Origin of the sequence: Halorubrum sp. FL23, from assembly GCF_052439115.2 — an archaeon.
Taxonomy (GTDB): domain Archaea; phylum Halobacteriota; class Halobacteria; order Halobacteriales; family Haloferacaceae; genus Halorubrum; species Halorubrum persicum.
In genome coordinates, this window is sequence record NZ_JBQVRO020000005.1 from 223,281 (window position 1) to 264,834 (window position 41,554).

Below are 41,554 nucleotides of genomic sequence, written 5' to 3' on the forward strand. Positions count from 1 at the left end.
ACGCGAACACGATGGTCGTTCCCGGCGAGGTCTCCGAGATAACCGTCGAAACCGACGGTCCGGCCGAGTACGGGCTCATCTGTAACGAGTACTGCGGGGCCGGGCACCACGCGATGGAGGGGAAAGTAAACGTCGTCAGTCAGGCGGAGTACGACGAGCGAACCAGCGGGGGTGATGAGGAATGAGCGAAGCTATCGAGGGGGACCGAACGTTCGCCGATAAGTACCCCGAGGAGGCGCGTATCGTTCGCGCCGCGCTGCTCGGATCGTTCCTCGCGCTCACGCTCGGAGCGATATTCGGGATCATCCAGACGCTCCACAGAACCGGCGTCTTCCGAGGGCTCATCGACTCCACCGACTACTACACCTCCCTCACCGCACACGGGGTGTTCCTCGCGCTCAGCTTCACGACGTTCTTCCTCGTCGGACTGTTCACGTGGGCGGTCGTGCGAAGTCTCGACCGACCGCTGATCGACATCAGGATCACGTGGACGTGGTACGGACTCATGGCCGCCGGGATGACGATGACGGGGATTTCGATCCTCGCCGGCTTCACCGACGCGATCGACATGAGCGCAGACGTGCTGTTCACCTTCTACGCGCCGCTGCAGGCGCACCCCATGTTCTACGCGGGGCTCGCCGTGTTCATCGTCGGATCGTGGATCGCCGGCGCCGACTACTTCCGGACGTGGCTCGCGTGGAAGCGCGAGCACCCCGACGAGCGGATCCCGCTCCAGACGTTCATGGTGTTGACGACGATGGCGATGTGGTACATCGCGTCCTCCGCCGTCGCGGCGTCGGTGCTCATCTTCCTGCTCCCGTGGTCGCTCGGGCTGATCGATCAGGTGAACCCGACGCTGACCCGGACCCTCTTCTGGTTCTTCGGCCACCCCGTCGTGTACTTCTGGCTGATGCCGGCGTACCTGCTGTGGTACACCGTCCTCCCGAAGATCGCCGGTGGCCGGCTGTTCAGCGACCCGCTCGCGCGCGTCGTGTTCGTGCTGTTCCTCCTGCTTTCGACCCCGGTGGGGATCCACCACCAGTACCTCGATCCGGGGATCGCGGAAGGATTCAAGTTCATTTCGATGACGAACACGATGTTCCTGCTGTTGCCGAGCCTGCTCACCGCGTTCACCGTGGTCGCGAGCGTCGAGTACGGCGCCCGGCAGCGCGGCGGGAGCGGTCTCCTCGGGTGGCTCACCGACCTCCCGTGGCGAAAGCCCGAGTTCACCGGCATGATGCTCGCAGGGTTGATGTTCGCCGCCGGCGGCTTCTCCGGGATGGTGAACGCCGGGATGAACATCAACTACATGATCCACAACACGATCTGGGTCCCGGGTCACTTCCACCTCACCGTGGGGACCGCGGTGGCGCTCACGTTCATGGCCGCCACCTACTGGCTCTGGCCGCAGATCACTAACAAGCCGATCTACAGCCGGACTATCGGTCTGGTCCAAGTCGTCGTCTGGTTCATCGGGATGGCGCTGATGTCGAACGCGATGCACGCGCAGGGGATCATGGGCGTCCCGCGCCGGACCGCAGAGCCGGAGTACTCCGGCTTCGACTATCCGACGATGTTCGGCGGGTTCGAGGAGCTCAACATCCAGATCGCGATCGGCGGGACGCTGCTGTTCGTCTCGACGGTCCTGTTCATCGGGAACCTCGTGCTGACGATGGGGAACCCGAAGGTCTCCGGACTCGCGGAGGAGCTTCCGCCGGCGCTGTCCGGTCCCGACGACTCGCCGCGCGTGATCGATAACCTTCGCCTGTGGGTGGGCATCGCGCTCACGCTCGTCGTGCTCGCGTACGCGCTCCCGCTGGCGGCGATCATCAACCGCGGGGGGGCACTCGGACCGGGCGTCGGCACGTACCCGGTGTGGCTTCTGCCGCTGCTCGACACGCTCGCGAACAGGGCAGCGATGCTTCTCGGAGCGGTCGGCGATGCAGCGACCTCGCTCGTCGGGGTGGTCAGATGAGCGTCGACGTGACCCGCGGCGGACTCCTCGTGACGCTCGCGATCTTCGGCGTGATCATCTACGAGCTCCGGACGGTGCTCGACTTCATCGGGATCGAGCTCCCGCTGATTCCGTACATGGCCGCCGTCTTCGCCCTCGCCGGCGCCACCGTCTGGTTCATCACGCTGAAAGGCGGATGGCGGACCGAGCCCGACGGAGACGAAGCGGCGTAGCGGCGGCAAAGCGCTTCGACCGAGCGGCCTTCCGTTTCTGCCGAGTCGCCCGCGACCACGGTGGTTATAGCGGCGTGGCACAAGGGACGAGTATGGACGAGACGCGCGTTGCGGTCCGGTGTGATGACTGTCCGTTCGCGGCGACGTACGACCGGCTTCGCGACGCTCGAACCGCCGTAGACGACCACGAGTCGTCGACTGGCCACAGCGTCGACTGGGAGATCGAGTCGCTCGACGCCGGCGTGTCGCGGGCCGGTGCTGACGCCGGCGTCTGCGGCCGCCCCGAGTGCGCGAACGAGGACTCCCCGCTCGTCGATCCGGAGCCGCCGGACCAGGAGTCGTAGTCGGAGGCCGACTCACCGTCGTGTCAGAGCCGATCTCGACCCCGAGTCGTCGGAACGCGAAGCGGAGAGACGCCCGCGACCGAACCACCTGACTTTTTGATCGCCCGATGTGTCGTCGGGAGCATGGCGACAGCTACCGATCGGCTCACCTTCGGCGTGCTGGGAACGGCGGGAATCGCGCGAAAAGCCGTCATCCCGGCGATCGCGGCGAGCGACCATGCGCTCGGCGCGGTCGCGTCCCGGGACGGCGAGCGCGCGAAGCGGTTCGCCGAGGAGCACGCGATCCCGCGGAGCTACGGCGCCTACGAGGCCCTCCTCGAAGATGACGGGATCGACGCGGTGTACATTCCGCTTCCGAACGGACTCCACGCCGAGTGGACGACGCGGGCGGCCGACGCCGGACTCCACGTGCTCTGTGAGAAACCGCTCGCGGAAGACGCGGCGGAGGCGCAGGCGGTGACCGATCGCTGCGAGGATCGGGGCGTCACCCTGATGGAGGGGTTCATGTACCGGTACCACCCGCGCACCGAGCGCGTCCTCGAACTGGTAGCACGGGAGTTATCCGACGTACGCACCGTGACCGCGACGTTCCGCTTCCCGCTGTACGACCGCCCGGACGACGTGCGGTTGGATCCCGACCTCGCCGGCGGGTCGCTGATGGATGTCGGGTGTTACCCCGTTTCGCTCGTCAGGACCGTCCTCGGCGAGCCGGAGCGAGCGTACGCGCACACACACGATACCCGCGACGCCGGTGTCGACACGGAGCTCGCGGGCGTGCTGGAGTACGCGGACGGCCGATCGGCGCGTATCGCCTCCGGATTCGACACGCAGCTGGTCCAGCGCTACCGGATCGACGCGGCCAACGGCTGGATCGCGGTCGAGCGGGCGTTCGACGCGCCCACCGACGAGTCGGTGGATCTGACCTACGAGATCGACGGCCGCCACGGAGTCGAGACGTTCGACCCCGTCGACCAGTACCGGCTGCAGGTCGAGCACTTTGCCGACTGTGTCGCCGACGACGCCCGACCGCTGACCGACGGGGCAGAGGCGATCAGGAACATGCGAGTCATCGACGCGCTGTCCGAGAGCGCGGACGGAACCGGATCGGTGGCGATCGAGTAGCACTGCCAGGCCGGCAGTCAGAACGGCGGAGAGACGGCATCGGCGCCGATCCGTGTCTGGAACGCGAAGGTGCACCGACGCCGGTTTACTGACCGATCGGAGATAAGCAGGAACTCGTCGCTGACGGTGAATTGATAAAAAATATCGCCGAGTCAGTTCGAAACGGAGCAGAGAGCGAACGTCGTCCCTACTCGTTGCCGAACATCTGGCGCACGAGTAGTCGGCTGTGTTTAATTCATGAACACAATACAAAAGAGGCCGCGAAGATCGTACTCGTGAGGTGCTAAATCTTCGCGGAGGGGTCTATTGGCAGTATCGTCCGTCATTAATGTGGAACGCCTCGGTCCGGCAGCGTTCGACACGGTCGTCGAGACCGGTGACCTCCATTCCGGTCGGTCCTTCAGCGCGCCGGTGGCGTCCCAGTTCACTCGTCCCCGTCGAGTAATCGTTGCGGGAGTTCCGCACCGTGCTCGGCCAGTTCGGCGTCGAACGACACGAGGGTCGCGTCGGCAGCGTCGGCCGCCGAGAGGATCATCGCGTCCATCGGGTACAACAGCGTTTCCGATTGGAGGCGGTTCGCTGCCATCATGTCAGAGGCGTCGGGGAACGTCACCGTCATCCGAGAGGTAATTCGAGTCTCGATATCGTCGATTCGGTCCCGTTCGAACCGTTTCTTTTTGCTCAAAACGCTCCGCGGTTCCATGAGGCTGAGAACCGAGACGAGCGGGTCGTCGACCTGATCGAGCAGTTCGATCGCTTCCGCAGACCGATCGGTATCCCGAGTGACTGCTGCGACGAGAACGTTCGTGTCGAGGAGTACCCTCATAACCGTTCGCGGACGTCACGAACGGCCTCCACGGAGTCGACCTCAACGTCGAGTCCCAACTCTGACAGAGCCTGTCCGAGCGGGACCGTCTCGTCATCGTCGGGGTCCGAGGAAACGAACTCCTCGAAGTCGTCAGAAGTGAGGCTCATACCTAACCTTGTCTACCAATTCGCAAAAGGCTACTGGTGGTCCCGGTGTCCGTGACGTGAGTTCGTCCGCTTCTGTTTGCCTGACTGACGACCGGATCGAGTCGGCGCGGTCACCGGTGACTCGCTGACCTCATGGAGTTGCTCGAAGAAGTCGTCCGAGTCGGTCACTGCGACTCCCTCGGATGGGGGACGGTCAAGTACGACGCAGTCGCTCAGGGTCGAAAAATAACGGAAAGAGAGGTAGATGTCCGTTACTCGTTGCCGAACATCTGGCGCATCATCGGGTGCATCTCCATCAGCTGCTCCTCGGCGATCTCCTCGTACAGCTTGTACGTGATGGAGACCGCGAGCAGCAGCCCGGTTCCGGAGACCTGACCGATGGTGCCGAGCAGGTTCGCCATGACGGCGAGCAGCCCGACGAGGGCGCCGCCGATGACGGTCACCTGCGGGATGTACCGTTCCATGACCTTCTCGACGACCTGCGGGTTCCGGCGGAATCCGGGGATCTGCATCCCGGAGTTCTGGATCTGCTTCGCCGTCGCCTCCGGACCCATTCCGGTGGTTTCGACCCAGAAGATGGCGAATATCGCTCCGCCGACGACCATGAAGGTGAGGTCGATGAGCAGTCGAACCGCGATCATCCACGGCTCGACCGACGCCGGAATCTCACCGAGGAACCACATCCAGTCCGTGCGAGCCTGGATCGGGTTCAGGTAGTAGAACAGCCCGGAGATGGGCTGGCCCTGATCGCTGTACACGCCGAGCCACCCCGGCATCCCCGCCCACTGCGAGGAGAGGAGCTGGCCGACGAACTGGATGTTCGCCTGCAGCGCGCGAACGAGGATCATCGGCAGGACGGACGCGTAGATGAGCTTCACCGGGAAGCGTCCGCGAGCGCCCTTCACCCGCGCGTGTGACAGCGGAATCTCGACGCGGACCGACTCCGCGTACACGACGATCCCGAAGATGAACAGCGTGGTGAAAAGCGCCAAGATGTTCCCGGGATCGAACAGCAGGTTCTGGAGCCCCTCCGCCGTGAACGGCGAGAGCGACACCGGCACGTCACCGACGATGATGCCGTACCAGCTCGCGAAGAACCCGGACGCGCCGAGCGCCGAGAAGCTGAAGAACCCGCCGACGATCTGCTGGCTCACGGCCGCGATGATGAACAGCCCGACACCGGAGCCGACGCCCCACTTGCTCACGATCTCGTCCATGAACAGAAGGAGGACGCCGCCGATGAAGATCTGCACGAAGATCAGCGCTTCGACGCCGAACGCCCCGATGCCGAGCGCCTGTGCGACGGCCGGATCCTCGGGGAGGAACTCACCGGTGAACACCATCGGCGCTGCCGTCAGCGCCGTGACGATGACCACCAGCAGCTTCTGGAGGCCCTGGTAGAGGACCTGGTCGCGCGGGTCGTCGGTGTCGAGTCCGAGCAGGTTCGCACCGCCCAACAGTTGGAGGACGATGGACGCCGTGACGATTGGCCCGATACCGACCTGCAACAACGAACCGGACGACCCGGCGAGCACCGATCGGAACTGCCCGAAGAAGTCAGACCCCTGGCCCACTGCCAACCCGTACGGGTTGATGTTGGTCAGGAAGAAGTAGACGACCAGGATGCCGGCCGTCCACATGAGCTTCCGTTTGAACGGAACGTGACCTGTGGGTCGCTCCACGACGGGCATCCGCGTGAGCAGCGGTTCAGCGACCTCCTTCCAACTCATTGGTTACGCCTCGTCGTCCTCGTCGTCGGAAGTGTTTTCCGGTTCGTCAGCGGCCTCCTCTGCGCGCTCGGAGAGCGTCGCCTCGCCGCCGGCCTCCTCGATGAGTTCGACCGCGCCGGCGGTGAACGCATCGGCTGTGACGCGGAGCTCACTCCGAACCTGACCGCCACCGAGCACCTTCACGACGTCTGCCTCGTGACCGTCCTCGACGACGTCGCGCGCGTCGATGACGTACGCGTCGCCGTCTTCCTCGGCGAGGTCGTCCGCGGCGTACAGCGCCGCGTCCTCGTCGAGCTTCTGGACCTTCACTTCGAGGACCTCGGTCTGCGTCCCCTCGGGTCGCTTGAAGCCGTACTTCCCGAGCGGCGGGTAGTTGTGGTACTCGTGTTTCGCGCGGCCGGCCGCACCGCGACCGCCGCGGTGACCGGCGCCGCGCCGGTTCTTGTGCGTTCCGCCGCCGTGCGTTCGGGAGCCGCGCTGTCGACGTTTCTTGCTCGTCATCGCATCGCCTCCAGGAGACCGTCGATCTCCTCAGTGCTGTGTTTCCCGAGTTCGCCGCCCTCGATCACGGGGTGCTTGATTCCCTCGTGACCGCCGCGGGGGGCGTGGAGCCGGAGCGTCGGCGAGAGGCCCTGATCGCGCAGGGTCGTCTCCTCGTCGACGAGCGCCTCGGCCAGCGCCTCGAGATTGGCGTAGTCGGTGTTGTCGTCGATCCACTCGTCGTCGATGTCGGCCGAGCCCTCCAAGGGCTCGCCGCGTCGCGCGATAGTGGACGCGACCGCCTCGGCGCTCGGCTCGCCGAACGCCACGACGTCGTTCACCTTGGTGATCATGCCGCGGTACGACTCCGTCTCGGGGACGAACGTCGCGTGGTTGACGCGCCCGATGTTCAGCATGTCGAGGGTGTCCTCAACGCCGTACTCGAGATTCACGTCGCCGCGGAGCTGCACGATCGCTTGCATCACTCGCTCACCTCGTCGTAGTGGACTTCACGCGCGTGCTGCGGAGTGCGGGACTGCGCCGCGTTCTCCAGCGCGTTGAACGTCGCCTTCGCGAGGTTCACGGTCGTGCGGGTGTTGCCGTCAGAGTTCGTCCAGGCGTCCTCGACGCCGGCGAGCTCCAGGATGTTCCGGACCGTCTCCGCCGCGGCCAGCCCGAGCCCCTGCGGGGCGGGCTGGATCTCGACGGTGACGGAGCCGGCCTTCCCCTCGGCCTTGCGGGTGAGGGAGTTCGTGCCGCCGGGCTGGTCCTCCCAGGACCCGGAGCCACGGTCGACCTTGATGATGTTCAGCTTCGCCACGTCGATCGCCTTCTGGATGGCGCCACCGACCTGGTCGTCCCGGGCCTGCGCGTAGCCGAGGTAGCCGTCGCGGTTGCCCACGGCGACCACGCAGCGGAACTTCACGCGGCGGCCGGAGTCGGTCATGCGCTGGACCATGTTGATGTCCAGCACCTCGTCTTCCAGCCCCGGGAGGAGCTGGTCGACGATCTCGGCCTCCTTCATGGGGAGACCGGAGTCGAGCGCCTGTTCCATCGACGAGATGTCGCCGTCCTGTACCTTGCGGCCGAGTCGCGTCCGCGGTTCCCAGCCGTCGTTGTGTCTACTCATGGTCCTCCTGGATTGTAGCGAGCACGTCGTCGAAGTGCTCGGGTAAGTCGGCGGCGTCGAAATCGCCGCTGTACAGCGGCTCGTCGAGCTGCTCGGCGTACGCGGCGATGTGCTCGCCGCGCGTGCGCGACCAGTCGGCCAGCACGTCGTCGTTGTGCGGGATCTCGAGGCCGGCGTCGATCGCTCCTTCCTGTACTGCGAACGTCTTGTTGCCGGGCGTCGCCGTGTTGAGCCCGATGTCGAGGACGGCCTCGTCGAGGCCGGCGTCGACGGCGCGGGCGCCCGCGAGGTAGCCGGTGAGGTACGCGCTGGGGAGGTTGCCCGTGGGGGCGTCCCAGCCGTACTCGCCGAGCTCCTCGCTGGAGGCGGCCGCGTGGGTCTCATCGCCGTCGGATCCGGGAGTGACCAGCTGCGCCCTGACGTGAGCGTTGCTCACCCGAGCGACCAGGCGAGGCTTGCCCGATTTCAGCAGGCGCAACCTCTGGTGGTAGTCCGTCCGGACCTCGCGGCGGCGCCGCATCGGCACCTTGTATCGTGGTCCTGTCGCCATTAGTCCGTCACCTCGTAACCGTACTGCGTCTGGATGTACGCCTCCAGCCGCGCGACGTCCTCGAAGTCGCCACCGCTCGCCTTGTTGTAGAGCGTGCGGTACTCGCTGGCGTCGAGCACGTCCTCGTCGTCGCGGAGTTCCTTCAGGCGGGCGCGCTGCGCGCGGATCCGGGCCTTCCAGTCGTCCTTCGTGTTCTGTCGTGCGCCGGCCTTCCCCTTCCGGGTACCGGCGCCGGATTTGTGACCGTACGAGCGCTTCTCGGCGCGCTCGCGGGCCTGACCGCGGGAGTTCGTCTTCGCGTCCTTCGCGCGGATGGTGCCCTGGTCGATGAGCTCGCGGACGTCCTCTCGCGTGATGGCGTCCTCGATCTCCTCCTGTGCCTCGGGGTCGAGCCAGACGCGGCCCTTGCCGACGTCGAGCTCGTCCGCTGCGAGCCGTTTCTGCGCCTTCAGATCACTCATCGTTGACCTCCACTTCGACGTAGGTCGGGTTCAGCACGCGGATGCCGCGCTCCTCCGCCTCGTCTTCGATCAGTTCGCGCTTGCGACCGCCGACCTTCGAGGCGATCCGCACCGCCTGCGTGTCGCCGTCGACGCCCTCGAGGTCGTCCGTGTTGTGCACGCGGACTTCCTCGAAGCCGCTCGGGTGCAGGTCGCGCGACGCCTTCGGCGAGCGGAACCCTGCCTCGACGACAGGACCCTTCGCCTTCATGCGGCGACGCTGCTTGGAGAGCCCGCCGCGCGGCTTGCGCCACGACGTCGGGATGCGCTTCTTCTTGTGGTAATCCTGCCGGTTGAACTGCGGTTTCCCCTCGCGGTGCTTCTGTGCGAGCGCGCGAGCGGTCTCGTCGTCCAGTTCCGGCGTCTTGTCGGCGTGACCGCGGGGGCGAAGCTCCGTCTCGACGTCCTCGTCGTCGGCGGCCTCCTCGGCCTCCTCCTCCTCGTCCGTCTCGTCTTCGATCTCCGCGTCCGCCTCCTCGTCGACCTCCAGCCCGCCGACGTCGGCCTTGATACGCGCTGCGAGCGCGTTGCCAACGCCGTCGACCTCGGAGAGCTCCGACTGGGAGGCGGCCTTCACGTCCTCGACCGTCTCGTAGCCGGCCGCGCGAAGGGCGTCCGCCTTCGAGGGACCGACACCGCTGATGTCTTCCAGTTCTTCGGCCATTGGTTAGGCACCTCCGGTGGGTTTCTCGACGATGTACACGCCGTCCTGGAAGACGCGCGTGTCCTTGTCGGTCACCTTCGTCAGCTGTTCGATGTCGGCGGCGGTCTGCCCGACGGCCTCCTTGTCGGAGCCCGAAAGCGTGACCGTCTCGCCGTCGATCTGTACGTCCGTGTCCCCGCGGATCGGGGTGCGTCGCTGTGCTCGCTCGCCGAGGAAGTTCTCGATGACGACCTCGTCACCCTCCACGGTCACCTGCATCGGGAAGTGGGCGTAGTACACTTCCATCGTGTACTCCCAGCCGTCGGTGACGCCGTGGATCATGTTGGCGACGTGGCTCTCGAAGGTGCCAACCGTGGCGTTCGTCTTCGCGTCATCGTTCTCGGAGGCGATCGCGACGACACCGTCTTCGACCGTGACCTCGACGTCGGGGTACCAGAGGCGTCGCGTAACGCTCCCGTTGGGACCCTCGACGGTGAGTTCGAGGTGGTCGGTCTCGGCGGAGACGTCGTCCGGAATGTCAATTTCGACTCTGTTCATTGTTAGTAGACGTATGCGATCACTTGGCCGCCGATACCCGCTTCGCGGGCCTCGTAGTGGCTCATGACGCCGTGGCTCGTCGTGACGATGAGCGTCCCGTAGTCACGGGCGGGGAGGTATCGCTTCTCCCACTTCTCGAACTCGTCGGCACCCGCGGAGTAGCGGGGCTTGACGGCGCCACACTCGTTGATCGCTCCTTTCAGTTCGACCTCGAACTTCCCGGCTTTCCCGTCGTCGACGTACTCGAAGCCGTCGACGTACCCGCGGTCGTAGAGGACCTCGAGGACGGAGCCGATGATGTTGGAGGCGGGCTCAACCGTGTACGACAGGTGGCCAACGCTCTCGGCGTTGTCCATGCCGGCCAGTGCGTTGGTGAATGGATCGTTTCCCGTCATGATCAGCTGTACTTCTCGAATCCCATATCTCGGGCGACCTCGCGGAAACACTGCCGGCAGAGGTTAATGTCGTACTTGCCGACGAGCCCCTGCTCGCGGTCGCACCGCCGGCAGGTGTGCCGGGAGTCGGTGCGTTTCGACGCGTGCTCGCCCGTGTCGTTGTTCGCTTCGCTCATTCCGTTACCTCAACGTCGAAGTTCGTTTCGAGGAACGCGGCCGCGTCCTCGGCGGTCATCCGGTGTTTCGCGGGGATCGACGCCGTCGCCTTGTCCCGCTTCGACACGCGGTAGCCGGGACGGACGATCGTCGTCGTCACGTCGAGGCCGTAGATGCCGATGCTCGGGTCGTACTCCTGACTCGGGAAGTCAGTGTGGTCTTCGACCCCGAAGCTCAGGTTGCCGGTGTCGTCGAACTGTCTCTGCGAGACGTCGACGATGTCGAGTGCGGTCGCGAGGAACTCGTGTGCGTCCTCGTCCCGCAGCGTCACCTTGACGCCGATCGGGTCGCCCTTGCGGATCCCGAACTCGGCGATGGTGCGCTTCGAAGTGGTCCGGACCGACTGCTGGCCCGTGATCGCTTCGATGATCTCCTCGGCGTCCGCGAGCGGCTCACCGCCCTGACCGACGCCCATGTGGACGACGACCTTCTCCAGGTACGGCTCGCGCATCTCGTGGGGGGCGCTCTCGGATTCACTCATCCGAATCACCCGCCTCGTCGGCGTCGTCGCCGGTGAAGTTCTCGTCGATGACGACGAGGTACTCCTCGACCGTCTCGTAGCCGTCCTCGTCGTCGCCGACGAAGACCGTGTTCGAGCCGGAGCCGAGCGTCACGTCGATGTCGGCCACTTCGCCGATACGGCCGGCGTGCTGACCGGCGACGGCGGTGACCAGGGCGCCCTCTTCGTACTCGAAGTGGGCGACGATCTCCTTCGACTCGTTGTCGACGACGATCGAGTCCTTCGTGTCGTACTCGGTGTCGGCGTCCACGAGGACGTTCGTCCCGTCGTGGAGCGTCAGCTGCGCGTCGCCACCGGGGACGACGGACTTGTTCGTGATCTTTCCGAGTCGGCTGCCGGCGGCCTCCTCGTCGACGGGAGTCAGCGCGAGCCGACCGCCCTCGTCGGGGAAGACGCGGAAGAACTCCCCGCGCTCGGGGAACGCCAGGATGTCGAACATCCCGATCGGACGCTGCTCGTCCGAGACGGCGTCCCCGTTGACGAGGACCGAGTCGTTGTTCAGCGCGTAGCGCGCCTCCTTCGTCGAGTCGACGTAGCCGAGCACGTCCCGCAGCAGGACGACGAGCGGAACGCCCGCCTCACCGTGCGGGCCGGCGCCGGCCTTGACGGTGAACGTGTTCGTCTTCCGCTCGACCGGCCAGGAGTTCGGTACTGCCAGTCGCTTCTGATGTCGCGTCATTCGTTATCCTCCTGGAGCCGCGCCTCCCGGCGCTCGTCTTCCAGGTCCAGCTCGGTCACCCGAACGTTGCTCGCCGGGATGGGGCGGGGAGCCTCTTCCCCGTCCGCCTTCGCGACGGTGACGTCCTCGACGGTGATCCGTTCTGCGGACAGGTCGACCGAGATGACCTCGGCCTCCGTGCCGGCCGCGTCGCCGCGAAGCACCTCGACGGTGTCGCCGGCGTTGACGCGGACGTTCCGCTGGCCGTACTCCTCGCGGAGGTCGTCCGTGAGGGTGGCCCGGACCTGGTTCTGCCGCTCGTGGAGCGGCGCGGTCTCCGACCGTTTTCGCTGTTTGCGTGGCTGTTTCGTCATGATTAGACGATCATCGTCGCGGTCGAGGCGATGCTCCCGAAGCGTTCGGCGACCTCGCGGGCGACGGGGCCTTTGATCTCCGTGCCCCGCGGCTCCTCGAGGTCGTCGATGATGACGGCCGCGTTGTCCTCGAACTTCACGCGCGTGCCGTTCGGACGGCGGATCGGCTTGCGCTGGCGGACGACGACCGCCTCCAGCACCTGCCGCCGCATCTCCGGGGTCCCTTTAGTGACCGAGACGGTCACCTTGTCGCCGATACCTGCCTTCGGGTGGCGGTTCTTCGTGCCGGAGTAGCCCGACACGGAGATCACCTTCAGCTCACGGGCGCCGGTGTTGTCGGCGCACGTGATGAGCGAGCCCTTCGAGAGCCCCTGCGTGACGTCGGCCTTGAGCGCCTCCATCACAGATCACCCGACAGGTTCTCGACGACGACGTGGGACTTCGTCTTCGAGAGCGGTCGCGTCTCCGCGATTTTCACTTCGTCACCGACTTCGAGCGAGTCGAGCACGCCCGGCACGTGGGCCGGAATGCGCGACCGACGCTTCATGTACCGATCGTATTTCGGTACGAACACGTCGTACTCTCGCTCGACGATGACGGTCTTTTCCATATCCGTCGACACGACCGTTCCCTCACGGGTCTGGCCGCGGACGGAGAGCTGCCCGTGGAACGGGCACTTCTCGTAGTCGTAATCCTCCGGGTTGTCTGGCTCCGGAGGCGTGGGTACGTCGATTCCTATCGCCATTGTGTGACACCTTGTTCGGTGCGTTCGGCGGGCCGATGCCGTAATCGCTCGCCATCCACCGTCGCGTAGACCGCGTCTTTGCACTCGCCGCGGTGGCTCGCCGGACCCGCGTCGTCACCGGTGACGACGCTTGTGGATCCGGACGGGCCAGACTGACGGGGGCGGACCCCCGTAGTATCCGACCCGAGTTGGGACGCGGACCCCGACGACTGACCGTCGTCGGCGGCTTCATCTGTGCGGGCGGTCGGTCGATCGACGACCGCGAACTCGAACGTCGTGCCCGACTTGGGCACGCGTTTGTCCCCCGACCCCGTTCGCACCACGAGGGTGCCGAACGTCTCGGACAGCACGCGACCGGCGATACCCACGTGGGCGTCGCTGTCGGCGTCGGCCACCCGAACCGGGAGGCCGACGAGTTCGTGCCGTACGAGTGTGTCGGGGGAGATCATCGTTATTCGTCGTCGAAGTCGCCTTCTTCCGCCTGGATCGTCTTGATCCGCGCGATCGTCTTCTTGAGCTCCTTGACGCGGCCCGGACTCTCCGGCATGCCGCCGGCGGCGCGCTGCGCCTTCGAGTTGAGCAGCTCGGTCTCGAGCTCCTCGAGCTCGACCTGACGCTCGGCCGCCGTCATGTCGCGGATCTCGTCGGTGTAGAGGATCGCCATTTATTCGTCCTCCTCGTCTTCGTCCGCGGCTTCCATCTCTGCGACGAGGTCCGCGGCTTCCGCCTCGATCTCCTCGTCGAGCTCCTCGACGTCGTCGGCGTCGACGTTCTCGTCGCCGACCGGCTCCTCGGCGGCGACGTCGGTCGCCTCCGTGGCCGTCTCCTGGGTCTCCTCGACGACCTCCTCGACGACCTCCTCGTCGATGAGATCGCTCGGGTCCTCGTCGGGAACCTCGACGTCGTCGTCGGCGCCCACGTCGGGCACCTCCTCGGGCTCCTCCTCGAGCAGCGACTCGACGCCCTCGTCGGCGTCGACGTCGACCGCCGCCTGTTCGACCTCCGGGACCTCGGCGTCCTCGCGGATGTCGAAGTCGTCCGGGAGCTGCGCGCCCGGCGGGATGATCTTCACGTTGACGCCGATCGTCCCGAGCTTCATCACCGCGACGCCCTGGCCGTGATCGACGACCTCCTCCGCGGGCTCACCGTTGTGCTTGATGTAGCCGCGGTTGAACTTCTCGACGCGCGAACGCGCGCCGGTGACCTTCCCGCTCAGGACGATCTCGGCGCCCAGCGCGCCCGCGTCCATGATCCGGTCGATCGTCGTGTGTCCGGCCTTCCGGAAGTACCAGCCGCGCTCCAGCGCGTTCGCGAGACGGTCCGCGACGATCTGAGCGTTCAGGTCGGGCTCGTCGACCTCCTGAACGTCGATCTGCGGGTCGTCCATGTCGAAGCGGTCCTCGAGCTCGGTGGTGATCTTGCGGATGTTCTTCCCGCCCTTCCCGATCACCATGCCGGGCTTTTCGGCCTTCAGGACGATCTGCGTGCCCATCGGCGTCTGGGCGACGTCCATGCCGCCGTAGCCGGCGCGGCCGAGCTCGTCCGCGAAGAACTCGTTGATCTGTGAACGGCGCAGGCCGTCCTCGATGAATTGGTGTTCGTCAGCCATTATTCGTCAGCCTCCGGCTCCTCGATGATGAGCTCGACGTCGGCGAGGGTGGTGTTCCACCCGGTGGCGCCCGCGGCTCGCGGGTTCCGACCGGGTCGTTCGCCGACCTTGTGGGGAGCGACGTGTTTGATGACCATCCCGTCGCCGTCGAACCCCTGTTCGTCCGCGTTGTGCTTAACGTTCTCCAGGAGCTTCAGGAAGTCCTTGGCGGCCTTCTCGGGGTACCGTCCCGCGTCCCAGCCGTCGATGTCGGAGCGGTGGCCCGCGCCGGCGTTGTGCTGGCGCATCGGCACCGACGTCTCCTCGTCGATGACTTCCTGGAGGAACTCCTCGGCGTCGGCGACCGTCTCGCCTTTGATCTCCCGGGAGATCTCCTTGCTGTCCTTCACGCTGATGGGCCGCTCGCGGAGCATCCCCTTGGCGGTGGTCTCCGGGTCGGCCTCGACGCTGTAGTTGATTCCCATGGGTTACTTGAGGGGCACGAACTTCGAGGACCGGGTCGCGCCGATGCCGGCCTGACCGTGTTCGACGGTGCTTCGAGTCAGGTGGAACTCGCCGAGGTAGTGACCGATCATCTCGGGTTCGACCTGCACGCGCTCGAAGCTGTGTCCGTTGTACACGGAGAAGGTGACGCCGACGAACTCCGGCAGGACCGGCATGTCGCGCAGGTGCGTCCGGATCGGGTTGTCCGCCGTCGTCTCCTTGTCGCGGCTCCGGACCGTCTCCAGCAGCTTCTGCTGTTCGGTGCCGAGTCCGCGAACGATGCTTCGCCGCTGGCGTGCGGGGAGCAGTTCCGCGACATCCTCTACGTCCATCTCCTGCAGCTCGTCGAGCGAGTGACCGCGGTAGGCGAACTCCTTGCCCTCGCGGCCGGTGCGGTAATCTGAACTCATTTGTTGCCACCTCGTCCGGTGCGCTTGGATGCGATGTCACCGACCTTGCGTCCCGGCGGGGCGTCCCGCGAGACGGACTTCGGCTGGCCGGGGTGTTGGCGACCACCGCCACCGAAGGGGTGGTCGACGGCGTTCATCGCGACGCCGCGCACGCGCGGGTATTTGGTCCCGCGCGCTTTCATCTTGTGGTGTTTGTTACCGGCCTTGACGAAGGGTTTCTCCGTCCGACCGCCGCCGGCGACCACGCCGATCGTGGCGCGGCACTGCGGGTCGAGTCGCTTCACTTCGCCGCTGGGGAGCTGGACGACCGCGACGTCGCGGTCGTGGGTGAGAAGCGTCGCCGACACGCCGGAGGCGCGCGCGAACTTCCCGCCGTCCCCGCGGTTGCTCTCGACGTTACACACCGGGACGCCCTCGGGGATCTCCGCCAGCGGGAGCGTGTTCCCGGGCTTGATCTCCGCGCTCACGCCGACCTGGATCGTCTCGCCCACGCGCACGCCTTCCGGCGCGAGCACGAGTCGACGGTCGTCGTCCTCGAACTCGATCTCCGCGAGCGGAGCCGAGCGAGCGGGGTCGTGTTCGATCCCGACGATTTCGCCGGTGATCGTGTCCACGTCTTCGAGCTTCTTGTGCGACAGTTCCGCCTTGTAGCGGTGGGACGGGGCCCGGAACGTCGGGCCGCCGCGTCCACGCCGCTGTCCTTGGATTCGTCGTCCCATCTCAGAACACCCCGATGCGCGATGCGATCTCGGTTGCGTCGTCGTCCTCGGAGAGCGTGACGGTGGCCTTCTTCGCGCCCTGCGGGGTCACCTGCGTGTTCACGTCCGTGACGGAGACGTCGTACCGGTCCTGCACTTCCTCGCGGACCTCGGGCTTGGTCGCGTCGACGTCGACGAGGAACAGCAGCTTGTTCTTGAAGTCCATCTCGTTCATCGCCTGCTCGGTGACGATCGGGTGCTCGATGATGGAGTTCATCGGTCGGCCACCTCCTCGACGGCGCTCTCGGTCCACAGCGTGAGTCGACCCGGGTGCGCGCCCGGCGCGAGGTCTTCCGCGTTGACCTCCTGCGCGGTCGCGACGTCGACGCCCGACAGGTTCCGGGCGGCGCGGGACGGCTCCTCGCTGGTGACGACGAGCACGGACTTCGGTTGGCTGTACTTGCGACCGCGGGTCTTCCCGCGGCCGGCTCGGACGGAGCGACCCTCCTCGGCGCGCTCGATGTCGGCGTCGACGCCGACGGCTTCGAGCACGCCCAGGGCCTCCTGGGTCTTCTGGAGGTCCTCGAACTCGTCGCTCACGACGAGCGGCAGGTCGAGGTCCTCGTCGAACGCGTGACCGCGCTCGGCGACCAGCTCGGCGTCGGCGGTGGCCGCGATGGCCGACCGAATGGCGAACTGTCGCTCCTTGTCGTTCAGGCTCTTCGTCTGGTCCTTCTCGGCCTTCGGCGGGTGCGCGGCGCGGCCCGACACGGCGTTCGGGACGCGTCGAGCGACGTTCTCGGAGCGCGGGATGTGTGCGAGCCCGCGTCCGGAGCCGAACGACTCCGCGGGGGTTCGCAGCCCGGCGAACTCGTCGGCACCGTAGGCCTGTTTCCGGTTAGCCTGTGCGGCGGAGACCGCCCGACCGATGAGGTCCGGTCGGAACGCGGTCTCGAAGATCGCCGGCAGCTCGACGCTGCCCGCGTCCCCGCCGTCCAGGTCGTGTACTGTTGCGTTCATGGATTATCCCTGGTTGGATGCGGTGGATACGTACCGGACCTCGGGATCGAGGCGCGGCTGGTCGTTCGGCCGGATGGCCGGGCGGAACCGAAGCAGGCGCTTGTCCGGACCGGGCAGCGAGCCCTTGATGAGCGCGTAGTCGCCGTCGACCTCGCCGTAGTTGACGAAGCCGCCGTCGACGGAGGCGTCGTCGCCCTCGCCGAAGTCGATGAGGCGCTTGTTGAGCTCGGTGCGCTGGTGGTAGCCGGTCTGCCCCTGCTGGGGGACGGTGGAGCGAACGCGGGAGGGGTTCCACGGACCGAGGTTGCCGATCCGGCGCCGCCATCCCTGGCGGGCGTGCTTACCCTTCCGCTTCTGGACGCCCCAGCGTTTGACGGGACCCTGGGTCCCCTTCCCCTTCGTGATACCCGACACGTCGGTGTACTGACCCGCGCGGAAGACGTCGCCGAACTCGTGGGCGCCGCCCTCCTCGATCAGGTCGAGTCCGAAGTCGACGCGCTCCTCGAGGGAGCCGCCGCCGACTCGGGTCTCCATGATGTCGGGCTTCTTCTTGGGCACGTTCGCGAGCTCCGAGGGGACGGTGTGAGTGATGACGCGGACGTCGTCGACCGCGCCCTCGTCGAGCAGCGCGCGCAGCTCGTCGGCGTCCTCCTCGAAGGTGTCTTCCGCCGGAAGGTCGAGCGCGCGGTCGAGCTCCTCGTGGAACTCGGTCGCCCAGACCTCTTCGACCGGCTTCTTTCCGTACGGCGTCTGTTCGTAGGCGCGCAGGGCCACCGCGTACATCGGCGGCGTCTCGACGACGGTGACGGGAACGGACGTTTCCATCCCCTCACGCGGCGAGTTGGCCTCGTCGTTGACCATAACGACGTGCGTCATACCGGCCTTGTAGCCGGCGAACCCCTGCAGTGCGGGGGCTCCGTCGTCGTCGGGCCACGAGCGAATGCGCGGAACCTCTCGGTCTGCGCGGGTACGCGGGCCGTAGCCCAGCGAGCCTTTTCGTGGTCGGCTTGGTTGTGGCATGTGTTTACTCCGTGAGTGTGAGCGAGCCGAGAGTCACGAACAGAGCCTCCTCCGTCCGGACGACCTCGCTCGCCTGTGCCGGGATCGTGTTCAGCCAGAGGTCGAACCCCGGATCGGGTTCGACCGAGCGGCCGTCGGCGACGGCCGCCCGAATGCCGTCGGGCGAAAGCCCGAGCATCTCCGGAAGCCCTCGCTCGGGCGCGCCGAAGGCGACGGTGTATCCGCCGGCCTCCCGCGCGTCCGAGACGATGGTGCCGAGCCGCGGGACGGAGAGTTCCTCCCCGTGCCGCGACGTCGCGACGGCCAAGCCGTCGCCGGCGAGCGCTTCCGACAGGTCCGCTTCCACGACCTGGAAACCGTCCTCCGGCTTCCCGGTGATGCGGGCGCGGACCGGTTCTCTCGAAGAGACCCTGATGGTGACGCGCTCCCCCTGCTCGACCTCCATTCCGGAGGGCACGAGCAGGGAGATCGGGTGTTCCCGCAGCGGGGAATTGACCCGGACGCGGCCTTCAGGTCCGACCTCGGTCACGAGTCCCTGTGTTTTCGACTCTTCCCCGCTAGGGGTCGAGCCGGTCCGCCACGGCACGCGGAGCGGCGGGAGCACGCCGACGTACCGGAGTTCGTCGCGCTCCCCCCAGAGATCCTTTCGGAGCTCCGGAGGGGTCGCGGCGTACCCCAGCACGGTCCGAACGTACTCGCCGCCCCGTCGCCGCTCGCCTTCCCTGTCGGGGAAGACGACCAGTCGATCCGCCCGGAACACCGCCGCCGCACGGGCGACGTAGCCGAGTTTGCGAGTCGCCTCGCGATCGTCCTCGGCCTCCCGGACGACCGAAGACGGAATGCAGATCGTGGGTCCGTCTTCGGTACGCATCGTGGCGAGACTGTACCCCTCGATTTCGGACGGCAGCCTAAAAGGGTAGCGGTCCCGATTTCGGGCTGTGGCGCGTTCACACGGGGTCTGGCGGGGGTTTTCGTCCGAGGATCGAGGGACGGAGTCACACGGTCGAGCGTGAGGGCCGGCGGATCCGTGCGGTCGTCACAGGCCGACTCACGTCAGAGCTTGGGGCGGATGGCTCACACCGGCGACCGGATCAAGGCGGGACGATCCGCGCGATCGGCGCGTCCCCGTCGTCGACCGCGACGTAGAGGTGTCCCGTGGCGGGCTCGACCGCGATCGCCCGGATCCGCCATCCCTGGTCGTCGAGCAGGGGATCGCGCTCGGTCACCGCGGCGTCGGGGGCGCCCGCGCCGTCGACGGTGAACCGACCGAGGTACTGCCCGGCGAGCGTCCCCGCGAACAGGTCGCCCCGCCACGCGGGGAAGGCGTCGCCGTCGTAGAAGACGGCGCCGCTCGGCGGGAAGCCGCCGGAGCCGCAGGGCCAGTAGTGGACCGGAGCGACGACGTCGCCGCGCTCGCGGTGACTCGGCGCGACCCGTTCGTCCGTTCCGTACCGGCACGCCTCGCTGGCGACCGGCCAGCCGTAGTTGCCGCCCCGCTCGACGACGTTGATCTCGTCGCCGTCCTCCTCGCCGTGCTCGCACTGCCAGATCCCCCCCGTCTCGGGACGCACCGCCATCGCCTGCGGGTTCCGGTGACCGTAGCTGTAGATCGCGTCCGCCGCCGCCGGATCGTCGACGAACGGATTGTCGGGATGAGCGTCGCCGTCGGGCGTCAGCCGGAGGGTCGAGCCGAGCTCGTTCGCCCGGTCCTGCGAGACGTGGTCGGGTCCGAACTCGGTGTCGCGCCGGTCGCCGACCGTGACGAACAGCGCGCCGTCCGAGCCGAACGTCACCCGCGAGCCGAAGTGGAGGTCGGAGTCGACGAACGGCTCCGCGACGTGGACCGCCTCGAACGCGTCGAGTGCGGGCGGCCCGGAGTCCGCGAGGGAGAGTCGCCCGCTCCCGACGTGGGTCGCCGACTCGCCGGCGTCGTTCGTCGCGGCGTACGTGAGATACACGCGCGCGTCGTCCGGGTACGCGGGATGGACCGCGACGTCGAGCAGCCCGCCCTGTCCGGCGACGTGGACCTCGGGGGCTCCCTCGACGGTCGAGCGAGAGCCGCTCTCGGGATCGACGAGCGAGAGCCGCCCGGTGCGTTCCGTGACCAGCAGTCGCCCGTCTTCGGGGAGGAACGCGAGCCCCCACGGGTTCTCGAACCCCTCCGCGACGCGCTCGACGGCGTACTCGACGTCGGCGCCGTCGTCGGGCGCGACGGGCGCGCCGTCGTCGCTGTCACCGCCGTTGCCGTCGCCGTCGGACAGGCCGTCGTCGTCGCCGCCCTCACCGAGACAGCCGGCCAGCGAGATCGCCGTCAGACCGCCGGTCGCTCGGAGCACGGTGCGCCTGTCGGCGACAGTGGGGTGACGCGTCATGGGGATCGTCTCGTGTTCGCCTTGGTCGCGGGACCGATGACGCTTCCGACGGCCGAGGCGGGGGTCGGCTGCGTCGGCGACCGTCGTTCGGAACCCTTATATCTCCGACTCGGGCTATGTGCAGATGCGAAGCACGCACCGGTAGTGTAGTGGTATCACGCAACCTTGCCATGGTTGCAACCCGAGTTCAAATCTCGGCCGGTGCACTCCCTTTGGTCGTGCACCGCCCTGACTCCCCGCTCGCTGCGCTCGCGTGGAGTCTCGGCCGGTGTCTTTCTCGAACGTAGTGAGAGAAATCACCGAGTGATTTGAACGCTATCAGTCGCGCGCAGCGAACGCAGTGAGCGAGCACGTCTGATTCTGAGTCCAAATCTCGGCCGGTGCACTCCCTTTGGTCGTGCGCCGCCCTGACTCCCCGCTCGCTGCGCTCGCGCGGAGTCTCGGCCGGTGCGGTTCCTAACTACGCAAGTCGACTCTGAGAGAGATCCGTGTTAGTCGCGGCCAACGTGTGGACAAATCCGGCCTCACGCGCCCACCGCACGGCACCTCACGCCTCCCCAGCCTCGTCGCGAGCGCGTGTCAGCGCTCGCGACTCCCTCGCACGCGCTGTTCGCGCCCGAGGGGCGCTCACAGGCGCGCGCCACCGCACGCGGTTCCCCGACCGGTAGTTTCAATCGGCGATCCGCCGAACCCGTTCCCCGTGACCGTTCCAACCAAGACGCTCCCGAGCGGCGCCGAGTTGCCGGCGCTCGGACTGGGCACGTACGACCTCGGCGACCAGACGGACGACAGCGTCCGCGCGGCGCTCGACGCCGGCTACGCGCACATCGACACCGCCGAGGGGTACCACAACGAGGCGGCGATCGGCGACGCGCTCGCGGAGTACGACCGCGACGACGTGTTCCTCACCTCGAAGGTGCTCGCGAAGAACCTCAACTACGAGTCGGTGATCGCGTCGTGCGAGGCGTCGCTCGACCGGCTCGGCACCGACTACCTCGACCTGTATCTCATCCACTGGCCCAACCCCGCGATCTCGCTGCGAGAGACGCTCCGGGCGATGGCCGAGCTCCGCGAGCGGGGGCTCGTCCGCGATGTCGGCGTCTCGAACTTCAGCGCGTATCAGCTGAGCTGCGCCCACCACGTCTCGGACGTGCCGATCGCGGTCAACCAGATCGAGTTCCACCCGTGGTTCCAGCGCCCCGACCTCGTCGACTACTGCCGCGAGTCCGACACCGTGATCGAGGCGGCGGCCCCGCTCGCGCGGACGGACGTGTTCGGCGACGAGGTCGTCGCCGAGCTCGCAGAGACGTACGACAAGAGTCCGGCGCAGGTCGTCCTCCGGTGGGCGCTCGACAACGACGTGGTCGCGCTGCCGCGGTCGTCGACCCCGGAGCACGTCCGGGCCAACGCCGACCTCGACTGGGAGCTCGACGAAGCCGACCGCCGGCAGCTCGACGAGCGCGACCGCGACGAGCCGGTGTACGACACCCCGGCCCGCGACTGGACGAGCGACGTGTACGGGATCGAGCAGTAACGGTCCTCGGCGTCAGGCGGCGTCGTCGAGGGTGACCGGGCGGCCGGTCTCGGCCGACTCGTAGATTCCGTCCAGCGCGCGCACGTCCGTGAGGGCGTGCTCGCCGTCCGGGTGGAACGGCTCGTCCGCCAGCAGCTGGTGGCCGAAGTACGCGAACTCCTCTTCGATCTGGTGGACCTGATCGAACTCCACGTCCACGCGGGTGCCCTCGCGGACGACGGCGAAGCCGCGGTCCTCGCGCTCGTAAAACGCCGGATCGAGGATCAGCCTGGCCTCCGTCCCGACGACCTCCAGCCGGCTCGCGTGCTGGGCGTTCTGGCTCACCGAACAGAGCGCGTCGACGCCGTCCGGGAACTCCAGCCGGAAGGTGGCGTGCTCGTCGACGCCGGCGAACGCCTCGTGGCGCGTTTTGGTCCGCCCGGAGACGCGCAGCGGGTCGGCCCCGAGCACGAACCGGGTCGTGTTGAGCGGGTAGACGCCCAGGTCCATGAGCGCGCCGCCGCCGGAGAGCTCCGGATCGAGCCGCCACTGGTCGTGGTCGCCGCCGAGCTCGCCGAGCATCGTCTGCGACATCGTCGCGTGGACGTGGATCACCTCCCCGGCGACGCCCGCGTCGAGGAGCTCTCGGAGCCGCCGGACGGCGGGGTCGGTCTGCATCCGATAGCCGACCATCAGGGGAACGCCGGCGTCCCGACACGCGGCCACGAGCCGGCGGGCGCGCTCCAGCGTCGCCTCCAGCGGCTTCTCACAGAGGACCGCCTTCCCCTGCTCCGCGGCGGCCCGAACGTACTCCAGGTGGGTCGCGTTCGGCGTCGCGACGTACACCGCGTCGTACGCGTCGGCGGCGGCGCCGGACCGAAACTCCTCGGGGGTGACGCCGATCAGGTCGCGCTCGGCGGTGACCGCCTCCACCGCGTCGGCGTCCACGTCGGTGACGACGGTCGCCTCGGTGTACGGCGACCGGGCGATCCCCGGCAGCGCCCAGTCGCGGGCGAACCAGCCGAGGCCGACGACCGCGATCCGGACGGGATCGGTGACGGCGTCCGGATCGAGGGTCTCCCAGTCTCGGCGCGTGAACTCGTCGAGGTAGTCCGCGAAGTCGGCTTCCATGTCGGAACGTCGACGCGGGGAGGTGAAATAACCCCCGCGGCGCGGGGGGTGACAACCACCGCGCCCGGGTCACCACGGCCCGTCGTAGTTCACCCGCGGCCGGTCGGCGTCGATCCCCAGTTCTCGGAGCGCCGCGGTCGCGTTCTGGACGGGCGCGGGCGCGGGACGGTCGAGCGCGTCGGTCGTCGCCTCGGCGAACCGCACCGTCCAGTCGCCGTCGACGACGACCACGGCCCGCCGGGGGATGTCCGAGTGGCCCTCCCACGAGTCGGCGAGCAGGTCGTACGACTCCGCGACGCCCCCGTGGAAGTCGGAGGCAATCGGGAAGGGGAGGTCGAACTGGTCGGCGTACGCGAACCCCGCGTACAGCGAGTCGCCGGTGAGCGCGACGACGGCGAGGTCGTCGCGGGCGTGCCAGCCCGCGTCCCGCACCGCGGCGAGGGCGGCGGTACAGGTCGGGACGAAGTTCGCGGGCGCGAAACAGCAGACGACGGCGTCGTGTCGGTCGACGAGCCGGAACAGCTCCAGCTCGGTCGCCGTTCCGCCGACGACCGCGGGCGCGATGAAGTCGGGTGCCGTGACGCCGGTGTCGATCATGGGATCACGTGAGCGCCGGGCGGTAAATACCCACTTGCGGAGGACGCCGTTCCGGCGGGCTCCGGGACAAAAATCGAGGTATGTGCCCTGAGCGCACTGTTCACGGTGGAAGAGTTTTACGTGGTGGCGACCGACGGGAGCCGTGTTCGGTTCCCACGCGGCGGCCGCACTCGCCTTCGTCGACAGCTACGGCGCCGTCGCGGTCTTCGTCGTGTTCGCGCTGGAGGGCGCCCTCGTCGGGAAGGTGCTCCCGGCGCGGACGCTGTTCGTCGCCGCGATCGTCGCCGTCGGCGTCGAGGCGGTCGCGGTGCTGCCGGTGTTCGCCGCGGCGGTGGTCGGCGCGACCGTCGGCCAGTCGGCCGTCTTCGTGGCCGTCCGTCGGTTCGGCGTCGACCCCACGTCGCTCGCGGTGGTGCCGGTTGGCGAGGGGCGGCTCGACGGCGCGGGGCGCTGGTTCGACCGGTGGGGGCTCCCGGCGGTGGCGGCCTCGAACGCGGTCCCCGGCACCCGCGGCTGGCTCGCCGTCCCGACCGCGAACGCCTCGTCCGTCTCGGCGCCGCGGTTCGCCGCGGCGTCGCTCGTCGGCTCCGCCGCGTACGTCGGCGCGCTGCTGGCGGTCGGGATCGCGGTGGCGCTCGGGTTCGGGGGCGCTCTCGGACTGCTCGGCGCCGAGATGGCGGCGCTGTAGGGGCGGACCGCTTCCCACGCGCGGCGCAAAAGAACCGTCTCGCCGGGGTCAGAGGACGGTCCCGTGTTTCTTGTCCGGTAGCTCCTTGTCCACGTCCTCGTAGAACGCGAAGCGGGCGGCCAGCTCCTCCCGGAGCGTCGAGGGGGGAACGATCTCGTCGATGACGACCTCGCTCGCCATCCGGTGGATGTCGATGTCCTCGCGGTACTCCTCGCGGAGCCGCTGCTCCGTCTCGGCGCGCTCCTCGGGGTCGTCGATCTCGGCGAGCCTCCGCGCGTACACGGCGTTGATCGCGGCCTCCGGCCCCATGATCGCGATCTCGCCGGAGGGGAGCCCGATGACGCTCTCGGGGTCGTAGGCGGGCCCGCCCATCGCGTAGATCCCCGCGCCGTACGCCTTCCGGACGACGACGGTCTGTTTCGGCACCGTCGCGGAGGAGGTGGCGTAGATCATCTTCTTCCCCTTCTCCAAGATCGCGTCCGTCTCGACCTGCGAGCCGGCCATGAAGCCGGGCGTGTCACAGAGGTACAGCAGCGGGATCTCGTAGGCGTCGCAGGTCCAGATGAACTCGGCGGCCTTCTCGGCCGCGTCCGGGAAGATGGCGCCCGATCGGACCGCGGGGTCGTTGGCGACGACGCCGACCGGGCGGCCGTCGATGCGGCAGAACGCCGTGACGATCTCCTCGCCGTACCCCTCCTTCAGCTCGAACACCGACTCGGCGTCGGCGATCCGGTCGAGCAGATCGCGCACGTCGTAGGGGCGGTTCGGCGACGCCGGGATCAGCTCGTCGATCCCGTCGGGCGAGAACGTCGGCGGCTTCGTCTCGCGTTTCGGGGGCTTCTCGCCCGCCTTGTCGGGGAGGTAGCCGATCAGGTCGGCGACGAGCTCGCGGGCGTGTTCCTCGTCGCGGGCGACCAGATCCGCGGAGCCCGACTCCTCGGCGTGGACCCGCGGGCCGCCCAGCTCGTTCAGTTCGATCTCCTCGCCGGTGACCATCTTCACCATCCGCGGGGACGCGATGGCCATCGCGGACATCCCCTCCACCATCACGGTGAAGTCGGCGAAGACGGGGGTGTACGCCGCGCCGGCGATGCAGGGGCCGTACAGCACGCATATCTGCGGCACCGCCCCGGAGAGCATCGAGTGGTTGTAGTAGTACTTCCCGATCCCCTCGCGGTTGGCGAAGAAGCCGGTCTGCTGGTCGATCCGGCCGCCCGAGGAGTCCATCAGGTAGAGCACGGGGTTCCCCGTCTTGAGGGCGCGCTGCTGCATCCGGAGGAACTTCTCGACGCCCTTCGCCGCCATCGACCCCGCCTTCACGGTGAAGTCGTTGGCCATGAAATGCACGTCGCGTCCCTCGAACTCGGCCGCGCCGGTGAGGAGGCCGTCGCCGGGGAGGCGGTCGCCGCTCTCCCCGTCGCCCTCGCCGGTCGCGTCTGCGTCGCCCTCGCCGTCCTCGTCCGCCCCTCCACGACCCGCTCGTCCCGGCGCGTTCGGGTGCCAGTCGTCGAACGCGGCGAACTTCCCGTCCTCGAAGTGGACCCCGGCCGGGCCGCCGTCGGACGCGCCCGCGTCGCCCGCGCCGCGCGTCCCGCCCTCGCCGCCGAACCAGAGGTCGAGGCGGTCGCGGACGAACAGCTTCCCCTGCTCGGGGAGCCGGTCGCGGTACTTCTCGGGGCCGCCCTCGAGGATGTCGTCGATCTCGGCCCGGAGGGCGCGCTCGCGGTCCGTGGGACCGAGGTCGTCGTCGAGCGGGTACTCGACCTCGGGGGGTGACGCGCTCGCCGCGGGCTCCGCGCTCTCCCCGACGTGGACGTCGACGTCGACGCCGAGGTGTTCGGCGAGGGATTTCGCGATCGCCTCGGCCTCCTCCGGCGTCGCCGCCGCGCCGACGTGGACGTTCATGCGCGCAAGATTTGCGGACAATCGTAAACAGTTTTCCATGCAACTCCGGCCAGCGCGGGGAGCCGGGTGCAGAAGGGACCGCGGGCCGCCCGACTCAGTCCAGCGCCGTCTCCAGCCGGTCGACCAGCTCCCCGTTGCCGACGTAGAGGGGAACGCGGTCGTGGACGCCCTCGGGCTCGATGTCGAGGATGTCGGTGTCACCGTCGGTCGCGGCCCCGCCCGCCTGCTCGACGATGTAGGCGATGGGGTTCGCCTCGAAGGAGAGCCGGAGTTTCCCCTCGGGCGCGTCGACGAGGGCGGGGTAGGCGAAGATCCCGCCGTAGGTGAGCACCTGGTTCACGTCGCCGACCATGGCGCCGCCGTACCGGAGCTTCAGCTCGTCTTCGATCTCGCGGGCGAAGGCGGTGAACGCGTCGGGCCAGTCGGGGACGCGCCCGCCGAACCCGTAGACGAGCGGGTCGTCGGGGAGCCGCAGGTCGTCCTCGACGACGGAGCGGGAGACCGACCCGTCGTCGGCCTCGACGACCTCCTCGCGAACGCCGGAGTCGTCGGCGACGACCATCGTCGTGATCGGGCCGTAGAGCACGTACCCGGCGGCGACGAGGTCGCGCCCGGTCGCGGGGAGCGGGGCGTCGTAGACGCCGACCACGGTGCCCATCGCGTTGTTCGACCGGAGGTTCGAGGAGCCGTCGAGGGGGTCGATCGCGACGGCGTACGCGTCGCCGTCGCCGCTGCCGACCGCGCCGCCCGCGTCGACCGCCGACTCCCGCTCCTCGCTGACGAACGAGCCGACGCCGTCGACCGCGGTCAACGCGTCGCCGAGCAGCTCGTCGGCGTACAGGTCGCCGGCCATCACGCTCTCGCCGGAGGGGTTGTCGGTCCCGCTCTTGACGCGGCGGCCGGGAAGCGCGGCGCGGATCTCGGGGGCGGTGGCCGCGACCGCGTCGAAGATCGCCTCGACGACCGGGTCGGGGGACGCCATCAGTCGTCGCTCTCGGCGATCGCCAGCGCCTCGGCCGGGTCGACCTCCTGGAAGATCACGGCCTCCAGGGCGTCGAGGATGCGCTCCGGCTGGTCGCGCTGGAAGACGTTTCGGCCGACCGCGATGCCGGTGGCGCCGGCGTCGATGGCGTTCGAGACGTTCCGGAGGAACGCCTTGTCGTCGCGCATCGTTCCGCCGGACATCACGACGTCGGCCGGTCCGGCCATCTCGACCGCGTGGCCCATCGCCTCGGCGGAGCCGGGGTATTTCACCTTCACCACGTCGGCCCCGAGCTCCAGGCCGAGCCGCGCGCCGTACGAGATTACGTCCGGGCTCCCGTCGTTGCGGAGCCCCTGGCCGCGGGGGTACGACCACATGACGACGGCCATGTCGTGCTCGCGAGCCCCCTCCTGGGCCCGCCGGAACTCCTCGGCCATCTCGACCTCGTGGTTCGAACCCCCGTAGACGGTGAACCCGATCGCGTCGGCGCCCAGCCCCGCGGCGTACTCGGCCGTGCAGTTGACCGCGCTGTCGGGCTCGCCGCGCCAGAGGTTCGAGGTCCCGTTGAGCTTCAACAGGAGGTTCACGTCGTCCTCGTAATCCGGGTAGTACGCCTCGGCGAGCCCCTTCTGGACGGCCAGCGACGTGACAGCCTCGTGGGTGGCGAGCTCGAAGATCCGCTCGGGATCCGCCGTGTCGGGATTCGGTTCGAAGTCGACCGGCCCGTGTTCGAGCCCGTGGTCGTAGGCCAAGATGAGCGACTTTCCGTTCCGCGAGATGTTGTCGGCGGCGTGAGGAAGCATCAGTTCGTACTCCCGTTACATCAATAAAAAACGCTATGGTCGTCCCGCAAGACGTAAAGAAATGAATTCGGTGGTTTCCGCGCGTTTCGCCCGCATCTGCAGCGCATCCCACCGTAGACATACTTACTACTCAGATAGTTACTTATCTACCAAACAAGGTGAACGGACACCCGGACCGGCGGGGCGCGACCGCGGAGCCGCAATACTTACCACCCGCGGCGCGGCAGCGACCTCCATGCGGGAGCTATCCGACATCGACACCGTCGGCGTGGTCGGGGCCGGCACGATGGGCAACGGGATCGCGCAGGTCGCCGCGACCGCCGGCTACGAGGTCGTGATGCGCGACATCGAGCCGGCGTACGTCGAGCGCGGGCTCGACGCCATCGACGACAGCCTCGCCCGACTCGACGGGAAGGACCGACTCGACGAGGACCCCGAGACGATCCGCGACCGGATCGAGGGAGCCGCCGATCTGGACGCGATCGCGGAGGCGGACGCGGTCGTCGAGGCCGCCGTCGAGGATCTGGACGTGAAGCGCGACATCTTCGCCGACCTCGACGACGTGACCGACGACGACGTCGTCCTCGCCACCAACACGTCGACGCTGTCGATCACGAGCATCGCGAGCGCAACCGAGCGCGCGAGCGACGTGATCGGCCTCCACTTCATGAACCCGGTCCCGATCATGGACGGCGTGGAGGTCGTCGTGGGGGAGCGCACCGCCGACTCCGTCGTCGACTTCGCACACGACTTCGCGGAGGGTCTCGGCAAGGAGACGTGGGAGGCCGACGACAAGCCCGGCTTCGTCACGAACCGCATCCTGATGCCGTGGATCAACGAGGGCGTTCGCGCGTACGACGAGGGCGTCGCCGACAGGGAGGACATCGACCGCGGGATGCGGCTCGGCACGAACGTGCCGATGGGGCCGCTCGAACTCGCCGACCACATCGGACTCGATGTCGTCTTGGACGCCAGCGAGACGCTCCACGCCGAGCTCGGCGATCGCTACAAGCCGGCGTACCTCGTCAAGCGGAAGGTGGAGGCCGGCGACCTCGGGAAGAAGACGGGGAAGGGGTTCTACGAATACGAGTAGCGGGCGCGCGGCGGAGCGGTACCCCGGCGCGATCAGGTGCCTCCGGCGCCCTCGGCGGTGTCGTCGCCGCCGGCGGTCCACCGACGCGCGCCGGGGAGCAGGGCGACGAGCTTCGTCACGTAGCCGAACTTGAAGAGGCCGAGCTGGGAGAGCGCGCCGAGGGCGAACACGGCGAGGAACGCGGGGGCGCTCACGTCGAACAGCAGCGGTTCGATCGTCGTCTCCGCGGTCGCCGCGTCCAGCGTCGCGGGAGTGATCGACCGCGACGCGAACGCCGCGCCGATGAACGCCGTGGAGACGACGAGCGTCGTCCGGCTCATCACGAACCCGAACAGCGCGCCGACCGCGACGCCGGCGAGCGTGGCGCCGACGAGAAGGAGGGTCCCCTCGATCCCGGCCGCGTCGGCCGCGTACATCGGGCCGACCGCGAACCGCCCGGCGAAGCCGCCGACGAGCCCTCCGATGGCGACGACCGCGAAGGAGAGCCCGGCGTACGCGAGGAAGCCGCCCACCGCGGCGCCGAGCGCGGCGGCCGCGCCGGCCAGCGCCAGCCCGTCGACCGCGATCACCCCGGCGACGGTCGGCGCGGCGAGGTAGCCCGCACCGGCGCCGACGAGGATCCCGGTCAGCGTGACGGCGTAGACGGACACCGCAGCCCCGACGAACGCGAGGAGCAGGCCCGCGACGACGAGTCCGGCGGAGAGTGGCGTGATCATGTCACCACGTGGCCCGCGGTTCGACTTAAAACGTCGCGAGACGGGGCGACGACGGGGCGACGGGGGAGCGACTCCGCCAGCCAGACGCCGTCACCGGCTGCGACGCCCCGCTTGCCGATCGACGTGTCGGGTGTAGCCGCCGACGGCGAGGCCGAACCCGACCACGATCAGTCCGAGTCCGAGCATGCGGGTCGTCCCCAGCGTCATCAGCGCGAGGATGGCGCCGAAGACGAACGCGAACACCCCGGCGACGACGACGCCGACGTCGAGGAGCGGCGACGGCTGGACGGTCTCGCAGTGGGGACAGATCCGCGCGTCGCTCGGGATCGGCTCCCGGCAGTCGACGCAGTGGACGCGGTCGCGGGACACGGTCCGCGGTTCGGTCGTCGGGAACTTATATGAATCAGTCCGCCGCGGACGGGGTCGAAGCGTCCTTCCCCGCCCCGAGGGTCTCCTCGACCTGCGTCACGACGGTCACGAGCGCGACGACGGCGAGCGCGGCGCCGGCCGCGAAGGGAACGACGAAGCCGAAGCCGTAGAGCCAGCCGGACGCCAGCGGCCCGACCGCGACCCCGAAGCCGAACCCCATCGTGAGCACCGACAGCGTCGTGCCGGACTCGCCCTCTCGCGCGAGGTCGCCCGCGAGCGCCAGCGACGGCGCGAACACGCAGGCGACGGCGACGCCCTGGGCCAACCGGACGAGCGTCATCACCAGCGGGTCGGTGACGATCCCCTGCAGGAGCGTCGTGGGCGCGAGCAGCACGAAGCCGGCCAACAGGAAGGGGCGACGCCCGATCCGGTCGCTGGCCTGCCCGACGGGCACCTGAAACACCACGTTCGCGATGGTGACCGCCGCGAACTGGAGGCCGAACCACACCGGCGGCTGGTCGAGCCGAGCGTTCACCTGCGTCTGAAGGGTCGCGAACAGCGCGATGCAGATCCCCATCGCGACCGTCGCCAGCCCGAGCGCGAACACCGGATCGAGCAGGCGCCCCTCGCCGCGGACGCGGATCGAGAGGTCGTCGCTCGCCTCGCTCGACTCGGCGGCGTCGCGCACGAGGAGGAAGACGAGCGCGAAGCTGAGGTACGCGCCGGCGCAGGCGGCCACGAACGCCGCGTCGAACCCGTCGAGGACCGGTACCCCGATCGCGGAGAGGTCGTACGGCCCCCGCGAGACGACGGCGCCGGCGACGACCGGCCCGAAGCCGAAGCCGATCAGCCGGAACGTGTTGTACACGCCGAAGTTGCCGCCGCGGTCGGCGTCGCTCGCGGCGTACTCGTTGACCAGCGCGACCGTCGACGGGATGATGAGGGCCGCGCCGAACCCCTGCGCCGCGCGGAGCGCGATCAGCTGCCAGTAGGCGTCCGCGATCGTGTACAGCCCGCTCGCGGTCCCCAGCAGGAGGATGCCGGCCAACACGAACGGGCGGCGCACACCCGTCCGATCAGAGAGTCGCCCGGTGAGCGGCTGCGAGAGGCTGTTGAGGAAGCCGAACAGCGAGAGCACGAGCCCGATGAGCAGCGGTTCGGTCAGCGTCACCGACGCCGCGCCGACCCCGACCGCCGTCCCGAGGAGCGAGTCGATGTCGACCAGGTCGCTCGCGATGTACAGCGGCAGGACGACGATGAGAAAGGAGTTGCCGGCGGCGCCGACCATCCGGGCGAGCGCGAGCACGATGACTCGGCGGTCGGTGTCGACGACGCCGGAGACCAACCCCATTGACCGTGGGTACACCCGCAAGTTCAAAGGCGTTTGCGAACGCCGGGGATCGTTCCGGTTCCGCGCCCCGCTCCGACCGGTTCCGCCCCGTTACGCCGGCGACGGAGGGCGTCCGACGCCGCGGATCTCGAATCGCGCGCCGCCGTCGACCGCGTCGACCGCCTCGACGGTCCACCCGTGGGCGGTGGCGATCTCCTGGACGATCGCCAGCCCGAAGCCGGTGTTGCCGTCGACGCCGCTCTCTCCGGGCTCGAAGAGGGCGTCGCGAACGGGCTCGGGGATTCCGGGGCCGTCGTCCTCGAGGTAGAAGCCGTCCGAGAGGTCGCCGACGCAGATGCGCACCTCCTCGCCGGCGTGTTCCACGCTGTTGCGGACGAGGTTCTCGAACAGGTTCCGGAGCCGGTCCGGGTCGGCCATGATTTCGTCGTCCGACTCGACCGACAGCGAGGCCGAGCCGGTGTCGACCGTCTCCCAGCTGTCGGCGGCGACCTCGGCGATCGCGACCGGTTCCGGGTCGCCGACGGTCTCGCCCTCGCGGGCGAGCGTGAGGGTGTGCTCGACGATCGACTCGATCCGGTCGAGCGCGTCGGCCGCGGCGTCGAGGTGAGACGGCTCTTCGGTCGTTCGCGCCAGATCGACCCTCCCCTGCGCGACGTTGAGGGGGTTCCGGAGGTCGTGCGAGACGATGCTCGCGAAGGCGTCGAGCCGCTCGTTCTGGTGTTCGAGCGCCGTCTCGCGCTGCTTGAACGCCGTGATGTCCTCCTGGAAGCCGACCCACTCGGAGACGGAGCCGTCGTCGTCGCAGATCGGCGCGATGCTGACGCGGTTCCAGAACGGCGTGCCGTCCTTCCGGTAGTTCAGCAGCTCGACGCTTTCCGGCTCCTGGGCATTGATCGCCTCGCGGAGCCGGGCGACCGGCGCCGGATCGGTGTCGTCCCCCTGCAGGAACCGGCAGTTGACGCCGACCGCGTCCCCGCGGCCGTAGCCGGTCATCTCGACGAACCGGTCGTTGACGTACACCATCGGGTTGTCCTGCAGGGCCGGGTCGGTGATCGTGATGCCGACGGGGGCCTCGTCGAGCGCCCGCGTCTTCGTCTCCAGCTCCTCGCGGCGGGCGCGCTCGTCGGAGACGTTCCGGAGGATGCCGACGCTCCCCTCGAACGACGTACCCTCGTACGGGAGCGCCGCCATGTGGTCTCGACAGGGGATCGGATCGCCCTCCTTCGGGACGATGTCCACCGAGAAGCGCTCGACGTCGGGGCCGGAGCTCGAGAGGACCCGACCGAGTCGGCGCTCGGCCTCGTCGACCGCCGCGGCGTCTTTGATGAGCTCCGGCTTGCTCCCGATGATCTCCTCGCGGTCGTAGCCGGTCAGCTCCGCGAACGGCTCGTTGACGAACCGGAAGACGCCGGTCTCGTCGACGACGTAGACGGGGTAGCCGAGCGCATCGATGACCGTCGAGTAGCGGTCGGCGATCTCGCGGGTCCGGTGCTCCGCGACCGCCTGCTCGACCCGGTTCGCGAGCCGTCGGAGCTGCTCGGGGCCGCCCTTCTGGAAGTAGCCGGTGACGCCCGCGTTGAGCGCCTGGCTGGCGATCTCCTCGGACCCCTTGCCGGTGTAGAGAACGAACGGGAGCTTGCGGTGGTCCGTGTGGACGGCTTCGAAAAGCTCCAGCCCGTCCGTGCCGGGCATATCGTAGTCGCTGACGACGCAGTCGAACTGCTTCGCTTCGAGCGCGTCGAGGGCGGTCGACGGCTCCGTGACGCTCGTCACCGCGACGGACTCCAGCTCGCGTTCGAGGTACGCCTCCGTGAGGTCCAGCACGGACGGGTCGTCGTCGACGTGCAACACGTCGATCCGTTCGGACATGGCCCTGTCTTCGCGCTCTCCGGATAAACGAATGTCGTCTCGGTTATCAGCGGTGAGGACGGCGCTCGTCCGGTCGCCGCCGCGGCGCCTCCTCCGCTCGTCCGGCCGCCGCGGTTCCGCTTCACTACCGCCCCGCGTGGCTGATTCTTAAGGCCGCGCGGCGCGGACCCCCGGGCGATGGCGGGCGGAACGCTCCCCGGGACCGACGCGGACGACGACGACGGGAGCGACCGCGTCGTGTTCCACGTCGACATGGACTGCTTTTACGCCTCCTGCGAGCGCCTGCGCCGCCCCGAGCTGGCGGGCGAACCCCTCGTCGTCGGCATGGGCTACGAGGCCGGGGAGACGATCGGCGCGGTCGCGACCGCGAGCTACGAGGCCCGCGCGCACGGCGTCGAGAGCGCGATGCCGATCTCGGAGGCGCTGGAGCTGCTCCCGCGGCGGGCGAACGCCGACCCCGCCGACCCGGACGCGCCCGATCCCGGCGAGGCGGGCCGGTACCTCCCCGTCGACCTCGACTTCTACAAGGAGGTCGCCGGCGACGTGAAGGCCGTCCTCCGCGACTGCGCCGACGTGCTCCGCGAGGTGAGCGTCGACGAGGCGTACCTCGACGTCACCGACCGGACCGCGTGGGACGCCGCGGGCACGCCGGCCGACCCCCCGCCGAGCGCCGCGGCCGGCCCCGCCGAGACCCGGACGCTGGCGGAGGGGTACGCCCGGCACGTCAAGGAGCGCATCGAGCGCGAGGCCGGGGTGCCCGCGAGCGTCGGCGTCGCGCCGAACATGTCGACCGCGAAGGTCGCCAGCGACGCCGACAAGCCGGACGGGCTGGTCGTCGTGCCGCCGGGCGAGGTCGAGCCGTTCCTCGCGTCGCTGCCGACCGCCGAGATCCACGGCGTCGGCCCGGTGACGGAGCGGACGCTGGCGGAGATGGGGATCGAGACCGCCGGCGATCTCGCCGCCGCCGACCCAGATCGCCTCGGAGATGCGCTCGGCGATCGGGGGCGGGAGCTCTACCGGCGGGCGCGGGGGGAGGACGACCGGGAGGTCACGCCCACGGGGCTGCCCAAGAGCCTCTCGCGGGAGTCGTCGCTGTCGACGACGGCGGACGAGGAGCGCAAGCGGGAGACGGTGCGCGCGCTGGCCGCCGACGTGGCCCGCCGCGCCCGCGAGCGGGGGTGTCTGTACCGCACTATCGGGATCAAGGCGGTCGAGCCCCCCTACGAGGTGAACACCCGTGCCCGGAGCCTCCCCGGACCGGTCGACGACCCCGACCTCGTGGAGTCGGTGGCGCTGGACCTCCTCGAGGAGTTCGCCGGCGACCGGGTCCGGAAGCTCGGCGTGCGCGTCTCGAAGCTGGACTTCGCGGAGAGCGATCAGGCGACGCTCGGCGGGTTCGACGCGGGGGGCGGCGGGGCTGGTTCGGGCGGCGACGGACGCGACCGCGAACGCGGCTCGGAGCCCCGGTCACCCGCCACCGACGGCGACGGCGGCAAGCTCACCGACTGGGTCGGCGGCGAGCCGGACGGCGCCGACGCGGACGACGACGGGAAGGCCGACCGACGCACGGCCGACGGGCAGGCGTCGCTCGGCGACTGGTCGTGAGTGACCGTCGGGCCGTCGCCGAATCCGAGTCGACACGCCGCGGCCGAGTGCGGGGATTTAGGTGCTCGAGCGCCGACGCCGACGCATGGACGACCTGGCGTGGGAGACGCTCGGCACCGACATCGACTACACCTGCCCCGGCTTCGACGTGCGGCGCGACGAAGTGCGCTTCCCGGACGGCGAGACCGACGGGTACCACTACGTCGACGAGCCGCCGGCGGTCGTGGTGCTCCCGCTGACGCCCGACGGCGACGCGGTCGTCATCGACGAGTGGCGGCAGGCGGTCGGCCGGGTCAACCGGGGACTCCCCGCGGGGTCGGTGGAGCCCGAAGACGCCGACGACCTCGAACGCGCCGCCGCCCGCGAGCTCGCCGAAGAGACGGGGTACGAGGCCGACTCCTTCGAGCGCCTGACGACGGTGGAGCCGACGAACGGGCTGGCGGACTCGGTCCACCACCACTTCCTCGCGACCGGCTGCGAGCCGGCCGCCGAGCAGGACCTCGACCACAACGAGTCGATCGCGGTCGAGACGGTGCCGTACGACGACCTCCTCGAGGCCGTCGTCGACGAAGGGCTCCGCGACGGGCGGACCGTGACCGCCGTGCTGTGGTACGAGCTGCTCCATCGATGAAGCCGGGGCAGGGGCGGCGACCGGTCGATTCCGGCGGGCGCGGCGACGGCAACCCGGTCCGGCGATCGCGCCGACGACGGACAGGCCTTTCAGCGATCGGTCCGTACGGGGCCCGATGAGCGATCCCTCCGACCCCGACACCGGATCCGGCCGCGGCGGGCGTGAGCGCGACGAGCCGGCGGACCCCGCGGCCAGCGACGGCGGCGAGCCCGGTACCGCCCGCACGGCGGTCGACACGGGTGACCCCCCCGACGAGACGGACGGCGGGTCGCCGCTGCGAGCGGTCGGCGTCGCCTTCGGGCTGGGCGTCGCGGGCATTCTCGGTCTCCTCGCCGTCACCACGGTCGCCGGGGGGATCATCTTCGGCGTCGCGACGCTCACCGGGCGGCAACCCTCGCTCCTCGTCTCGTTCGTCGTGCCGTTCGTCGCCGGACAGGTCCTCGCGTTCGTCGGCGTCAGCCTCGGCTACCTGCGGTGGCGCGGCCTGAGTCGCGAGGAGATCGTCGCGTACCTCGGCGTCCGACGGCCGACCGTGGTCGAACTCGTGCTCGCCGTGTTCGGCGCGGTCGGGATGATCGCCCTGGCGCTCGTGCTCAGCTCGCTCGTGTTGCTTTTCGGAACGGAGCCGGCCCAGAACCAGGGCGCCCAGATGACCTTGGACAACCCGTCGATCATGCCGCTGATGATCGCGGCCATGTTCCTCGTCGTGGGACCGTGCGAGGAGCTCCTGTTCCGCGGGGTCATCCAGAGCCGCGCGCGAGAGGCGCTCTCCGCGGCCCCCGCCATCCTCCTCGCCGCCGCCGTCTTCGCGCCCGCCCACGTCGTCTCGCTGAGCGGCGGCGCGAGCGCGGTGTTGACCTCGATCAGCATCCTCTTCGTCCCGAGCCTGATCTTCGGCGCGGTGTACGAGTACACCGAGAACCTCGCGGTCGTCGCGCTGATGCACGGGCTGTACAACAGCCTCCTCCTGACGATCGCGTACGTCGCCATCACCTACGGTCCCGAGGTGGAGAACGCGGGTCAGGCGGGCCAAGCGGGCGCGGCGCTCCTCGGCCTGTAGGTGATCGCGGCGGCGACACGCACGGCTCGCGAGCAGAGGCGGACTGAGGGGAGTAAGCCCCCTTCGGTTCGTCCCGACATTCGGCTGAGCGTCCGCGCCGTGGCCGGACTACCTTGTGGCGCGGACTTGCACCGGCGAGGATTCGCCGTTCCATCCGTTCCCGCCCGTCGATAACGTGGGAAACCCACGCGCCCTCGTCGGGTTAGCTCCCTTCCCTTGCGGGTCGGTTCGCGCGTTCGCGGGGTCACCCGCGAACGCCGCCGGTCGCCGAAGCGACCGAACGCGACTCACAGGTCGGGGCGGGGGGTGTCGTTGCTGTTCCAGAGCCAGCCGTCTCCGACTCCGGGCGTGTGCCCGGTCGCCTGTCCGGCCGGTGGGGGGACTTTCCTCATGCCAGAGGCACGGGAGTCGGGCTCCCTCTGTCCGGTCGCGTGTAGCCGGCGCCAGCGAATAAGCGGTTCGGTCGGCGGGGACTGACGCGGTCGAGACCGACGCCACGGAGGGATCGATCGCCCCCCGTATCTCCCAGATAAGCGGGGGTGAGCGGGCGAGTCCCCAAGGGAAGCGTTCAAGTCGTCAGCAACGTAAGGGACTATCATGTCCGAGGCTCAGACCGTTCAGCTGTCGTATGACGACGGTGCACGAGCGGTCGAACTCGCGCGGGAGGCGGTCGAGTCGTTCGTCCGACACGGGCAGCGAGAACAACCCGGCAGTATGCGCGAGGCGTTCTACGCCCGAACCGGGGCGTTCGTCCGGCTGGAGTCCACACGAGGGAGGGGGCGGCTCCGGGGCTGCGCCGGCGCGTGGGAGACCTCCGATCAGCTCGGTCACGCCATCGTCGAGGCCGCGATCAAGGCCGCCTCCGGCGACTCCTGCGGCTCCGAGGTCGAACCGAAGGAGCTCGACAACATCACCGTCTCCGTGTTCGTCGTCTCGAACACGGTGCTCACCAACGATCCCCTCGCCGACCTCGAGGTCGGCACCCACGGCGTCGCCGTCGACGGCGGCAACTCGCACGGCTGGCTCTACCCGACGGTTCCCGTCGAGAACGGCTGGTCCGGCGCCGAGTTCCTCTCGCGCGCCTGCCGGAAGGCCAAGCTCGCGCCGAACGCGTGGGAGGACGACGAGACGATGGTGACGCTCATCGAGGGACAGGTGTTCCGAGAGCGCGCCGACGGCGGCGCGGTCGAAGAGCTGTAGCGGCCGCAACCGACCCGATTTTTCGACGCCCCCTTACTCCGTCCCGTATCCCACCGCCGCTGCGTCGGCGAGCGCGCGCTCCGCCGCGGCGTCGAGGTCGAACGCGTCGTCGGCGACAACCTCGCCGTCGCGGATCACCGGCTCCATGAGCGACTCGGCGCCCTCGGGGGCCGGGCGGTCCGCCAGCCCGACCGCGTGTGCGCCGTCGGCGGTGCGATACACGTCCTTCGCGCCGGAGAGCTTGCCGCGCTTGGCGGCCAGCTCCCCGTCGACTTCGACGATGTCGAGCGCGAAGTCGACCGGGTCGGCGTTCGAGACGTACCCGCCCACGCCGAAGCCGTCGACCACGTCGCGGAGCTCGCGGAGGTCGTCGGGGCCGAGCCCGCCGGAGACGTACACGTCGACGTCGTCGTGGCCGCGAACGTCGAGCTCCCACCCCACCTCGCGGGCGATGTGTCTGAAGTCGCCGCGGCGCGACCCCGTGGTGTCGAGCCGGACGCCGTCGAGCCGGTCGCCGAGCGTCGCGACCGCGCGCAGCACCTCGTCGACCTCGTCGGAGTAGGTGTCACAGAGGGCGACGCGCGGGACCGACTCGTCGACGGCCTCGTCGAAGGCGCGCCACGCCGCCTCCTGTTCGCCCCGACCGAAGCAGATCGAGAGGGCGTGGGGCATCGTCCCCGACGCCTCCCGGCCGATCACGTCGCCGGCGGCGACGTGCGAGAACCCGTCGAGCCCCGCCGCGAGCGCCGAGCGCTCGACCGCCGCCGCCATCGACGGATGAACGTGGCGCGCGCCGAAGGAGAGCACCTGCGACTCCGGCGCCGCGACGCGGCAGTCGAGTCCGGCGGTCGCGATCCCGGAAGCGTGCGAGAGGAACCCCAGAAGAGCGGTTTCCAGCCGCGCGAACGCGAGGTACGGCCCCTCGATCCGCATCACCGGGCCGCCGTCGAACAGGCGCCCCTCGGGGATCGCGTCGACGTCGACCGCGCGACCCTCCAGGAGCGCGACCGCGTCCTTCAGCCCGGCGAACAGCTCGAAGTCGCCGTCGGGGAACTGGTCGGCGGTGACCTCGGCGACGACGCGGGGGTTTCGCCCCGCGTGCTCCAAGGCCGCCTCGGTCCGCTCGAAGTACGCGTCCGTCGCCCGGCCCTCGCGGATCGCGGCCGCGTCGACGATGTCGAACTCGGTCATGCCCGACGGTTCGGCCGCCAGGGAGGAAAAGCCACCCGGGTCCGCCGGGCGGTCGTCTGCGGGTCGGCGGGCGGGTCCGGCGGGAGGTCGCTCCCGGCTCAGGGGCGCACGCGGCGCGCGAAGACGGCCACCGTCGCGAGCAGACCGACGAGGGCGGCGGTGACGCCGAACCCGGGCGCGCCGTCACCGGTGGCGGCGTCTGGGCCGCCGGAGCCGCCGTCGTCGCCGTCGGGGGTGTCATCGGTTCCGCCGTCGGTCCCGTCCGCGTCGTCGATGCCGCCGTCGGTTCCATCGTCCCCGTCAGTCCCGTCTCCGTCGGTCCCGTCCCGGTCGGCTCCGTCGTCGTCTCCGGTCGAGGGGAGGTCGAAGCCGGCGTCGGGCCGGAGCTCGAGGACGTCTCGCGGCTCCGGACCGTGGGCGATCGTCACCGTGGTCCCGTCGCGCTCGACGCCGTAGGCCCCGCGGAAGTCGCCGTCGGCGATGTCGTACGCCTCGCCGTCGGCGTACTCGGCGTCGCCGTGGGCGGTGAGCATGCGGAGGTACGCCGCGCGGAACTCGGCCGCGTCCGCGGTCGTCTGCCACTCGGTCACCCAGACGTAGCCGTCCTCACCGTCGGTCGCGTTCCCGCCGCTCCCGTTCGCGGTGGCGTTGCCGCCGTTCCGGTAGGGGTACAGCCTGTCGCCCGCCCAGCCGTCGGTCGACTCGTGGGCGTAGTTGTAGTTCATCCGGGTCCGGAGCCGCTCGTCCGGCCGCGTGTGGATCTGGACGTTCTCCTGGACGTCTGCCGACGGATCGAGGACCGAGTAGTCGTACTCCCAGCTCTGGTACCAGAACATCACGAACATCGACGCCTCGCCGGCGGTGTCGGAACCGTTGACGCCTTGGTCCGGATACGTCTCCCATCCGTCAGTGGCCGTGTCATTGAACGCCACCTCGCTGGTCTCGTAGTCGGGGTCGCGGTGGATCACCTCCGCGGTCGCGGTCGGCGGCTGGTTCATCGTCTCGTTGACGGCGCTCCACCCGCCCTCGTCGACGAGCTCCGCGGCGTAGAGCGCGCCGTCGGAGTACGGTTGGAGCACGGTCTGGAGGATGCCGAGGTTGTAGTCGGGCGTCGTTCCGCCGCCCCCGCCGGCGGAGTCGGGCGCGGCGAGACAGCTCCAGTTGGCGGCGCAGCGCGCGTCGTACAGCTCCTCGACGTGGACCGCCTCGCCCTCGACGATCCCGTCGACCGCGAGGTCGGCGTCCTGCGTGGCGCCGACGTAGCGGGGGCGCGTGAGGTCGTGGTACTGGTCCTGCATCGCGTGGACCAGTTCGTGTGCCAGCGTCGACGGGTCGATCTGCGGATCCTCACCCTCCGGGACGACGAGGACGATCCGGTCTTGGCTCGGCGAGTAGAACCCGGAGACCGCGCCGCCGTAGACGCTGTCGATCGCGTCGGAGGCGTTCTCGTCCTCGCCGACGACGAACAGCGCCTTCCACACCTGGTCGTTCCAGCGCTGGAACTCGGCGTCCGACCCGCCCGCGCCCTCGCTCGCGGAGTCGTTCGTGAACGCGGAGCGCGTGACGGTCTCGACCGGCACGTCCTCGCGGAAGGGACGCTCGCGAACGTGTTCGACCCGAGCCATCGTCAGGTCGGTCAGCGCCTCCAGCTCCGACTCGTTCAGCCCGTCCGTCTGGTTGAACGCGAGGTCGTCCTCGTAGTGGGTGCCGTTCCAGCAGCCGACGATGTCGGTCCCGTCGCCGACATCGCACTCGGCGGCGGTCGCGCTGGCGGGGGCGTCTCCGGGTGCCACGGCCGCCGGTCCCGCGGCGGCGGCCCCGGCGGTGCCGATCAAGAGGAGGGCTATCGCGGCGGCGATGACGGAGAGGGTGAGAACCCGTCGCATAGGTGCGATTACGGCCGACCCGATAAGTAGTTTGTCGGTGGCGTCGAGTAGTTTGTCGGCGGCGACGCCACGACGAGGGCAGGGGTCGGGTGGCGACCGAACCGGGCGGCGGGGGGCGACGCGACGATGACTTTTGCCCCCGGACGTTCGGTCGCGTTAAGTTAGAGAATGAGGCGCTCGACTTCAGAGTGTCTATGGCCGAAACCGAGCGCCTCAGCGAACGTAT

At 69.1% G+C, this 41,554-nt stretch carries 51 protein-coding genes, 1 tRNA gene and 1 other RNA gene (1 of these 53 running past the window's edge); 13 read left to right on the top strand and 40 right to left on the bottom strand.

Translation table 11 applies throughout. From position 1 onward, the window contains the following. The 5 genes from ACT4MF_RS08490 to ACT4MF_RS08510 all read left to right on the top strand — a co-directional run. On the top strand, positions 1 to 185 hold the end of the coding sequence (locus ACT4MF_RS08490) for a cytochrome c oxidase subunit II (RefSeq protein WP_099253963.1). Its footprint begins 331 nt before the window's first position; only the last 185 of its 516 coding nucleotides appear in the window; its start codon lies beyond the left edge, outside the window; it ends in the stop codon at positions 183 to 185. Further along, positions 182 to 1,975 (top strand): b(o/a)3-type cytochrome-c oxidase subunit 1, encoded by a 1,794-nt coding sequence (locus ACT4MF_RS08495; protein ID WP_444682244.1) that lies wholly within the window; start codon positions 182 to 184, stop codon positions 1,973 to 1,975. Before ACT4MF_RS08490 ends, ACT4MF_RS08495 begins: the two co-directional genes overlap by 4 nt. Then, positions 1,972 to 2,187: a CbaC protein gene (locus tag ACT4MF_RS08500; protein WP_444682243.1), complete on the top strand. Its 216-nt coding sequence runs from the start codon at positions 1,972 to 1,974 to the stop codon at positions 2,185 to 2,187. The genes ACT4MF_RS08495 and ACT4MF_RS08500 overlap by 4 nt, the downstream gene beginning before the upstream one ends. Before the next feature lie 92 nt (positions 2,188 to 2,279). Then, a complete protein-coding gene (locus tag ACT4MF_RS08505; protein ID WP_099253960.1) occupies positions 2,280 to 2,531 on the top strand; it encodes a DUF7542 family protein in 252 nt (83 codons plus the stop codon). A gap of 123 nt (positions 2,532 to 2,654) precedes the next feature. Continuing rightward, positions 2,655 to 3,653 carry a Gfo/Idh/MocA family protein gene (locus ACT4MF_RS08510; protein WP_444682242.1) on the top strand — a complete coding sequence of 333 codons (999 nt, stop codon included), beginning with the start codon at positions 2,655 to 2,657 and terminating at the stop codon, positions 3,651 to 3,653. 424 nt (positions 3,654 to 4,077) lie between these two features. On the opposite strand, the gene ACT4MF_RS08515 is transcribed toward ACT4MF_RS08510, so the two are convergent. The 28 genes from ACT4MF_RS08515 to ACT4MF_RS08650 all read right to left on the bottom strand — a co-directional run bounded on the left by ACT4MF_RS08515 (position 4,078) and on the right by ACT4MF_RS08650 (position 20,738). Continuing rightward, on the bottom strand, positions 4,078 to 4,479 hold the full coding sequence (locus ACT4MF_RS08515; RefSeq protein WP_444682241.1) for a type II toxin-antitoxin system VapC family toxin: 402 nt from the start codon (positions 4,477 to 4,479) through the stop codon (positions 4,078 to 4,080). Further along, positions 4,476 to 4,628 (bottom strand): hypothetical protein, encoded by a 153-nt coding sequence (locus tag ACT4MF_RS08520; protein WP_006114452.1) that lies wholly within the window; start codon positions 4,626 to 4,628, stop codon positions 4,476 to 4,478. The genes ACT4MF_RS08515 and ACT4MF_RS08520 overlap by 4 nt, the downstream gene beginning before the upstream one ends. A gap of 251 nt (positions 4,629 to 4,879) precedes the next feature. Then, positions 4,880 to 6,358, bottom strand: coding sequence for a preprotein translocase subunit SecY (gene secY, locus ACT4MF_RS08525; protein ID WP_444682240.1), 1,479 nt, complete (start codon positions 6,356 to 6,358; stop codon positions 4,880 to 4,882). Between the two features lie 3 nt (positions 6,359 to 6,361). Next, a complete protein-coding gene (locus tag ACT4MF_RS08530) occupies positions 6,362 to 6,859 on the bottom strand; it encodes an uL15m family ribosomal protein (protein ID WP_099253921.1) in 498 nt (165 codons plus the stop codon). After that, complete coding sequence (locus tag ACT4MF_RS08535) at positions 6,856 to 7,320, bottom strand: 50S ribosomal protein L30 (protein WP_444682239.1); 465 nt, start codon at positions 7,318 to 7,320, stop codon at positions 6,856 to 6,858. Before ACT4MF_RS08535 ends, ACT4MF_RS08530 begins: the two co-directional genes overlap by 4 nt. Next, positions 7,320 to 7,967, bottom strand: a complete 648-nt coding sequence (locus ACT4MF_RS08540) for a 30S ribosomal protein S5 (RefSeq protein ID WP_099253919.1) — start codon at positions 7,965 to 7,967, stop codon at positions 7,320 to 7,322. The genes ACT4MF_RS08535 and ACT4MF_RS08540 overlap by 1 nt, the downstream gene beginning before the upstream one ends. Beyond that, positions 7,960 to 8,517, bottom strand: coding sequence for a 50S ribosomal protein L18 (locus tag ACT4MF_RS08545; RefSeq protein ID WP_004047211.1), 558 nt, complete (start codon positions 8,515 to 8,517; stop codon positions 7,960 to 7,962). The genes ACT4MF_RS08540 and ACT4MF_RS08545 overlap by 8 nt, the downstream gene beginning before the upstream one ends. Beyond that, a complete protein-coding gene (locus ACT4MF_RS08550; protein ID WP_444682238.1) occupies positions 8,517 to 8,978 on the bottom strand; it encodes a 50S ribosomal protein L19e in 462 nt (153 codons plus the stop codon). Before ACT4MF_RS08550 ends, ACT4MF_RS08545 begins: the two co-directional genes overlap by 1 nt. Beyond that, on the bottom strand, positions 8,971 to 9,681 hold the full coding sequence (locus ACT4MF_RS08555) for a 50S ribosomal protein L32e (protein ID WP_444682237.1): 711 nt from the start codon (positions 9,679 to 9,681) through the stop codon (positions 8,971 to 8,973). The genes ACT4MF_RS08550 and ACT4MF_RS08555 overlap by 8 nt, the downstream gene beginning before the upstream one ends. Before the next feature lie 3 nt (positions 9,682 to 9,684). Next, a complete protein-coding gene (locus ACT4MF_RS08560) occupies positions 9,685 to 10,218 on the bottom strand; it encodes a 50S ribosomal protein L6 (RefSeq protein WP_099253916.1) in 534 nt (177 codons plus the stop codon). 2 nt (positions 10,219 to 10,220) lie between these two features. Then, on the bottom strand, positions 10,221 to 10,613 hold the full coding sequence (locus tag ACT4MF_RS08565; protein WP_004597419.1) for a 30S ribosomal protein S8: 393 nt from the start codon (positions 10,611 to 10,613) through the stop codon (positions 10,221 to 10,223). Between the two features lie 2 nt (positions 10,614 to 10,615). Further along, a complete protein-coding gene (locus ACT4MF_RS08570; protein WP_004047216.1) occupies positions 10,616 to 10,789 on the bottom strand; it encodes a 30S ribosomal protein S14 in 174 nt (57 codons plus the stop codon). Further along, positions 10,786 to 11,310 carry a 50S ribosomal protein L5 gene (locus tag ACT4MF_RS08575; RefSeq protein WP_099253915.1) on the bottom strand — a complete coding sequence of 175 codons (525 nt, stop codon included), beginning with the start codon at positions 11,308 to 11,310 and terminating at the stop codon, positions 10,786 to 10,788. The genes ACT4MF_RS08570 and ACT4MF_RS08575 overlap by 4 nt, the downstream gene beginning before the upstream one ends. Continuing rightward, positions 11,303 to 12,028 (bottom strand): 30S ribosomal protein S4e, encoded by a 726-nt coding sequence (locus tag ACT4MF_RS08580; RefSeq protein WP_099253914.1) that lies wholly within the window; start codon positions 12,026 to 12,028, stop codon positions 11,303 to 11,305. The genes ACT4MF_RS08575 and ACT4MF_RS08580 overlap by 8 nt, the downstream gene beginning before the upstream one ends. Continuing rightward, complete coding sequence (rplX, locus tag ACT4MF_RS08585; RefSeq protein WP_099253913.1) at positions 12,025 to 12,381, bottom strand: 50S ribosomal protein L24; 357 nt, start codon at positions 12,379 to 12,381, stop codon at positions 12,025 to 12,027. The genes ACT4MF_RS08580 and rplX overlap by 4 nt, the downstream gene beginning before the upstream one ends. A 2-nt stretch (positions 12,382 to 12,383) precedes the next feature. Beyond that, positions 12,384 to 12,782, bottom strand: coding sequence for a 50S ribosomal protein L14 (locus ACT4MF_RS08590; protein WP_004047220.1), 399 nt, complete (start codon positions 12,780 to 12,782; stop codon positions 12,384 to 12,386). Further along, on the bottom strand, positions 12,782 to 13,126 hold the full coding sequence (locus ACT4MF_RS08595; protein WP_099253912.1) for a 30S ribosomal protein S17: 345 nt from the start codon (positions 13,124 to 13,126) through the stop codon (positions 12,782 to 12,784). The genes ACT4MF_RS08590 and ACT4MF_RS08595 overlap by 1 nt, the downstream gene beginning before the upstream one ends. Then, the gene (locus ACT4MF_RS08600; protein WP_099253911.1) at positions 13,117 to 13,575 is read right to left on the bottom strand and encodes a ribonuclease P protein component 1; all 459 of its coding nucleotides are present in this window, start codon (positions 13,573 to 13,575) and stop codon (positions 13,117 to 13,119) included. Before ACT4MF_RS08600 ends, ACT4MF_RS08595 begins: the two co-directional genes overlap by 10 nt. Before the next feature lie 2 nt (positions 13,576 to 13,577). Continuing rightward, entirely contained in the window at positions 13,578 to 13,790 is a 213-nt protein-coding gene (gene rpmC, locus ACT4MF_RS08605; RefSeq protein ID WP_008847473.1) for a 50S ribosomal protein L29, read from the bottom strand. Then, on the bottom strand, positions 13,791 to 14,735 hold the full coding sequence (locus tag ACT4MF_RS08610) for a 30S ribosomal protein S3 (protein ID WP_099253910.1): 945 nt from the start codon (positions 14,733 to 14,735) through the stop codon (positions 13,791 to 13,793). It lies immediately after the preceding gene. Continuing rightward, the gene (locus tag ACT4MF_RS08615; protein WP_099253909.1) at positions 14,735 to 15,199 is read right to left on the bottom strand and encodes a 50S ribosomal protein L22; all 465 of its coding nucleotides are present in this window, start codon (positions 15,197 to 15,199) and stop codon (positions 14,735 to 14,737) included. The genes ACT4MF_RS08610 and ACT4MF_RS08615 overlap by 1 nt, the downstream gene beginning before the upstream one ends. A gap of 3 nt (positions 15,200 to 15,202) precedes the next feature. Next, a complete protein-coding gene (locus tag ACT4MF_RS08620; RefSeq protein ID WP_099253908.1) occupies positions 15,203 to 15,628 on the bottom strand; it encodes a 30S ribosomal protein S19 in 426 nt (141 codons plus the stop codon). Then, entirely contained in the window at positions 15,625 to 16,347 is a 723-nt protein-coding gene (locus ACT4MF_RS08625) for a 50S ribosomal protein L2 (RefSeq protein ID WP_004047227.1), read from the bottom strand. Before ACT4MF_RS08625 ends, ACT4MF_RS08620 begins: the two co-directional genes overlap by 4 nt. A 1-nt stretch (position 16,348) precedes the next feature. After that, a complete protein-coding gene (locus ACT4MF_RS08630) occupies positions 16,349 to 16,603 on the bottom strand; it encodes a 50S ribosomal protein L23 (RefSeq protein ID WP_099253906.1) in 255 nt (84 codons plus the stop codon). Continuing rightward, entirely contained in the window at positions 16,600 to 17,346 is a 747-nt protein-coding gene (rpl4p, locus tag ACT4MF_RS08635) for a 50S ribosomal protein L4 (RefSeq protein ID WP_099253905.1), read from the bottom strand. The genes ACT4MF_RS08630 and rpl4p overlap by 4 nt, the downstream gene beginning before the upstream one ends. A 3-nt stretch (positions 17,347 to 17,349) precedes the next feature. Beyond that, entirely contained in the window at positions 17,350 to 18,366 is a 1,017-nt protein-coding gene (locus tag ACT4MF_RS08640) for a 50S ribosomal protein L3 (protein WP_099253904.1), read from the bottom strand. A gap of 4 nt (positions 18,367 to 18,370) precedes the next feature. Then, complete coding sequence (locus ACT4MF_RS08645) at positions 18,371 to 19,237, bottom strand: putative RNA uridine N3 methyltransferase (protein ID WP_444682236.1); 867 nt, start codon at positions 19,235 to 19,237, stop codon at positions 18,371 to 18,373. A 220-nt stretch (positions 19,238 to 19,457) separates the two neighbouring features. After that, positions 19,458 to 20,738 (bottom strand): PQQ-dependent sugar dehydrogenase, encoded by a 1,281-nt coding sequence (locus ACT4MF_RS08650; protein ID WP_099253902.1) that lies wholly within the window; start codon positions 20,736 to 20,738, stop codon positions 19,458 to 19,460. A gap of 135 nt (positions 20,739 to 20,873) precedes the next feature. Here ACT4MF_RS08650 and ACT4MF_RS08655 point away from each other — a divergent pair. Continuing rightward, a tRNA-Gly gene (locus ACT4MF_RS08655) sits at positions 20,874 to 20,944 on the top strand. Between the two features lie 494 nt (positions 20,945 to 21,438). Continuing rightward, positions 21,439 to 22,272: an aldo/keto reductase gene (locus tag ACT4MF_RS08660; RefSeq protein ID WP_444682235.1), complete on the top strand. Its 834-nt coding sequence runs from the start codon at positions 21,439 to 21,441 to the stop codon at positions 22,270 to 22,272. Positions 22,273 to 22,284: 12 nt separating this feature from the next. Here the strand turns inward: ACT4MF_RS08660 and gfo6 are convergent, their stop codons facing one another. Both gfo6 and ACT4MF_RS08670 read right to left on the bottom strand, forming a co-directional pair. After that, complete coding sequence (gene gfo6 / locus ACT4MF_RS08665; protein ID WP_444682234.1) at positions 22,285 to 23,382, bottom strand: D-xylose 1-dehydrogenase Gfo6; 1,098 nt, start codon at positions 23,380 to 23,382, stop codon at positions 22,285 to 22,287. A 69-nt stretch (positions 23,383 to 23,451) separates the two neighbouring features. Then, complete coding sequence (locus ACT4MF_RS08670; protein WP_444682233.1) at positions 23,452 to 23,979, bottom strand: redoxin domain-containing protein; 528 nt, start codon at positions 23,977 to 23,979, stop codon at positions 23,452 to 23,454. A 142-nt stretch (positions 23,980 to 24,121) separates the two neighbouring features. On the opposite strand from ACT4MF_RS08670, the gene ACT4MF_RS08675 reads away from it, so the two are divergent. Beyond that, positions 24,122 to 24,667: a DedA family protein gene (locus ACT4MF_RS08675; protein WP_099253898.1), complete on the top strand. Its 546-nt coding sequence runs from the start codon at positions 24,122 to 24,124 to the stop codon at positions 24,665 to 24,667. Positions 24,668 to 24,715: 48 nt separating this feature from the next. Here the strand turns inward: ACT4MF_RS08675 and ACT4MF_RS08680 are convergent, their stop codons facing one another. The 3 genes from ACT4MF_RS08680 to ACT4MF_RS08690 all read right to left on the bottom strand — a co-directional run bounded on the left by ACT4MF_RS08680 (position 24,716) and on the right by ACT4MF_RS08690 (position 28,357). Further along, positions 24,716 to 26,572 (bottom strand): acyl-CoA carboxylase subunit beta, encoded by a 1,857-nt coding sequence (locus ACT4MF_RS08680; protein WP_444682232.1) that lies wholly within the window; start codon positions 26,570 to 26,572, stop codon positions 24,716 to 24,718. A gap of 94 nt (positions 26,573 to 26,666) precedes the next feature. Next, on the bottom strand, positions 26,667 to 27,554 hold the full coding sequence (locus ACT4MF_RS08685) for a class 1 fructose-bisphosphatase (RefSeq protein ID WP_444682231.1): 888 nt from the start codon (positions 27,552 to 27,554) through the stop codon (positions 26,667 to 26,669). Next, positions 27,554 to 28,357: a class I fructose-bisphosphate aldolase gene (locus ACT4MF_RS08690; protein WP_444682230.1), complete on the bottom strand. Its 804-nt coding sequence runs from the start codon at positions 28,355 to 28,357 to the stop codon at positions 27,554 to 27,556. Before ACT4MF_RS08690 ends, ACT4MF_RS08685 begins: the two co-directional genes overlap by 1 nt. A 235-nt stretch (positions 28,358 to 28,592) precedes the next feature. Between ACT4MF_RS08690 and ACT4MF_RS08695 the strand changes: the two genes are divergently transcribed. Continuing rightward, the gene (locus tag ACT4MF_RS08695) at positions 28,593 to 29,450 is read left to right on the top strand and encodes a 3-hydroxyacyl-CoA dehydrogenase family protein (protein WP_444682229.1); all 858 of its coding nucleotides are present in this window, start codon (positions 28,593 to 28,595) and stop codon (positions 29,448 to 29,450) included. 32 nt (positions 29,451 to 29,482) lie between these two features. Here the strand turns inward: ACT4MF_RS08695 and ACT4MF_RS08700 are convergent, their stop codons facing one another. The 4 genes from ACT4MF_RS08700 to ACT4MF_RS08715 form a co-directional block, all read right to left on the bottom strand. After that, positions 29,483 to 30,166, bottom strand: coding sequence for a phosphate ABC transporter permease (locus ACT4MF_RS08700; protein WP_444682228.1), 684 nt, complete (start codon positions 30,164 to 30,166; stop codon positions 29,483 to 29,485). Between the two features lie 90 nt (positions 30,167 to 30,256). Next, a complete protein-coding gene (locus ACT4MF_RS08705; protein WP_099253892.1) occupies positions 30,257 to 30,535 on the bottom strand; it encodes a zinc ribbon domain-containing protein in 279 nt (92 codons plus the stop codon). A 34-nt stretch (positions 30,536 to 30,569) separates the two neighbouring features. Beyond that, positions 30,570 to 31,886, bottom strand: coding sequence for an MFS transporter (locus ACT4MF_RS08710; RefSeq protein ID WP_444682227.1), 1,317 nt, complete (start codon positions 31,884 to 31,886; stop codon positions 30,570 to 30,572). 90 nt (positions 31,887 to 31,976) lie between these two features. Further along, complete coding sequence (locus tag ACT4MF_RS08715; protein WP_444682226.1) at positions 31,977 to 33,755, bottom strand: hybrid sensor histidine kinase/response regulator; 1,779 nt, start codon at positions 33,753 to 33,755, stop codon at positions 31,977 to 31,979. A gap of 177 nt (positions 33,756 to 33,932) precedes the next feature. On the opposite strand from ACT4MF_RS08715, the gene ACT4MF_RS08720 reads away from it, so the two are divergent. The 3 genes from ACT4MF_RS08720 to ACT4MF_RS08730 all read left to right on the top strand — a co-directional run bounded on the left by ACT4MF_RS08720 (position 33,933) and on the right by ACT4MF_RS08730 (position 37,051). Beyond that, entirely contained in the window at positions 33,933 to 35,360 is a 1,428-nt protein-coding gene (locus ACT4MF_RS08720; RefSeq protein WP_444682225.1) for a Y-family DNA polymerase, read from the top strand. Between the two features lie 85 nt (positions 35,361 to 35,445). Beyond that, positions 35,446 to 35,991 carry an NUDIX hydrolase gene (locus ACT4MF_RS08725; protein ID WP_444682224.1) on the top strand — a complete coding sequence of 182 codons (546 nt, stop codon included), beginning with the start codon at positions 35,446 to 35,448 and terminating at the stop codon, positions 35,989 to 35,991. Between the two features lie 115 nt (positions 35,992 to 36,106). Next, a complete protein-coding gene (locus ACT4MF_RS08730; protein ID WP_444682223.1) occupies positions 36,107 to 37,051 on the top strand; it encodes a CPBP family intramembrane glutamic endopeptidase in 945 nt (314 codons plus the stop codon). Between the two features lie 41 nt (positions 37,052 to 37,092). Here ACT4MF_RS08730 and rnpB read toward each other — a convergent pair. Beyond that, positions 37,093 to 37,475, bottom strand: an RNA gene (rnpB, locus tag ACT4MF_RS08735) — RNase P RNA component. A gap of 173 nt (positions 37,476 to 37,648) precedes the next feature. Here rnpB and ACT4MF_RS08740 point away from each other — a divergent pair. Beyond that, positions 37,649 to 38,251: a TIGR00296 family protein gene (locus ACT4MF_RS08740; protein WP_099253886.1), complete on the top strand. Its 603-nt coding sequence runs from the start codon at positions 37,649 to 37,651 to the stop codon at positions 38,249 to 38,251. Between the two features lie 33 nt (positions 38,252 to 38,284). Here ACT4MF_RS08740 and ACT4MF_RS08745 read toward each other — a convergent pair whose 3' ends face one another. Together ACT4MF_RS08745 and ACT4MF_RS08750 are read right to left on the bottom strand one after the other, a co-directional pair. Beyond that, a complete protein-coding gene (locus ACT4MF_RS08745; RefSeq protein ID WP_444682222.1) occupies positions 38,285 to 39,442 on the bottom strand; it encodes a nicotinate phosphoribosyltransferase in 1,158 nt (385 codons plus the stop codon). 98 nt (positions 39,443 to 39,540) lie between these two features. Further along, positions 39,541 to 41,328, bottom strand: a complete 1,788-nt coding sequence (locus tag ACT4MF_RS08750) for an Hvo_1808 family surface protein (RefSeq protein ID WP_099253884.1) — start codon at positions 41,326 to 41,328, stop codon at positions 39,541 to 39,543. Positions 41,329 to 41,554: the final 226 nt, after the last annotated feature.

What these genes read in the sequence shown, in the direction of transcription:
- ACT4MF_RS08495 (WP_444682244.1), top strand. Translation starts at nt 182, where the DNA reads ATGAGCGAAGCTATCGAGGGGGACCGAACGTTCGCCGATAAGTACCCC.
- ACT4MF_RS08500 (WP_444682243.1), top strand. Translation starts at nt 1,972, where the DNA reads ATGAGCGTCGACGTGACCCGCGGCGGACTCCTCGTGACGCTCGCGATC.
- ACT4MF_RS08505 (WP_099253960.1), top strand. Translation starts at nt 2,280, where the DNA reads ATGGACGAGACGCGCGTTGCGGTCCGGTGTGATGACTGTCCGTTCGCG.
- ACT4MF_RS08510 (WP_444682242.1), top strand. Translation starts at nt 2,655, where the DNA reads ATGGCGACAGCTACCGATCGGCTCACCTTCGGCGTGCTGGGAACGGCG.
- ACT4MF_RS08515 (WP_444682241.1), bottom strand. Translation starts at nt 4,479, where the DNA reads ATGAGGGTACTCCTCGACACGAACGTTCTCGTCGCAGCAGTCACTCGG.
- ACT4MF_RS08520 (WP_006114452.1), bottom strand. Translation starts at nt 4,628, where the DNA reads ATGAGCCTCACTTCTGACGACTTCGAGGAGTTCGTTTCCTCGGACCCC.
- secY (WP_444682240.1), bottom strand. Translation starts at nt 6,358, where the DNA reads ATGAGTTGGAAGGAGGTCGCTGAACCGCTGCTCACGCGGATGCCCGTC.
- ACT4MF_RS08530 (WP_099253921.1), bottom strand. Translation starts at nt 6,859, where the DNA reads ATGACGAGCAAGAAACGTCGACAGCGCGGCTCCCGAACGCACGGCGGC.
- ACT4MF_RS08535 (WP_444682239.1), bottom strand. Translation starts at nt 7,320, where the DNA reads ATGCAAGCGATCGTGCAGCTCCGCGGCGACGTGAATCTCGAGTACGGC.
- ACT4MF_RS08540 (WP_099253919.1), bottom strand. Translation starts at nt 7,967, where the DNA reads ATGAGTAGACACAACGACGGCTGGGAACCGCGGACGCGACTCGGCCGC.
- ACT4MF_RS08545 (WP_004047211.1), bottom strand. Translation starts at nt 8,517, where the DNA reads ATGGCGACAGGACCACGATACAAGGTGCCGATGCGGCGCCGCCGCGAG.
- ACT4MF_RS08550 (WP_444682238.1), bottom strand. Translation starts at nt 8,978, where the DNA reads ATGAGTGATCTGAAGGCGCAGAAACGGCTCGCAGCGGACGAGCTCGAC.
- ACT4MF_RS08555 (WP_444682237.1), bottom strand. Translation starts at nt 9,681, where the DNA reads ATGGCCGAAGAACTGGAAGACATCAGCGGTGTCGGTCCCTCGAAGGCG.
- ACT4MF_RS08560 (WP_099253916.1), bottom strand. Translation starts at nt 10,218, where the DNA reads ATGAACAGAGTCGAAATTGACATTCCGGACGACGTCTCCGCCGAGACC.
- ACT4MF_RS08565 (WP_004597419.1), bottom strand. Translation starts at nt 10,613, where the DNA reads ATGACGGGAAACGATCCATTCACCAACGCACTGGCCGGCATGGACAAC.
- ACT4MF_RS08570 (WP_004047216.1), bottom strand. Translation starts at nt 10,789, where the DNA reads ATGAGCGAAGCGAACAACGACACGGGCGAGCACGCGTCGAAACGCACC.
- ACT4MF_RS08575 (WP_099253915.1), bottom strand. Translation starts at nt 11,310, where the DNA reads ATGAGTGAATCCGAGAGCGCCCCCCACGAGATGCGCGAGCCGTACCTG.
- ACT4MF_RS08580 (WP_099253914.1), bottom strand. Translation starts at nt 12,028, where the DNA reads ATGACGCGACATCAGAAGCGACTGGCAGTACCGAACTCCTGGCCGGTC.
- rplX (WP_099253913.1), bottom strand. Translation starts at nt 12,381, where the DNA reads ATGACGAAACAGCCACGCAAACAGCGAAAACGGTCGGAGACCGCGCCG.
- ACT4MF_RS08590 (WP_004047220.1), bottom strand. Translation starts at nt 12,782, where the DNA reads ATGGAGGCGCTCAAGGCCGACGTCACGCAGGGGCTCTCGAAGGGCTCG.
- ACT4MF_RS08595 (WP_099253912.1), bottom strand. Translation starts at nt 13,126, where the DNA reads ATGGCGATAGGAATCGACGTACCCACGCCTCCGGAGCCAGACAACCCG.
- ACT4MF_RS08600 (WP_099253911.1), bottom strand. Translation starts at nt 13,575, where the DNA reads ATGATCTCCCCCGACACACTCGTACGGCACGAACTCGTCGGCCTCCCG.
- rpmC (WP_008847473.1), bottom strand. Translation starts at nt 13,790, where the DNA reads ATGGCGATCCTCTACACCGACGAGATCCGCGACATGACGGCGGCCGAG.
- ACT4MF_RS08610 (WP_099253910.1), bottom strand. Translation starts at nt 14,735, where the DNA reads ATGGCTGACGAACACCAATTCATCGAGGACGGCCTGCGCCGTTCACAG.
- ACT4MF_RS08615 (WP_099253909.1), bottom strand. Translation starts at nt 15,199, where the DNA reads ATGGGAATCAACTACAGCGTCGAGGCCGACCCGGAGACCACCGCCAAG.
- ACT4MF_RS08620 (WP_099253908.1), bottom strand. Translation starts at nt 15,628, where the DNA reads ATGAGTTCAGATTACCGCACCGGCCGCGAGGGCAAGGAGTTCGCCTAC.
- ACT4MF_RS08625 (WP_004047227.1), bottom strand. Translation starts at nt 16,347, where the DNA reads ATGGGACGACGAATCCAAGGACAGCGGCGTGGACGCGGCGGCCCGACG.
- ACT4MF_RS08630 (WP_099253906.1), bottom strand. Translation starts at nt 16,603, where the DNA reads ATGAACTCCATCATCGAGCACCCGATCGTCACCGAGCAGGCGATGAAC.
- rpl4p (WP_099253905.1), bottom strand. Translation starts at nt 17,346, where the DNA reads ATGAACGCAACAGTACACGACCTGGACGGCGGGGACGCGGGCAGCGTC.
- ACT4MF_RS08640 (WP_099253904.1), bottom strand. Translation starts at nt 18,366, where the DNA reads ATGCCACAACCAAGCCGACCACGAAAAGGCTCGCTGGGCTACGGCCCG.
- ACT4MF_RS08645 (WP_444682236.1), bottom strand. Translation starts at nt 19,237, where the DNA reads ATGCGTACCGAAGACGGACCCACGATCTGCATTCCGTCTTCGGTCGTC.
- ACT4MF_RS08650 (WP_099253902.1), bottom strand. Translation starts at nt 20,738, where the DNA reads ATGACGCGTCACCCCACTGTCGCCGACAGGCGCACCGTGCTCCGAGCG.
- gfo6 (WP_444682234.1), bottom strand. Translation starts at nt 23,382, where the DNA reads ATGGAAGCCGACTTCGCGGACTACCTCGACGAGTTCACGCGCCGAGAC.
- ACT4MF_RS08670 (WP_444682233.1), bottom strand. Translation starts at nt 23,979, where the DNA reads ATGATCGACACCGGCGTCACGGCACCCGACTTCATCGCGCCCGCGGTC.
- ACT4MF_RS08680 (WP_444682232.1), bottom strand. Translation starts at nt 26,572, where the DNA reads ATGAACGTCCACGTCGGCGCGGCGGCGACGCCGGAGGAGGCCGAGGCG.
- ACT4MF_RS08685 (WP_444682231.1), bottom strand. Translation starts at nt 27,554, where the DNA reads ATGGCGTCCCCCGACCCGGTCGTCGAGGCGATCTTCGACGCGGTCGCG.
- ACT4MF_RS08690 (WP_444682230.1), bottom strand. Translation starts at nt 28,357, where the DNA reads ATGCTTCCTCACGCCGCCGACAACATCTCGCGGAACGGAAAGTCGCTC.
- ACT4MF_RS08695 (WP_444682229.1), top strand. Translation starts at nt 28,593, where the DNA reads ATGCGGGAGCTATCCGACATCGACACCGTCGGCGTGGTCGGGGCCGGC.
- ACT4MF_RS08700 (WP_444682228.1), bottom strand. Translation starts at nt 30,166, where the DNA reads ATGATCACGCCACTCTCCGCCGGACTCGTCGTCGCGGGCCTGCTCCTC.
- ACT4MF_RS08710 (WP_444682227.1), bottom strand. Translation starts at nt 31,886, where the DNA reads ATGGGGTTGGTCTCCGGCGTCGTCGACACCGACCGCCGAGTCATCGTG.
- ACT4MF_RS08715 (WP_444682226.1), bottom strand. Translation starts at nt 33,755, where the DNA reads ATGTCCGAACGGATCGACGTGTTGCACGTCGACGACGACCCGTCCGTG.
- ACT4MF_RS08720 (WP_444682225.1), top strand. Translation starts at nt 33,933, where the DNA reads ATGGCGGGCGGAACGCTCCCCGGGACCGACGCGGACGACGACGACGGG.
- ACT4MF_RS08725 (WP_444682224.1), top strand. Translation starts at nt 35,446, where the DNA reads ATGGACGACCTGGCGTGGGAGACGCTCGGCACCGACATCGACTACACC.
- ACT4MF_RS08730 (WP_444682223.1), top strand. Translation starts at nt 36,107, where the DNA reads ATGAGCGATCCCTCCGACCCCGACACCGGATCCGGCCGCGGCGGGCGT.
- ACT4MF_RS08740 (WP_099253886.1), top strand. Translation starts at nt 37,649, where the DNA reads ATGTCCGAGGCTCAGACCGTTCAGCTGTCGTATGACGACGGTGCACGA.
- ACT4MF_RS08745 (WP_444682222.1), bottom strand. Translation starts at nt 39,442, where the DNA reads ATGACCGAGTTCGACATCGTCGACGCGGCCGCGATCCGCGAGGGCCGG.
- ACT4MF_RS08750 (WP_099253884.1), bottom strand. Translation starts at nt 41,328, where the DNA reads ATGCGACGGGTTCTCACCCTCTCCGTCATCGCCGCCGCGATAGCCCTC.